The sequence below is a fragment of the Streptacidiphilus monticola genome (assembly GCF_042658505.1).
Lineage (GTDB): Bacteria > Actinomycetota > Actinomycetes > Streptomycetales > Streptomycetaceae > Streptacidiphilus > Streptacidiphilus monticola.
Genome location: NZ_JBHSQJ010000150.1, coordinates 1 through 45,798 on the forward strand (window position 1 = coordinate 1; position 45,798 = coordinate 45,798).

Below are 45,798 nucleotides of genomic sequence, written 5' to 3' on the forward strand. Positions count from 1 at the left end.
GGTGTCGGTGTCCGCCGCGCTGCCGGGGATGGCGGTCTTGTCCAGGTAGGACAGCAGCGCGCCGTTGTACTCCGGCATCAGCGTCACGGCGCCGCTCTTGAGCAGGCCGTAGGAGACCTCGCGGGAGCCGATGTTGAGCTTGTAGCTGACCTTGACGCCCTTGGCCTTGAGGGCCTCGCCGTAGATGTCGGCGAGCAGCGTGCTCTCGCTGAAGTTGTTGCCGCCGATGGTGACGGAGTCCGAGCCGCCGCCCGCCGCCGCGGAGGGGGCCAGCGGGTTGCTGCTCGCGGTCGACTTCGACGACGCGCACGCGGCGAGCGAGACGGCGGCGGCAGAGGCGACCAGCGCCGCGGCGATACGAGTTCCGTTACTGGTTGTCACAGTTCCACCCGGTGAAGGAGACGTGTGTGTCTGGTGGTGCGGGCGTTTCTCACACACGATCAAATCCGTTATCCGACTGGGGAGTCAACGCCGCAGCGATCACAATCAGCCCTTGTAGCGCACCGTTCACATTCGCCCCTGCCAAATCCGGTCGAATCCCGGTAGTCTCCCGTGCGGTCATGGGTTCGAGGGGGCGGGCTCAACGCACCGGATGCACCACCTGGAACCACCGCGTCGTTGCCGTCCCGACTGGGCCTGGGGGCTCTGTTGTCCACCTCGGACTCGTTCGTGCGCCGTATGAAGCGCAGCCTGGACCGGATGCCGTTCCGGCGCAAGCTCAACATCCTGGTCGTCGTGCCGCTGCTGCTCATCGGCGCGCTGATCTCGGTGAACGTGGAGTCCCAGGTGTCCTCCGCCCAGGACGCCGCCCGGCAGGCCGACCTGGTGCGGGCCTCGCAGCAGGTCGCCGAGCTCGTGGACCTGGTGCAGACCGAGCAGCAGCAGGCGCTGCTGCTGTCCGAGCGCTGGTGCTTCCAGACCTGCCTCAACGGGCCGTCGATGTACGACATGACCAATGTCGACCCGTCCGGCTACGTCCAGGCGGGTGATCTGACGGACAAGCAGGTCCAGATCATCCGGCAGGACTACGGCACCATCCTGCCCGCCACCGAGGCCGCCCCGCTCGCGGCGATCGACGCGCTGTCGACGCTGCGCAAGACGATCACCGAGGGCTACCTTCCCGCGGACAACATCGACTCCGCGTACGGCTCCATCACCGGCGACCTGATCGACAGCCTCCACCTCACCGGCGCGGGCGTCGTCGGCACCGACGACCTGGCCGACCAGCTGGACGCGCTGCTGCGCGCCGACGCCGCCCACGCCCGCTGGGAGACTGCGGTCATCTCCGCCCACACCGGTGACGACAACGCCCAGCTGGAGTTCATCGAGGCGGTCGGCGCCCGCAGCGAGTACGACGTCCAGACCGCGCGCTTCGCCGCGCTGGCCAAGCCGGGACAGGCGGAGACCTTCACCGCGATCGTCGACCACAACCCCAGCCAGGCAACGCTGGAAGCCGGTTACGCGGACCTGCAGGTCAACAGCGGTTCGCTGATCCTCGCCCACGACGCCTCGGCGGCGAAGCGCAAGGTGTACCAGTCGAACGCGCAGGCGCTGCAGAAGCCGGTCGCCGACGAGGCCGGGGTCCGGCTGGCCGAAGTGCACCGGCTGATCGGGCAGATCGCGGCCTCGGCGCAGGCCGAGTCGCGGGCGGGCTGGGTCCGCGCCTTCGGCTGGATCGGCGGCGCGGTGGTCGTCTTCGTGCTGTGGGCGCTGCTGCTGACCGCGATCCGCCGCGCCCTGGTGCGCTCGCTGCTGCGGCTGACCGGGGCCGCCCGGCGCGTCGCCGACGTCGCCTCGCGCGAGCTGGCCCGGGTGGCCGACGACGACGCCGAGGACAACGCCCCGGTGCGACTGGAGGCCGTGGCCGTCGACACCGACGACGAGATCGGCGCCCTGGCGGCCGAGTTCAACCGGGTCCAGGAGACCGCCGGCGCGCTGCTGGAGCGGCAGGTGCTCAGCCGCCGGAACATCGCCGAGATGTTCGGCAACGTGGGCCGCCGCGTCTCCAACCTGACGACCCGCCAGCTCGGCCTGATCGACGCGGTCGAGCGCAGCGAGACCGACCCGGAGCTGCTGGAGCAGCTGTACCGGATCGACCACATCGCGGTGCGCCTGCAGCGCAACGCCGACTCGCTGATGCTGCTGGCCGGCATCCAGGAAACCGAACTCGACGGCCGCACCGCCCCGTTGACCCACGTGGTGCGCGCCGCGCTGGGCCAGATCGAGGGCTTCCAGCGGGTCCGGCTGGCCGCCGACACCGACGCCGAGGTGGCCCCCGACCTGGTGGGCGACCTGGTGCTGATGCTGGCCGAGCTGCTGGAGAACGCGGTCGCCTTCTCGCCCGCACACACCGAGGTCGAGGTGTCCGTCCGGGAGCAGGGCGGCCAGGCGGTGCTGGAGGTCATCGACCACGGCCTGGGCATGACCTCGGAGCGGCTGGCCGAGGAGAACGCGCGCCTGGTGCGGCGCGAGCGGCTCGACCTGGTGCCGACGAAGGTGCTCGGCCTGTTCGTGGTGGGCACCCTGGCCCGGCGCTGGGGCGTCACCGTCTCGCTGTCGCGGACCCCGGGCGGCGGCGTCACGGCCCGGATCACCGCCCCGCCCGCGCTGCTCACCCCGATGGCCGGATCGTCCCCGACGCACGAGCGGTACGCGCCGCCGCGCGAGGAGCAGCGTCCGCCCCTGTCCTACCCCGATCCTGACGCGCCGTCGGGCGGCTGGAGCGGAGCCGCCGCGGGACCGTCCGGCTCCGACGGCGCCGCGCCCTGGCGCACCGCGCCGACGGACCGGCCCGCCCTGGACGCCCCGTGGACCCCGGCCCCGGCGGCGGAGCGGCCCTGGGTGACCGCCTCGGGCCCGGCGGCGCCCTACTCCGGCACGGGCGGAGCTGCCGCCGCCTGGGCCGCGGCGGACACCCGCCCCGGGGCAGGGCAGACGGGCGGACGACACGACTGGCGCGACGAGCACGTGGCCCCGGCCCCCGGCGACCCGCGCCGCCCTGAGGAGAACCGCCCCGCTCCGGTTCCTGCCGCCGGCGCGTCCGTGGGCGGGCACCCCGGCGCGGGTGCGGGAGCGGTGCGGGACGACGCACAACGGCCCTGGTACGACGATCAGTTGGACGTCCGCCGTCCGGAGGGCGGCACGGGGTACAGCCGCCCCCCGGAGTCCGCTCCCGGGGCGGGACGCCCGGGCCCGGGCGCCACGGCCGGGGCCGCTGTGGACGTCCGTCCCGGGGCCGCCGCCACGGCCGGGGACGCGCTGCCGCGGCGGACGCCGGGCGAGAGCGGGTTCCCCGGAGTGGCGCCGCGAGCCACCGCCGATTCCGCGAGCCCGTCGGGCCTCCGCCGGCGGGTGCGCGGAGCGACCCTCCGCGGCGGGGCCGCGGGTTCGGCCAACGGCGCCGGCTACACCCCGCGCAACGACGCCGACGCGGTCCGCGAGGAACTCGAGGCCTTCGAGGCGGCCGTCGCCCAGGCGCACCAGGACACCCAGCACAACCTGCGCCTCCCGCAGGACCCGCACCAGGCACAACTCGAAACACCTGATCACGGAAGGAGTGGGTCGTGACCGAGCCCACCGATCTGCAGTCCGCCGCGGCCGACTTCACCTGGCTGCTGAACCGCTTCGCCACCGAGACAGCCGGGGTCGTCGACGCGATCGCCGTGTCCTCCGACGGCCTGCTCATCGCCGTCTCCGGCCGCCGCGACCAGTCCGACTCCGAGCGGCTGGCCGCGATCGTCTCCGGCATCACCTCCCTGGCCGCGGGCGCTTCCGGCAACTACGGCCTGGGCGGCCTCAACAAGGTCATCATCGACCTCGAGGGCGGCCACCTCCTCGTCTCCGCGATCGGCAACGGCTGCGTGCTCGGCGTGGTCGCTTCGAACGAGGCCAAGCTGGGCAACATCGCCTACGAAATGACCCTGTTCGCGAACCGCGCCGGGGCCGCGCTGAGCCCGCAGCTGATCATCGAGCTGAAGAACGGCGTCGGCCAGCCAGTCGGCAGGTGAGCCCGGATGAGGAAGCCAGAGGCATGTCCAAGGGGATGAACGTGCGCCCGCTGCGCCCGTACGTCATGGGGGACGACGAGGACGACGACACCGTGGGCGCGCCGCCCGCGCCGGAGGCGCCAAGACGCAGCCTCAGCGTGCGGCCGTTCCTGGTGACCGCGGGCCGGGTGGCAGCGGACACCGACGCGGCGTCACTGCCCCTGGAAACCCAGGTGGTCGCGACGGCGGCGGGCCTCGCCGCACTCGACACGCTGAGTTTCGAGCACCACGACATCGTCGCCGCCTGCCGCCGTCCGCAGTCGCTCGCGGAGCTGGCGGCCATGCTCCATCTGCACCTCAACGTGGTGCGGGTGCTCTCCGCGGACCTGCGCTCCGCGGCGCACCTCACCGTCTACGCGCCGCAGGCCGGCGCCCACCAAGACGTCTCCGTTCTGCGAAGGGTTATCGATGGTCTTCGCGCCGTCCCCGACTCCCGAGGTCTCCCGCGTGACAGCGACCGACCAGCCTGAGCGCCCGCCGACCCCGGTCAAGATGGTGATCGCGGGCGGCTTCGGCGTGGGCAAGACGACGACCGTCCGGTCGATCTCCGAGATCGAGCCCCTGACGACGGAGGCGTCGATCACCGAAGTCGCCGCGGGCGTCGACGATCTGACGCACACTCCGCACAAGACGACCACGACGGTCGCCATGGACTTCGGCTGCATCACGCTCGACCCGAGCCTGAAGCTGTACCTGTTCGGCACGCCCGGTCAGGACCGCTTCGGGTTCATGTGGGACGACCTGGTGCAGGGTGCGCTCGGCGGGCTGGTCATCGTGGACACCCGGCGGCTGGACGACTGCTTCGCGGCGGTGGACTACTTCGAGAACAAGGGCCTGCCGTTCGCGGTGGGGATCAACGTCTTCGACGGGAACCTCGACCACGACCTCGACGAGGTCCGCTGGGCCCTGGACATCCCGGACAGCGTCCCCCTCGTCCTCTTCGACGCGCGGGAACGCGGCAGCGTCCGAGACGCGCTGCTCGTCGTTCTCGAGCTGGCCCTGGCTCGCGCAGAGAGCTGAGCCAGGCGCCTGCCCGGGGGCAGCAGGCCCTCAGGGGCGCAGCCCTCAGGGGCGCGGGGAACCGCGCGAGCAGCCACCACCCGCGGAGGTCCGGCCCGTTGATCGGGGACGGACCTCCCTCGGGGGTGGGCCGGTCGCGCGGTTCCCCGCGCCCCTGGAGCTGCCACTACCGGCCGCGACGAACACCCGGCGACACGATCCACTTCTGCAGGAGCCAGAAGAATCCCAGAGTCGCCAGGGCCAGCGCAGCGACGAGCGACGCACCGCCGACGACCTTCGCGTAGTTCAACTGGGCCAGGCCGTCCACGATGTAGCGGCCCAGCCCTCCGAACGCCACATAGGCCGCGATGGTCGCCGTCGAGACGATCTGGATGGCCGCGGAGCGGACCCCGCTGAGGATCAGGGGCAGCGCCACCGGCAGCTCCACCTGGAACAGCACCCGCCACCCCCCGAAGCCCATCCCCCGCGCCGCGTCCGTGAGATTGGGGTCCACCGTCCGGATCGCCTCGTAGGAGGTGACCAGGATCGGGGGCACCGCCAGCGCCACCAGCGGGACCATCACCGGGGTCAGCCCCAGGCCCATCAGCAGCGTCAGCAGCACCAGCAGGCCGAAGCTGGGCAGCGCCCGCGCCGCCGTGGCCAGTGCGGCCAGCACGTTGCCGAAGCGGCGCGTGTGCCCCGTCCACAGCCCCACCGGGAGGGCCAGCGCCAGCGCGATGGCCAGTGCCAGCAGCGAGTAGAGGACGTGCTCCCAGAGCCGGTGCGGGATGCCGTCCGCCCCGCTCCAGCGGGAGCCGTCGCTGTAGAAGGACTGCAGGTACTGGAAGATGCTCAACGCCCGCTCCTCCTCCCGCCGCGCGCCGCCCAGGGCGTCAGCACCCGACGCAGCAGGACCAGGGCGAGGTCGGCCAGGATGCCCAGGACCGCGATGGTCAGCACCGCGTCCCAGGCGTAGACGATCCGGTGGTAGTTGTTGGCGTCCTGGAGCAGGTTGCCCAACGCGCCCTGGTTGCCGATCAGCATGCCGACGGAGACCAGCGAGATGCTGGAGACCGTGGCCACCCGCAAGCCGGCGATGATGGCCGGGACGGCGATGGGGAGTTCGACCTCCAGGTAGCGGCGCAGCGGGCCGAAGCCCATCGCGGTGGCCGCCGCACGGGTGTCCTCCGGCACCGAGCGCACGCCGTCCACGACGGCCGGGATCAGCACCACCAGCGAGTAGACGGTGAGCGGGATCAGCACGGTGGTGTCGCTGAGGCCGGTCCAGTTGATCAGGACGACGAAGAAGGCCAGCGAGGGAATCGCGTACAGCACCGTGGCCGCGCCGAGCACCGGCGGGTAGAGCCACCGCAGCCGGACGCAGACCTGGGCCAGCGGCAGCGCGATCAGGAAGCCGAACAGGACGGGCAGCAGCGCGAGTTCGAGGTGCCAGCCGACCAGGCCCCACCACGTGTTCTGCAGGTCGCTGGGGACGTGGAAGAAGCTCACCCGCGCGCGCCCTCTCCGGAGGAGCCGGCGGCGACGCGGGTGGCGGCCGTCCCCTGCTCCGCGTGGGCGGCCCGGATCGCGGCGGCGATGGTCTCCTGCGCGGCGACGCCGACGGCACGGCCTTCGGAGTCGACGGCGACCGCCCAGCCGGTGGGCGAGAGCACCGCGCTGTCCAGGGCCGAGCGCAGCGAGTCCCGGCCGAGCACGAACGCGTGGCCGTGGGGCACGAGTTCGTCCCCGCCCTCGGCCCGGGAGGCCGCGTGGGCCCAGCCGAGCGGACGGCCGTCGGTGTCGGTGACCAGGACGTAGGCGCTCTGCGGGATGGTCCGGGCGCGGATCTGCTCGGCGGTGCTGTCCAGGGCCACGATCGGACGGGCCGTCAGCTCCAGTCCGGCGGAGGTGAAGAAGGAGAGGTGCCGGATGCCGCGGTCCACTCCGAGGAAGTCCTCGACGAACTCGTCCGCAGGGGCGGACAGCAGGGTGCTGGGCGGGGCGTACTGGGCCAGCTTTCCGCCCTCGCGCAGCACCGCGACCATGTCGCCGAGCTTGATGGCCTCGTCGATGTCGTGGGTGACGAAGACGATGGTCTTGCCCAGGTCGGCCTGGATGCGCAGGAGTTCGTCCTGCAGGCCCTTACGGACCACCGGGTCCACGGCGGAGAAGGGCTCGTCCATCAGCAGCACCGGCGGGTCCGCGGCGAGCGCGCGGGCGACGCCGACGCGTTGCTGCTGGCCGCCGGAGAGCTGGTAGGGGTAGCGCTTGGCCAGCGCGGGGTCGAGGCCGACCCGCTCCATCAGCTCCAGCGCGCGGGTGCGCGCCTGGCGGCGCTCCCAGCCCAGCAGCCGGGGGACGGTGGCGATGTTGTCGGCGATGGTCCGGTGCGGGAACAGGCCGGCGTGCTGGATCACGTAACCCATGGACCGGCGCAGCGAGTTGACGGGCCGGTCGCGGATGTCCCGGCCGTCCAGCAGGATCCGGCCGTCGGTGGGCTCGATCATCCGGTTGACCATGCGCAGGGTGGTGGTCTTGCCGCAGCCGGACGGGCCCACCAGCACGGTGATCGAGCGGTCGGGGACTTCGAGTGTCAGCCGGTCGACGGCGGTGGTCCCGTCCGGGTACCGCTTGGAGACTGCGTCGATCAGTATCACGGGGGCACTGCGCCCTTCGGGGCCGGTGGTGCTGGATGAGCGGACTGGGTCGATCGTCGGCTCATTTTCTGTTGCCCTGCTCACAGGAGTCAACGTGCGCAGGAGGCAGGACCCTTGCCTGGCTCCTGTCCGGATGTGGCAGAGTCGATCCTTCAAGCTTCCGGGGTGGACCCCGGGTTGGACGAATGGGACAGCAAGGGAGGAACTCGGCGACAGGGTGCGCGCACGCGGCACACGGGTGCTTCACGGAACGCGCACGAGTGGAACCGCCGAGCGGGGCAGGGGAGTCTCTGTCCCTCGGAGCACCAGACCGTCGACCCCGACCAGCAGCCGAGGATGTGACCATGACCGACCTTTCCACGCCGCCCCAGGGGGGCCGCTCCGCGGCTCGCCGTGGCGCCAACGGCTCGACTGCCGAGGGCGGGGCCAGAGTTCCCGCACAGGGCGGCCGGGCGGCGGCGCGCAAGGCGGCGAAGAAGGGCAGGAAGAAGGCGCTGCGGATCATCGCCTGGACGACCGCCGGGGTCGTCGGCGTGGTCGCCGCCTTCGCGGGTTACGAGTACTGGAAGCTCAACGGCAACATCTCCTCCGGCGACCTGCACGCGGCCGGCGCGCTGGGCCTGAAGGAGAAGGTCGACCCCTTCGGGCGCTCCCCCATCAACATCCTCGTGATGGGCACCGACTCCCGCGCCGGGGCCAACTGCAAGCTCGGCGGCGACTGCTCCGACAAGGGCCAGCGCGCGGACGTCGAGATGGTCGTCCACATATCGGCGGACCGGTCCAACGCGACGGTCATGTCCATCCCCCGCGACCTGGTCACCGAACTGCCCTCCTGCGCCGGCGGCGGCAGCGGGATGATCAACTCCGCCCTGGACAAGGGCGACGGCTGCCAGGTCAACGCCGTCGAGAAGCTGACGAACATCCCGATCGACCACTACGTCAAGGTCAGCTTCGAGGGCGTGGTCTCCATGTCCAACGCCATCGGCGGGGTGCCGGTGTGCGTGGACGCGAACGTCTACGACCCGATGTCCCACCTGAAGCTGAAGCAGGGGCACCACGTGCTCAAGGGCGTGGCGGCGCTCGAGTTCGTACGCACCCGGCACGGCTTCAGCGACGGCGGCGACGTGGGCCGCACCAGCACCCAGCACATGTTCCTGGCGTCGATGCTGGACCAGATGAAGAGCTCCGGGACGCTGACCAACCCGGCCAAGGTGCTCGACCTGGCCGACGCGGCCACCAAGGCGCTCACCGTCGACAAGGGGCTGGACAGCATCACCAAGCTGATCAGCCTGGCGGGCAACATCGACAAGGTGCCCAGCAGCCGGATCACCTTCGCCACCATGCAGACCGGGCAGGACCCGACCGACAGCAACCGCCTGGTGATCGGGCCCGGCGCGACGGAGCTGTTCCAGTCCATCGCCAACGACGCCCCGCTCACCAAGGGCAAGCCGGCCGCCGCGACGGGCGCCAAGCCGTCGGCGACCGCGACGACCGCCGCGGTGAGCCCGGCCTCGGTCGCGGTGGAGGTCGAGAACGGCACCTCCCCCGCCGTGGACCACCGGGCCGGGGCGATCAAGGACGCCCTGGTCGCCAAGGGCTTCACCCAGGCCACCTCCGCGAGCGGAAGCACCGCGGACAGGACCTCGCTCACCTATCCGGCGGGCAAGGCCGACCAGGCCGCGCTGGTCGCCAAGGCGCTCGGGGTGCCTTCGTCGGCGGTGCGGCAGGGCAGCGGCTCCAAGCTGGTGCTGCTGGTCGGCAACGACTGGCGGTCCGGGGTGGTCTTCCCGGGCAGCGGCGTCGCCCCCGGCGCCACGGCCAACACCAAGGCGGCGCTGGCCAACACCGGCTCGCAGACCGCGGCGGACACCAAGGGCTGTGCCCATGTCAGCACATTCAGGACAATTCCCACGGGTCCGCGCACCGGGATCACGCCGACCCAGGCGTACGCCCGTCACCCGGAGGTGCCCAACTCTGCACCCTGAGTGAGGAACTGACAGGGCCTCAGGCGGATTCGCGGGAAAGTGCCAGCCGGGGCTTACGTTCGCCCTACGAACACTTGCTACATTGCGCTGCGGTGGATCCGACTGCGGGGGACGGCAGTCAGCCCCGACCGACAGGGAAGCCGACCGGCTCGCCGCCCCAAGGATGTGACCCCATGACCGACCTCTCGACGCCGCCCTCCGGGGGCCGCGCCGCGGCCCGCCGCGGCAGCCCGACGAAGGACGGCGGCGGCGGAGCGGGCGGGCGCATCCCGGCGCAGGGCGGCCGGGCGGCGGCGCGCAAGGCGGCGAAGAAGGGCCGGAAGAAGGGCCTGAGGATCCTCGCCTGGACCACCGCCGGCGTCGTCGGCGTCGCCGGTTCGCTGGGGGCCTACGTCTACTTCAAGCTGAACGGCAACATCTCCTCCTCCGCCCTGCACGCCAGTGGCGCGCCCGCGCTCAAGGAGAAGGTCGACGCCTTCGGCCGCTCCCCCATCAACATCCTGGTGATGGGCTCCGACTCGCGCAGCGGCGCCAACTGCAAGCTGGGCGGCGCCTGCGGCACGGCCGAGGGCGAGCGCGCGGACGTCGAGATGGTGGTCCACATAGCCGCGGACCGGTCCAACGCCACCGTCATGTCGATCCCCCGCGACCTGGTCACCGAGCTGCCGTCGTGCGCGGGCGGCGGCACCGGGATGATCAACTCGGCGCTGACCCACAGCGAGGGCTGCCAGGTCGACGCGGTCGAGAAGCTGACGAGCATTCCGATCGACCACTTCGTCAAGATCACCTTCACCGGTGTGGTCTCCATGTCCGACGCGGTCGGCGGTGTGAACGTCTGCGTCACCGACAACGTCTACGACCCCGACTCGCACCTCAAGCTGAAGAAGGGCACGCACACCCTGAAGGGCCAGGCGGCCCTCGAGTTCGTGCGGACCCGGCACGGCTTCGGCGACGGCTCGGACATCGGCCGCACGGTCGCCCAGCACATCTACCTGAGCGCCGCCATCAAGGCCATGAAGAGCGCCGGCACGCTGACCAACCCGGCGAAGGTCTACGACCTGGCGAACGCCGCGACGAAGGCGCTGAAGGTGGACGACGGCCTCGGCAGCATCCCCAAGCTGATCGGCCTGGCCGACGACCTGAACAAGGTGCCGACCAGCCGGATCACCTTCACCACCATGCAGTACGTCTACGGCACCGGCGCCCTCAAGGGCCGGGTGCTGATCGGCCCGAACGCGACCAAGCTGTTCCAGTCGATCGCCAACGACACCCCGCTCACCAAGGGGAAGGCCGGCGCCTCGGCGGGCGCCTCCGCCTCGGCGAGCTCCGGAGCCGCCCCGGTGGCCGCCACCAGCCAGGCGAGCGTCTCCACCGCGTCCATCGCGGTCCGCGTGGAGAACGGCACCGGCGTGACCGGCCGGGCCGGCGCGATCGTCGAGCAGCTGGTGGCCAAGGGCTTCAGCAAGGACAGCAGCGCCCTGACCGGCAGCACCGCGGACACCACCACGCTGACCTACCCGGCCGGGAAGACCGCCCAGGCGCATGCGATCGCCACCGCGCTGGGCCTGCCCTCGTCCGCCCTCAAGGCGAGCGCCGCGGCCACCCACTACACCCTGCTCATCGGCGCGGACTGGAAGGCCGGCGCGGTCTTCCCCAGCAGTTCGGCCAGCGCGGCGGCGGTCAGCACCAAGGAGGCGCTGGCCGACTCCAACGCGCAGACGAGCGACAAGAGCGTCTGCGCCCCGGTCGGCCACCAGCTGACCGTGGTGGTCAACCACCGGGCGATGACCCCGGTCGAGGCCTACTCGGCGAGCACCGGCATTCCCGACTCCGCGCCCTGACACGCTCCCTGACGCGGCGTCAGGACGACCCGCCGCGGTTCCGGGCCGACTCCTGTGCCGCGCGCTCCAGTTCGGCCAGGTCGAAGCCGTGGTCGAGCAGCACCCGGCGGGCCAGGCCTCCGGGTTCGCGGAGCAGGCCGAGCAGCAGGTGGCCGTCGTCGATGCCGCGGGAGCGGTCCTCGCGGGCCGCGCGGACGGCCAGCGCCAGCACCTGACGGGCCCGGCCGGTGAACCGGGGGCGGCTCACGACGGCGGTGCCGCTGGCCGCCCGCTCCAGGGCGCCCGGCCCGAACTCCGCCTCCACCTGGGCGGTGACGGCCTGCAGGTCGATGCCGATGCCGGCCAGCGCCTCGGCGTCCAGGCCCGGTTCCGCGAGCAGGGTGCGCACGGCCGTGCGCGCCGTCTCCAGGTCCAGGCCGTGGGCGCGGAGCAGGTCGCCCGCGGGCAGATCAGGCCGGGCCAGCAGGCTCAGCAGCAGGTGCTCGGTGCCGACGAACTCGTGGCCCAGTCGCACCGCCTCCAGGAAGGCGGTCTCCACGGTGCGCCGGGCCGGCTGCGTGAAGCGTTCCAGCATCGGGTCAACTCTCCTTCTTGGCATGCTTCTTGTGCACGGCCTGGCGGCTGACGCCGAGGGCGGCGGCGATCTCCTGCCAGGTCCAGCCCTGCTCCCGGGCGGATCGCACCTGGAGGTACTCCAGCCGTTCGGCGAGCTCCCGCAGCGCCCGCACGGCCCGCAGGCCGATGCGCGGGTCGCGGCTGCCCGCGGCCTCGGCGAGCTGTCTCGTATCGCTCATGCTGTCAATGTAGGTTGACAGCATGAGGCTGTCAACCACCGTTGACAGCCTCATGGGAAGGTCCGGCTCAGGCGCTCGGACGCCGGGCGGGCGGACGCTGCCGACGGCGCGCCTGCACGGCCGCGGGGAGCACCGAGACCACGACGACCAGCGCCACCAGCGGCAGCAGGTAGCGGTCGATGCCCGGCACCGCCGCGCCGAGCCAGAAGCCCGCCAGCACCAGCGACTGGGACCACAGCAGCCCCGCGATCACCTGCCACAGGGTGAAGGTCCGGGCCGGCACGTCGAGGATGCCCGCGGCCGGGCCGAGCACGGTCCGCACCAGCGGGACGAAGCGGCCCAGCAGGATCGCCTTGCGGTGGCCGTAGCGGGCGAGCAGCTCCTCACCGCGCGCCACCACCGACTTGACCCGGGTCGAGCGCGAACGCGCGAGCGCCGCCCGGCCGCCGCGCCGCCCGAGCCAGTAGCCGAACTGGGTGCCCGCGATCGAGCCGACCGCCGCGCAGAGCAGCACCTGCCACAGCGTCAGCTGCGGCCCGGTGCGGTGGGCGGCGCAGAACACGCCGGCCGGGAAGAGCAGGGTGTCTCCCGGCAGGAAGAAGCCGACCAGCGGCACGCCGCCCTCCAGGAAGACGACCACCAGCACCGCCAGCGCCCCGAAGGCGGAGAGCAGCGAAGCGCCGCTGGTCGGGTTCAGCGCGGCGAGCAGGGAGGTCGTCACTCCTCGACGCTATCCCGCGGCCCAGGGCCGGGCATCCGCCGCAGGTGCCGGGAACCCCCGGGGGGCTCCGCCGTCGGGCCTACACCCCATGGAGGAGGCGACACGGCGTCAGACCCCGGCCGCTGCGGCGGCCTGACGCCGTCTCAGGTCCGCCCGGCCGGGCGCTCGGCCCGCGGCCGTTCCCCCGGCCGCCTGCCCGGCACGACAGGCGGGCGGCCGGTACGTACGCTCGCCGCAGGCCCTGTTCCGTGTGCCCAGCAGCAGGAGGTACCAGCCTTGGCCGCCGACGCCGACATCCCGCGCGGGGGCGCGCCCGCGCGGAGCGAGCGGCTGCGCGCGTGGCTGCTGGAGGGCTTGTCGGACATGGCCAAGCACCAGCAGGGACCGCATGCCGCGCCCCAGTCGGCGCACGCGGGCGCGAAGTGGTGGCGCGTCATGTGCCTGACCGGTGTGGACTACTTCTCCACGCTCGGTTACCAGCCGGGCATCGCCGCACTCGCCGCCGGACTGCTGTCACCGGTGGCGACCGTCGTGCTGGTGATCGTGACCCTGGCGGGCGCACTGCCGGTGTACCGGCGGGTGGCGGTGGAGAGCCCGCACGGCGAGGGCTCGATCGCGATGCTGGAGCGCCTGCTCTCGTTCTGGCAGGGCAAGCTCTTCGTGCTGGTGCTGCTGGGCTTCGCCGCCACGGACTTCCTGATCACGATCACCCTGTCCGCGGCCGACGGCGCGGCGCACCTGGTGGAGAACCCGCACCTGACCGGCGCCCTGCACGGACGCCAGGTGCTGATCACGCTGGTCCTGGTGGCCCTGCTCGGCGCGGTGTTCCTCAAGGGCTTCACCGAGGCGATCGGCGCGGCCGTGGTCCTGGTCGGGGTGTACCTGGCGCTCAACGTCGTCGTGGTGATCACCGGCCTGGTGAAGGTGTTCCAGGCCCCGCACGTGGTGACCGACTGGTCGCACGCGCTGACGCTCCAGCACGGCAACGCGGCGGCGATGATCGGGTTCTCGCTGGTGGTCTTCCCCAAGCTCGCGCTGGGCCTGTCCGGCTTCGAGACGGGCGTCGCCGTGATGCCGCACGTCGAGGGGGACGCCGGGGACACCGAGGAGAAGCCGGTCGGCCGGATCCGCGGCACCAGGAAGCTGCTGACCACGGCAGCGGTGATCATGAGCGTCTTCCTGATCACGACCAGCTTCATCACCACGCTGCTGATCCCGCAGAAGGCCTTCGAGGCGGGCGGTCCGGCCAACGGCCGGGCACTGGCCTACCTGGCGCACCAGTACCTGGGCTCGGCCTTCGGCACGGTCTACGACTTCTCCACCATCTTCATCCTGTGGTTCGCCGGGGCCTCGGCGATGGCGGGACTGCTCAACCTGATGCCGCGTTACCTCCCGCGCTACGGCATGGCCCCGCACTGGGCCCGCGCGGTGCGCCCGATGGTGCTGGTCTTCATCCTGATCGCCTTCCTGGTCACCTGGCTGTTCGACGCCAACGTGGACAAGCAGGGCGGCGCCTACGCCACCGGCGTGCTGGTGCTGATCACCTCTGCGGCGGTCGCCGTGACCATCGCCGCGCGCAAGGCCCGGCAGCGCAACTGGACCATCGGCTTCGCCGTCATCGCGGCGGTCTTCCTCTACACCACCGTCGTCAACGTGATCGAGCGTCCGGACGGCGTGAAGATCGGCGCCTGCTTCATCGCGGGCATCATCCTGATCTCCGCCCTGTCCCGGATCAGCCGGGCCTTCGAACTGCGGGTCACCGAGGTCCGGCTGGACCCGCTGGCGGAGCGGTTCCTGCTCGACATGGCCCACCGGACCATCCGGCTCATCGCCCACGAGCCGGCCCGGCGGGACCTGGAGGAGTATCAGCAGAAGCTGCGCCAGGCCCGCTACGACAACAACATCCCCGAGGATGACGACGTGGTCTTCGTCGAGGTGACGGTGCTGGACCCGTCCGACTTCGAGAGCGCGGTCGACGTCCGCGGGGAGGTGATGTGCGGGCGCTACCGGGTGCTGTCGCTGGAGAGCTCGTCGATCCCCAACTCCCTTGCGGCGCTGCTGCTCCACATCCGCGACGCGACCGGCAAGAAGCCGCACATCTACTTCGGCTGGACCGAGGGCAACCCGGTCAGCCAGTTCCTCAAGTTCTTCCTCTTCGGCCAGGGCGAGGTCGCCCCGGTCACCAGGGAGGTGCTGCGCGAGGCCGAGCCCGACCGGGCCCGGCGCCCGCGCGTGCACGTCGGCTGAGCGGAAGGCGGGGTCAGTACCCGCTGCCGTAGCCGCCGGAGCCGCTGCTCGAACCGGTGGACGGGCTGGTCGCCCCGCCGCCGGACTGCGGGGTGGTGATCGCGGAGCCGTCGCTGCCCAGCACGTACCACTCGGCGCCGAACGCGTTGACGTTCTGGCCGTGGGTGTCCCCGGCCTTGGTGTCCTCCGCGAAGTAGTAGAGCGGGTGGCCGTGGTAGGTCACCTGGGTCTTCCCGTCGGAGCGGTGGGTGGTGGCCAGCTGGGCACCGTCGACGCCGCTGCCGCTCTTGGGCGTGCCGTTGGTGAGCAGCGGCGGCCAGGCGATCGCGCAGGAGCCGTTGCAGGTGGACTGCATGCCGGTGTCCGCCTTGAACAGGTACAGCGTGCGACCCGAGCTGTCGGTGAGGATCGTGCCCAGGCTCGACTTCTGCGTCTGCACGGTCGCGGCGCCGGAGGCGGTCGAACTGCTACCGCCCTGCGGCCCGCTGACGCTGTTGGTGGAGCTGCTGGAGCAGCCGGCGGCGAGCAGCCCGGCGGCCGCGGCGCCCGCGGCGGCGAGGGCGAAGGCGCTCTTCTTCATGGTGTTACCCCTTCCTGCGGTGCTGTGAGGAGGTACGCCACCGGCCTGCGCCGGGTTCAGCGGCTTTCACCCGGATCAGCATGTTGGGTGCCGGTTCGTCCTGGGCAGACGCTGCAACAGCACCGGTCCGGTCTCCCCAGGAGGTGGCCATGTACAGCAGGGCTCAGATCGCCGGACACCCCATCCACCCCATGCTCATCGCGTACCCGGTGGCCGGTTACACCGGGACGCTCGTCGGCCTCGCGGTCTACGCCGCGAACGGACAGCAGTTCTGGCTCAACTTCGCGATCGCCATGAACATCGCGGGCGTCGGCGGCGCGCTGCTCGCCGCACTGCCCGGCGCGGCGGACCTGGCGCTCGGCGTGCCCCGCGGATCCGGGGCGCGGCAGACCGGCCTGATGCACGCGGGCGTGAACGTGCTGGCGCTGGCGCTGTTCGCGATCAGTCTCGGCCTCTACGCCGGGCACTGGAACGGTCCCGCCCGCTCTGCCACGCCGGGGCTCGCGCTGGCCTCGGCCGGCCTGCTCTGCACGATCGCCGCGGGCGCGCTCGGCTGGATGCTGGTGCAGGACTTCCACGTGGGCGTGCAGTTGACGCCCGAGCAGCAGCGTGACGAGATGGCCGTGCAGAGCGTCCGGCCGCTCCCGATGCGGGGCCAGCACCGGCGGGCGGCGTAGGGCCCGCCCCGGCAGCACCGGGCCCCGGCACCGCCGGGGCCCGGTGCGGGTGGTTCAGCGGGACGGGACCACCAGCAGCAGGGCGAAGCGGCCGGGCCCGTCGGTCCACCACTCGCGCACGGTGAAGCCCGCCCGTCCCAGCTCCTCCTCGAGCGACTCCCGGCGGAACTTGCACGAGATCTCCGTGCGCACCGACTCGCCCGCCGCGAAGTCCAGCCGGAGGTCCAGGGCCGGGATCTTGACGTTCTGCTCCGCCTCCGCCACCAGGTGCATCTCGATCCGCTCGTGCTGGGCGTCCCACACCGCCCGGTGGGCGAAGGCGTCCGGGTCGAAGTCCGCGCCCAGCTCCCGGTTCAGCACCGCGAGCACGTTGCGGTTGAACGCCGCGGTCACACCCCGGCTGTCGTCGTACGCGCGGACCAGCACCTGAGGGTCCTTCACCAGGTCTGCTCCCAGCAGGAGTTGGTCGTCCCCGCTCATCCGGCGGCGCAGCCGGGCGTAGAATCCGGCGCGCTCGTCGCGGTCCAGGTTGCCGATGGTGCTGCCGAGGAAGGCCAGCAGCCGCGGTCCCGGCGTGTCCGGGAGCACGATCTCCTGCTCGAAGTCCGCCACCGTCGCCCGGACATGCAGGGACGGGTAGTCGAGGCAGAGCGCCTCGCCCGCCTCCCGCAGCGCGGACGGGCTGACGTCCTGGGGCGCGTAGGTGAGCAGCGTGCCGCGTTCGGTCAGCGCGTCGAGGAGCAGCCGGGTCTTGCGGGACGAGCCGGAGCCGAGTTCGGCGAGCGAGGCGGCCCGGCTCAGATCGGCGATCTCCGGGGCGCGGCGGACCAGGATCTCCTGCTCGGCCCGGGTCGGGTAGTACTCGGGCAGCCGGGTGATCTCCTCGAACAGCTCGCTGCCGCGCGCGTCGTAGAACCACTTGGGCGGCAGCCACCGCGGCCGCTCGGCGAGGCCGCGCTGCACGTCCTCGCGCAGCGCGCGTTCGAGGTGGTCGACGGGGAGCCGGTCGTCCAGGGTGAACCGCTCGGAGCTGTCGTAGCTGTCGGGGGTCATGCCGGTGCCCTTCGTGCGGCGCCGCGGCGCCGGTGGCCGCAGCGGGGTGGTGCGGACGCCCCCCGGCCCGGCCAGCAGCAGGCTCCGCTCCGGAAGCTCCTGCCAGTCGGATGCGTCGTCGTCGGGTTCGGAGGCGACCAGCACCTGGCCCGGCCGGGCCCGGTACCAGAGGCTGTCGCCGTGGCGGGTGGCCGCGATCGAACGGCCGTCGGTGAGCAGCAGGTTGAGCCGCGCACCGGGACGCCGGGCCGCGACCTCCCGGACCAGGTCCGCCAGCGCCGCGCCCATCGGCTCGCCGCGCCGCAGCCGCTGCCGCAGCAGCTCCCACAGCAGCGCGGAGTCGCAGTACGCCTCCAGCGGACGTGTCGTGACGGGCAGCCGGGTCCAGTCCGGGACCGAGCCGTTGTGGCTGAACAGCCAGGGCCCCTCCCGGTAGGGGGCGACGGCGGACTCGTCGGCCGTGCTGCCCACGGTGATGTCCCGGACCGCCGCCAGCACCGCCCCGCTGCGGGCGGTGCGCAGCAGGTCGGGCAGGTTGGCGTCGTCCCAGATGGGCACCGCCCGGCGGTACCGGGCGGCCGGCTCGCCGCCGCCGTCCGGGTACCAGCCGACGCCGAAGCCGTCGCCGTTGACCACGCCGTGGCGCTGCCGCCGCGGCTCCCAGGCCTGCCGGAACAGGCTGTGCTCGGTGTCGGTGACCAGCGTGTCCAGCGCCACCACCGGGCCGAGGTAGGCGAGATGACGGCACATCAGGCGGCTCCGCGGCGGCTCGGCTCCGCGTCGCGGGCGGTGCGGAAGCCGCAGAAGATCTGCCGCCGGACCGGGTAGTCCCAGTTGCGGAAGGTGCCCCGGCAGGCGACCGGGTCCACGCCGAAGGCGCCGCCGCGCAGCACCTTGTACTCGGGGCCGAAGAAGACCTCCGAGTACTCCTTGTACGGGAAGGCCTGGAAGCCGGGGTAGGGCAGGAAGTCGCTGCTCGTCCACTCCCATACGTCGCCGATCAACTGCCGGGCGCCGGTGGGCGACTGGCCCTTCGGGTAGCTGCCCACGGGGGCCGGGCGCAGATGGCGCTGGCCCAGGTTGGCGTGGTCCGGGGCGGGGTCCGCGTCGCCCCAGGGGTAGCGCTGGGACGCCCCGGTGGCCGGGTCGAAGCGGGCCGCCTTCTCCCACTCCGCCTCGGTGGGCAGCCGCCGTCCGGCCCAGCGGGCGTACGCGTCCGCCTCGTACCAGCAGACGTGCAGCACCGGTTCGTCGGGCGGCACCTCCTCGACGGCCCCGAAGCGGCGGCGCAGCCAGCGCGAACCGTCGCGCCGCCAGAAGAGGGGGGCCTCGAGCCCCGCCTGCTCCCGGTGCGCCCAGCCGTCCGGGCTCCACCAGCGGGGGTCGGCGTAGCCTCCGTCCGCGATGAACTCCTGGTAGCGGGCGTTGGAGACGGGCACGGTGTCCAGGTGGAAGGCAGGGAGGTCCACCTGGTGCGCGGGACGCTCGTTGTCGAGCGCCCAGGGCTCGGAGCTGGTGCCCATCACGAACGGCCCGGCGGGGACGAGGACCTCGGCGGGCAGCGCCGCCGCGTCGGCCGGCGCGGGCGGGGGCACGGGCGCGTCCAGCACCGCTGCGCCGGTGCGCAGTTGATGGGTGGCCAGCATGGTCTCGTCGTGCTGCTGCTCGTGCTGGGCGATCATTCCGAAGACGAAGGCGTCGGCGAGCAGCGGGTCGTCGGTCTCGTCGGTGTCCACCTCGTCAAGGAGGGCCAGCGCGGCCTCGCGCACGGCGGCGTCGTAGGCCCGGGCCTCGGCCGGGGACAGCAGCGGCAGCGCCGGGCGGTCGGCCCGGGAGTGCCGGAAGGCGTCGTAGAGGTGGTCGATGTCGGGCCGGATCCCGGGACCGCGGCCGGCGTTGCGCAGCAGCCAGAGGTCCTCCTGGTTGCCGACGTGGGCCAGGTCCCAGACCAGCGGGGACATCAAGGGGGAGTGCTGGGCGGTGAGTTCGGCGTCGTCCAGGCAGTCGGTGAGGGCGAGGGTGCGGCGCCGGGCGCGTTCCAGCGCGGCGCGCGCCTCGTCGGCGAGGCTCATGCGACACCTTCCAGTGCGGCGAGTTGGTCATCGGCGGGACATCGGCCCCGGCTCAGGTAGGTCTCCGCGAAGCCGGCCACGAGTCGCCCGAAGTCCTGCCCGGGGTCCTCGGCCGGGGCGTCGGCTGCGACTCCGGCGACGGCGGTTTCGACGGCGGTTTCGACGGCGGTTTCGACGGCGGCGAAGCAGGCCAGGGCTGCCTCGCGGAGGATCGGGTCCTCGGGGCCGAGGTGGGCGGCGCGCTCCCAGGTGCCGGCGTCGGGCAGGAGCGACCCGGGGGCGCACAGGGGCTCGGTGGCGGCCCAGGCCGCGGCCGCAGCACGCGGGTCGTCCAGCAGCGTCGCGGCGACCAGCGTCGGCACGATCCAGCCGTCGGGGCCGGGCTGGGCGTCGATCATGCGCAGTTCCAGGAAGCCGCGCGGCCGGACGGGTGGGAAGAGGGTGGTCAGGTGGTAGTCCAGGTCCGCCGTACCCGGCGCGGGCAGTCCGTCGCAACCAGCCAGCCAGGAGCGGAAGGTGAGCCCGGCGGGCACTCCCCAGTCGTCGTCCCCGTCCCCGTCGCCGCACGGCCGGCACATCACGCCCGCGTCCAGCGCGTAGCGGGCCCAGTCCGCCGGGGCGGGGCCGTCGGTCGCGACGGGCCGGGTCCGGCCCGGGTCGAGGCGGGTCCACACCAGCTGCCGGGTGGACTTCCAGCCGCTCGGACTGCCTTGCCACAGAGGCGAGTTGGCGAAGGCGGCGACCAGCACCGGGCCGATCCGGTGCGTCAGCAGCCACCGCTCACGCTGCTGTGCGGGCCCGACGCCCGCCTCCAGGTTGACCTGCACCCCGGCGGTCGCCCGCATCATCATCCGGCCCCAGCCGCCGGCCCCGTCCAGCCGGTCGAAGTACCGCTCCATCGCCCGGTACCGGGGGTACTCCAGCAGCCGCGGCGGATCCCGGAACGGCTCCAGTCCGTTGCCCTCGACCACCAGGCCGCGGGCCCGCAGGGCCGCCCGCAGCTGTTCCAGTTCGGCGGCCGTCCGCCGGATGCAGGCTGCGGGACCGTCCGCCGGGGAGGAGCTCAGCTCCAGCTGCCCGCCGGGTTCGTGGCTCAGCCGCCCGCCGTGCGCCAGCCGGTCTCCCGCCACCAGCCCGGCCGTACGCCGCAGCGGCGGACAGCTGCCCGGGCGGGCCGGGTCGCGCACCAGCCACTCCAGCTCGACACCGACCCGTCCGGGCGGGCCGGTCTTGAAGCAGACGCCGTGTATGTGCGCCTCCGCCTCGTCCTCCGTCATCCGCTGTCCCATGGGCTCCTCCGTCGGTAGTCCCTTCCCCTCATCATCGACCGCATGCGCCCCGGCTACACCGCGAGATTTCGCCCGATCCGGCCCGATCCGGTCCGGGTCGCTTCCGCATGATGCTGTTCAGACGACGGGACCGACCGTCGTGGGGGGCTGCTGCGTACCGCAGTACTTGCACTTCGAGGCGGCCAGCGGGATGTCCTCGGAGAGACAGGCGGGACAGGTCTTCACCGGTGGCGCGTCCTCGAAGACGGCGATGCCGCGGCGCCGCTGCATGTGCTTGTAGGGCAGGACGACGGCGAAGTAGACGACGGCCATGAAGAGGATGAAGTAGATCAGCGCGGAGATGAAGGCGCCGATGTTGAGGTAGGTGGCGGAGTTCCCCTTGTGCCCGAGCTGCCAGCCGAGCCCGAAGGTGTTGCCGCCGCCCGCCCGCGCGATGATCGGCTCGACCACGTTGTCGGTGAACGCCTTGACCAGCGTGCTGAACGCCAGCGCCACGATCAGCCCGATGGCGGTGACGATGACATCGCCGCGCATCAGGAAGTTCTTGAAGCCCTTCAGCATCTCCGCTCCTGTCCCCGTGGGCACCCGGACACTGAGCACGACACCAGACCCCGGCCACCCCCGCCCGCCCCGCCGGTCCGATCGGATGACGCCCGTGCTCCGAACGTGGACCAGGCGCCAGCGGGAGCGACGGAGCTGCGCGGAGCGGAAAAGAGAGGAGCGCCCCTCCCCGCGGCTCGGCCGCAGGGTGGGGCGCTCTGTGCAGGTGGGGCGCGTGGGGGTCGAACCCACAACCTACGGATTAAAAGTCCGCTGCTCTGCCATTGAGCTAGCACCCCGGCGGCCCGTACCCGCGGTGGGGTCGGCGGGCCAGACCGTAGCCTACCTGGTGGGCCGGGCGGTCGGTGCGATCATTCAGGCCCGGCTTCCCGGGCCCCGCCCGGCTCAGTCCAGGTCGCGGCGGCCGAGGTTGCCGAAGGGGCGGAACCATTCCTCCGGGCGGTAGCCGGGCGGCGGGGACGCGGGGTCGGCGTCGTAGAGGCGCAGGAAGCCCTCGTCCTGGAAGAAGCCGCGGCGGCACCCGTTCCAGTCGTAGTCGTAGGGGTGCACCGGCAGGCCCGCGACCTGGTGCTCGATCAGTCCGGGCTCCGCCGAGAGCGAGTCGTCCGCCTGCAGGAGCGCGATGTGCAGGGCGAACTCCTCGGCGGGGCAGCGCGGCCGGGGCCAGTCGCCCTCGGCGAGGTCGCCGGCCAGGGCGTCGAGCGCGCCGATGAACCGGTCGCGCCAGATCGCGTCCTGACGCCAGGTCAGTTCCGGGAGGGCCCCGAACACCGAGGAGTCGGACTCCGCCTCGACCGGGTCGTCGCCCAGCTCCTCGAGCTCCTCACGGGCGTCGGATCCGAGCAGGACCAGCTGCGTGTGGAGCACGGCGGCCGTGCGCGGGGTGAGCAGCCAGCCGCCGGGTCCGTCGTCCAGGACCTCGTCCAGCGGGAAGAGTTCGGAGAAGTCGGGCTCGTCGCCGTCCCCCGGCAGACCGACGGCGACGATGGCGCCGAGCGCCTCGACGCCGTCGATGCCGACCACCAGGACGTCCGGGTCCAGCAGTTCGGCCAGCGCGCCGAAGGGGCCGGCGTCGACCTCCTCCAGCCGGTCGGCCTGTTCCTGCAGGTCCACCGGCTCCGCCTCGGCGACCGCCTGGCGCGCCTGGGCACGCAGGGCCTCCCAGTCGGAGAGCCGGAGCCGCAGGGTCACCCGGACTTCGATCTCCTCGATCTCCTCGGGGAGTGCGGACAGTTCCGGGAACTCGTCACCAGCGGGCATGTCACCAGCGTAGGCCCCGCTCAGGCCGGACGGAGGACGAGCGCCGACTCTCCTCCCGCGACGACCGGGGACAGCCACAGCTCACCGTGCCGCCCGCCCGTCGGCGGGAGCAGGCGCAGCACCCGGGCGCCGGAGACCGAGACCCGGACGCCGGAGCCGTAGACCGAGGGCGGCAGGACCACCCGGGTGGGAGCGGCCACGCCCGTGCCGACCCCCAGGAGCAGGGTGTAGCGGCGCGTCGCCGGGTCGTACCGCTCGGAGCGCACGGTCCCGGACACGGCCGCGGCGTAGGGGGCGAAGACCGGGGCGTCGCCCGGATGCGGGGTCCCGGACGGGTCGAGCGGGGTGTACCCGCCGGTGCCGCGGCCCCAGTACCAGAGGGTCCAGCCCGCCGCGAAGCCCTGCATGGCGGCGACCTGACGGGAGATCAGCTCCGCGTTGCCCGGCCGGTCCGCGTTCGGCGGTCCCCACTCGCCGACCAGCACCGGCATCCCGTGCTGCCGCGGGTACGCGGTGATCGCCGCCGTGTAGTTCTCCACGAAGCGGTCCGCCGGGTCCCAGTCCTGGCCCGCCTCCACCGCCGTGTCGTAGAAGTGGGGGGCGTAGCCGATCCGGGGCTCGCCGGGGCGCGGGTCGGTGAAGCCCGGCAACCGGGTGGGGACGCCCTCGCCGACGAGGACCGTGGGCTCGACGAAGAGCCAGGCGTCCCGGTCCTGCGAGCGGACGGCCGCGATCAGCCGCCGGTACATGCCGGCCAGTCGCCCCTCCTCCAGCGCCGCCGAGGCGGCGGCCTGGGCGGCAGGGTCGGTCGGGTCACCGTCGATGGGACCGCTCGGCTCGTTGAACAGGTCGTAGCCCAGCAGCGAGCGGTGGCCGCGCAACTCCCGTGCCACGTGCGCGTAGAAGGCGGCCTGGGCGGCACGCAGGTCGGGGTCGTCGTAGAGGTGCTGGAACGCACGCTGGACGGCGGGCTGGAAGTAGCCGGCGAACCAGTCGGAGGGGTCGGGCGTGAACGGCAGCCCGTCGTCGCGGGTGGCCCAGGCGGGGGCGCCGTCGTCGCCCGAGCCGCGCGGAGTGCTGAACTGCGGCCCGTAGACGTCCTGGTGGAAATCGACGACGACGCGCAGGCCGTACCGGTCGGCCCAGCCCAGGACGCGCTCCAACCGCGCCTCGGCGGCGGCGTCGTAGCGTCCCGGCCGGGGCTCGAGACGGGCCCAGGTGGTGGCCACGCGCAGCAGGGTGAAGCCGTGGGCGGCGATGTCGCGGACGTCGGCCTCGGTGGTCTCGCGTACTTGTCCAGGTTGAAGCCGCGCAGTTGCAGCGTCCTGCCACGGGCGTCCGCGAACACGGTCCGTCCGTCGGCCAGGGTGACGGTGTGCAGGCCGTGGCCGGACCGGGCCGGGGAAGCGGCCGAGGCCGCCGGGGCCGCGACGCCGCAGGAGAGTGCGGCGGCGAGGGCGAGGACGATCACGGCAGGGGCGGAGCGGCGTGCGCGCATGAGTCACCTCGTCGTCGAGGAGGACCGGTCGGGCGTCGATCCTGCCCGGCCGGACGTCGGCGCACAAGAGGAATGCGAGGACTACTCACTTTCCTCGGCGGCCGTCCAGTGGGCCCGCCGGACGCGCCGCAGCCAGGCCTCCGCCGGAGCCGGATCAGGTTCCTGCGGGAGCACCCCGGGCCGGGCGAACTGCTCCTCCGCCGCGGCCAGCAAGGACTCCGCACGGTCCGGCCGCTCGGCCAGGCGCTCCCCCAACTCCCTTACCCGGTCCGGGTCCTGGAGGCGGACGCGGAGCTCGCCGGTGCGGTGCAGGGTGACGCCCTGCTCCAACAGCCGCACCAGGTGCCGGGCGTGCTTCGCCAGCCGCGCGGACGGCGCCGTGCCGGCTTCGCGCTTGTGGCAGAGCTTGCGGAACTGCTGGGCGGCGTAGCCGAGGTACGCCCCGCGCACGGCCGCGGCGGACGCGAAGCAGCCCCGGATGCCGATGAGCTCCTCGCCGAGCGGGGTGCGCACCTCGTACAGCTCTCCGGGCAGCCAGACCAGCTCCGAGGCGGTCGGATTGCTCGTCAGCGCGAGCCGGCACCACTTGGCTGCCTCGTGCAGGGTGCGGTCCGGCGCCGTGGTCACGAGCGACTCGGGCGGGCGGCCGAGCCCGTGCAGCTGCTCCGTGCGCACGGCGAAGACCCCGAGCCGGTCCACATCCGACCCGGGGCCGGCCAAGCCGTAGGCGGTCGAGCCGACCACGCCGCTGAGCAGCACGTTCCGGGAGTCCATGGGCCGAGCCTGGCAGGCGAGGCCGGTCGATCGCGAGGGATTTCCGTCCCGGACCGCGCGGTCCGGGACGCCCCGCGATAAATCGCTTGTCGGCGACCCCGGAGCTGCTTACTGTGGCGGCAGAGGGAAAGGAGGTGATCCTGAATTGAGCAACCATGCAACTGCGCACGTAGGTGCGATGCTGTCTGACTCGTTCGGGAGCGCCGCCGGTCCGGTCGGATTCTCCGCCTGACTGTGCGAGCACCTACGGCGTAGCACGCAACGAGCCCCCGGAGCACCTCAGAGCGAGGCCCGGGGGCTCGTCCCTTTCCCGGGTACGGGCTCCCGCCTGCCTGGGCACCCTCCTTGGCGCTGCCTCCTCGGCGGAACCGCATGTTCCGAAAGAGGTACCGGCGGCTCGCCCTTCGGGTCATGTGCCCTGGCCGAGGTCCTCGTTAGCGTCGCAGCACGGAGCGCTGCGTCCGCAGCTGCGACGCCGAGGAAGGAAAGTCATGCGCGCCATCATCCAGCACCGCTTCGGAGGACCTGAGGTCCTGGAGGTCGCGGAGGTGCCGCCTCCCGTCCCACTGCCCACCGAGATCGTGGTCGAGGTCAAGGCGGTCGGGGTGAACCCGGTCGAGACCATCATCCGCTCCGGCGCCTTCCCGATGATCGGGCAGCCGCCGTTCATCCTGGGCTGGGACGTGTCCGGGGTGGTCACCGAGGTGGTGCCCGGCGTGAACCGCTTCCGGCCGGGTGACGAGGTCTTCGGCATGCCGATGTTCCCGCGGGCGGCGAACGCGTACGCCGAGTATGTCGCCGCTCCCGCCCGGCACTTCGCGCTCAAGCCGGCCAATATCGACCACGCGGAGGCCGCGGCGTTGCCGCTGGCCGGGCTGACCGCCTGGCAGGGGCTGGTCGACGTGGCCCGGATCGGCCCGGGCCAGCGGCTGCTGATCCACGGCATCGCCGGCGGCGTGGGCCTGATCGCCCTGCAGATCGCGAAGGAGCGCGGCGCCCATGTCGTCGGCACCGCGAGCGCGCCGAAGCACGAACTCCTGTACCGGCTGGGGGCGGACGAGCTGATCGACTACCGGACCACGGACTTCGCCGAGCAGGTGCGGGACATGGACGTGGTGCTGGAGACCATCGGGGGCGACTACGGGGAGCGCTCGCTTCGGACGCTGCGGCCCGGCGGGCTGCTGTTCACGGCGGTCGGCCGGAACGACCGGGCGCTCGCCGCCAAGGCCGAGGCGGCGGGGATGCGCTTCGCCGGGATCTCGGTGGAGCCGGACTGCCAGGGCCTGGAGGCCCTGGCAGCGCTCGTCGAGAAGGGCGCGCTGCATCCCCACGTCGAGCGCCGGCTGCCCTTCGAACAGGCCTCTCTGGCCCATGAGTTGGTGGCGAGCGGCCACACCACCGGCAAGATCGTGCTGATCCCCTGAAGGGAAACGGCAGCGGCGCGGAGCGCCCCGGGGATCCAGGCGACCCCGGGGCGCTCCGCCGTTTCCGGGACCCCGCCCGTGCCGCGTTCTCCGATGGGGGTATCCGCAGAATTCCTTGGGAGTAGTCGGGCGGCCCATCAGGGTATTGGCCGGCGGAAGACCCGACGGGACCATGGAAACACCCCCACAGAACCGCATGCAAAAGCCCCACCGCACAAACCTCACGACAGGTGCGGCACTCGGCAGGAAAGGGAGTTCCATGGCAATTCCGACGCTCTCCGGAAAGCGGATCGTCGTCATCGGAGGAAGTTCCGGGATCGGCTTCTCGGTGGCCGCCCACGCGGCGGAGGAGGGCGCGGAGGTGATCATCGCCTCCAGCACCCAGGAGAAGCTCGACCGCGCCCTGGGACGCCTCCCCGAGCAGGTCCGCGGCCGTCGGCTGGACGTCACGGACCCGGCCGGCGTCCAGGCGTTCTTCGACGAGATCGGCGATTACGACCACCTCGCCTACACCGCGGGCGATCCGCTGCAGATCAAGGCCTTCGGCGACACCGACATCGACCAGGCCAAGGCGTTCTTCACGGTCCGCTACTGGGGCGCCTTCACCGCGGCGCGCTTCGGGGCGGCCGGCATCCGCCCGGGCGGCTCCATCGTGCTCAGCTCCGGCAGTGCCGGCGCCCGGCCCGGAAAGGGCTGGGCGGTGGCCGCCAGCATCACGGCCGCCTCCGAGGCGCTCGCCCGCGCCCTGGCGGTGGACCTGGCGCCGGTCCGCGTCAACGTCGTCCGCCCCGGCCCGACCCGCTCGGAACTGTGGGAGGGCTCGATTCCCGAGCCGGAGGAGCTGTACCGCACGTTCGGGGAGAAGCTCCTGGTCGGCCGGGTCGGCGAGGTGTCCGAGGTGGCGCAGACCTACCTCTACCTGATGCGCAACGGCTTCAGCACCGGGTCCACGGTGACGGTGGACGGCGGGCACTTCCTCAGCTAGCGCGGCCCACGCGACCGCGACACCTGAGCCCCGGCCGGGGGCGGACCGCAGAGGCCCGCCCCCGGCCGGTCGGCGTCGACCGAGGGAAGCGAAATCCGGAAGGGATGCAGGGACATGGGGATCGATATGACGGAGCGAGCACACAGCGCGGCCCTGAGGAAATCAATCGACGACATTCTGGGAGCCTGCCGGCTGATGTCCGTGGGCACCGTCGGAACGGACGGCGGACCGTGGCTGCACAATGCCTACTTCTGCCACGACCCGGAATTCCGCCTCTACTTCCTCAGCAGTCCGGAGGCACAGCACTCGCGCAACCTCGCGGCGGGCGACGGCAGGGTGGCCGTCACCGTGGCCGAGACCGCCCAGCCGGGGACGCCGGGTACGCGGCGGGGCGTCCAGCTGCAGGGACACTGCGCCCCCGCCGCCGGGGACGAACTACCGCGCGGCGCTGGGCTGTTCGCCGCCGCGTTCCCCGCGTTCGCCGGAGCCGCGGCGGCTGCGGCTGCCGCCCAGGCGGACGGACGGATGCCCGCCCGCGCACTCTACGTGGTGAAGCCCGGACGCTTCCGCCTCTTCGACGAGTTGACCTTCGGTCAGGAGACCTGGCTGGACGGGGGCTTCCCGCTGGTCGCCGCGTCATCAAACGTGGTGTGACAACGGCGGCGGATCACCGCCGAGGATGCGACGGCAGGGGCACCGGGGGTCTTCACCCGGTGCCCCTGCCGTCCGTCGCGTACGGCCGCGGCGTGCCCTCCTCGGGGGACCCTCGTCGGCGGACCGGGTGCCGCGCCCCCGCCGGCCTTGCGCGCCTGCACCGCGACAACCTCGGCGGGGACGGGCCTGCCGCCAGCGGTGGAGTGCCTGCCTGTTCCCTGCCGTCCCCGGGCGGGGGGGCCGTCGTGGCAACTGCGCGCGCCGCGGCGGCAGGTCCTGCGCCGGGGTGGGTCCGCAGCGGTCCGGCGCATGCGCTCCGCCGTGCCGTCAGTCGCTGCCGATGCGCCGACGGGGCGTAGCCCGCCCGGGGGCAGGACCCCCCAGTGCTGCACACGTGCCGACGTTGCTGCGGGCGGCAGGCTGCTGCCGCCCGGCCGGTCCCTGACGCAGCGCAGGGCGCCCGTGGGCCTACCGCTCCGTCGGCCGGGCCAGGAGTGCGACCAGCAAGGCGGTCGCTGCGAGTGACGCGCCCAGGACGCACAGGCCGGGCCATCCCCAGGCCGCGTAACAGAGCCCGGACGAGGCGGAGCCGGCCGCACCGCCGAGGAAGTAGACGGTCATGTACGCCGTGGTGAGCCTGCTGCGCGCATCCGGGCGGAGCCGGTAGATCGCGCTCAGGTTGAGCACCTGCATCCCCTGGACGCCGAAGTCCAGCAGCACCACGCCGGCCAGCAGGGCCCAGAGCAGACCCCCGCCGTCCAGCGCCAGCAGCCCCCAGCTGAGCAGCACCGCGCCCAGCAGCGCGGCCGTGGCCACGCGGTCCAGCTGCCGGTCGGCGAGGCGGCCGGTCACCCGAGCCGCGACGGCACCCACCGCGCCGGCGATCCCGAACAGGCCGATGACCGTGGCGTCGTAGCGGTAGGGCGGCCCGGCGAGCAGGAAGGCGATGCAGGTCCACAGCGCGTTGAAGCCGGCGAGGGTGAGGAAGCCGTAGCAACTGCGCAACCGCAGCACCGGCTCGTCCCGGAACAGGACCAGCACCGAGCCCAACAGGCTCCGGTAGGAACGGAGTTCCGTCGTGGGGAGGGTGGGCAGCACCCGGCTCAGCACCACGGCGAGGCCGGCGACCAGCAGCGCGGAGACCAGGAAGACCGAGCGCCAGCCGGCGAGGTCCGCCAGGGTGCCGCCGACGGTGCGGGCGAGCAGGACGCCGAGCAGGACGCCGCTCATCACCTTGCCGGTCACCCGCCCCCGCTCCTCGGGAGCGGCCAGGCTCGCCGCGAACGCCACCATCATCGGCGACACCACGGACGCCGTGGCGACGACCAGGCTCGTCAGTACGAGCACCGGCAACGACGGGGCCGCGAAGGACGCGAGCTGGAAGCAGCTGACGACCGTGAGCAGCCGGACCACCAGCCGCCTCCGGTCGAGGACGTCGCCGAGCGGCACCAGGGTGATCATGCCCAGGGTGTAGCCGACCGTGCCCGCGGTCACCACCAGCGCTGCTGAGCCGGCGCCGACGTGGAAGGCCCGCTCGATCATGGCCAGCAGCGGTTGGGCGTAGTAGATGTTGGCGGCCGAGAATCCGGCCGTGACGGCGCACAGCGTGGTGAGCCACGACGGGGACACCGGCTCCAGGGTGCGCGCGGGGGCGGTGCGGGTGGGGTCGGGATGCAAGCTCATCGGTTCGTCCTCGGTCGGGCCGGGCGGCTGGTCGTCTGGGGACTGTCAGTTGGCGGCCAGCCAGAGCAGGGCCAGGGCGTGTGCCAGGTACTGGGTCACCATGAAGGCGCGGTACGGGCGGCGCCGCTCGCCTCGGTCGATGCTGTGCCGGGTGAGTGCCGTCAGCACCGCCAGCACCGCGGCACCGCCGAGCACGACACCGGCGGAAGGGGCCAGCGCGGGCGCCCAGCACAGGGCAGCGGCGAGGTAACCGCCGCCCACCAGCAGGGCGTTGGCGGAGGCGACGATCCGGGTGGGGGTCTGGCCCCACACGATCACCGGCGTCCGGCGCCCGGCCACCCGGTCCCCCTCGACGTCGGACAGGTCCTTGACGACGGCACCGACCAGGGCCATCCACAGGGACATCGCGGCGCCGAGGACGAGCACCGGGGACGTGTCGCCCCGACCGCCGACGCACCAACCGCCGGCGTAGGTGGCCGCGCCCAGCACCAGGACGAGCGCCGACGCGCTGGCGCCGTGGCGCTTGCCGCGGAACGGCGCGCCGGAGTAGGCGTACCCGGCCGCCAGGAAGGCCAGCAGCGGCACGAGTTCGGCCGGCCCGCCGGCGAACAGGCCGAGCGGCAGGCCGAGCAGCCCCGCGGCCAGTGCGCCGCCGACGGCGTGGGGCACGGCCAGACGACCGCTGCTGATCGGGCGGGTGGAGCCGTTGGCCCGGTCCTCGACGCGGTCGGCGATGCCGTTGAACACGTAGATCGCCATCGTCGCCAGCGTCCACGCCAAGGCCCCGGCGACCAGCCGGATTCCCGGCCGGAAATCGGGGGAGGACAGCAGCGCCGCAACGACGAAACGCGCCAGAAACATGAACAGGACTGGAATCCTCGACTCCGCTGCCAGCAATCCAAGAATCTGCAGGGGCTGAAAGCGGGTCCGCTGTAGCGGGTTACTGAGCGGTACTTCCGTGACCAGCGTAGGCATGCCGCTACGCTAAGCCGGAATCCCGGCCTCCAGAATAGCCCTCCGGAGGACCGCAGGGTGACCTTCCAGAGCATTCCCGCTATTTCGAAAGACACATCGGCACGCCACTTCGGTGGGTCATCGAGTATTCCGGAGCAATTTCGCGCCTAGCGTGGGCCGGGCACCTGCCGCACCGTCGGCCCGGTGCCGTCCCGGCGCGCCGGCTCCGGGACGCCGACCCGTCACGAAGGACCGCCATGAGCAGCAGTGATTCCGCACGCGACGAGCTGGCCGCGGACGTCTTCCGCAGGCTCTCCGGCCCGGGCGAGGCGCCGCCCTGGGCTCCGCTGGAGGAGGACGCCCCCGGTCTCGGCGCGCTGATCCGGGAGGGCCTGGGCGGCATCCTCGCCGGTCCTCGACTCGACTTGCGTACGCGGGAGTTGGCGACGGTGTGCATGCTCGCCGCGCTCGGCGGCTGCGAGCCCCAGCTCGCCTTCCACGCCCGCGGCGCGCTCCGCGCCGGGGCGACACCGGAGGAAGTCGTCGAGGCCGTGGCCCAAGTCGCCGTCTATGCGGGCGTCCCCCGCACCCTCAACGCCCTCGCGGTGGTCCGTCCAGCGCTGAGCCTCTCGGCAGCCTCACCTGCCCCTGCCACCCGCTGAGTGGGCACCGACCGAGGGGCGAAGGGGCGCGGCCCCGGAGCGACGCCGCCCCGCCGACCGGCTCCTGCCCTCGCGCCGTACCAGGGTCGCAGCCCTGGTTCGGTCGGCACGGGCCGAGGCCACAGGTCCTGACGACGTGGCATCCCGCCCAGGGAGCCCCCGGCGGTCCAGGGGCGGCCCTGCCCGGCCCAGCGGCCCGGACTGGAGGACCAGCCCGCGCGCAGCGCCGGACCGCAGCCCGACCGTCGGGCGTGGGCCCGGCCCCGCTCGGGCCGGAATCCGCCCGGCGGTGTCCCTGCCCGCGGTATCCCGGCCGGGCTCGGAGGGTGAACCCGGCCTCGGCGCGCGCCACCGCCCCGAGGCGGGCCCCGGGCACCTGGCAGGGGCCGCCGGCTCCTCGGCGCGGCCGCGCCGGGTCTGGCACCCGCGCCTACCTGGCGTGACGGGTACCGCGGCGCTGGGGACTACCACCTTTGGTCCACCCGCGTAGCACCCAAAGGGAAATGGTGGTCCGGAATTGCCCGGGGCTAGCGTCGAAAGCGTTCCGCCGGGAATCCGGGGACGGAATTCCTGGAGACACCGCCCGCGCCCCGCTCACCGCATCGCGGAAGCGGGCCGGCACCGAACCGACACCACAGGAAGGAGCGCGGAGAAATGGTGCAGACACCCGTGTCAGCCCACCTCAGCGCCACGATCGACGATCTGCTGGGGCCCGCGTCCGGACGCTTCTTCGGGAGCGGATACCGGCGCATCGGACAGCAGGTCGGGGAATTCTCCTGGGATTCCGCGGCCGGTTCCCTGCAGGCCACGGCCGGGGTTCGCTATCCGGTGGACTGGTCCGTGAAGCGGACGGATCGGACCCTGGCCCCGCATCTCAGCACCATCGACGCGCTGGTCTTCGCCGCCCAGCTCAGCGACGCCGCCCTGACGCTCCGTCACGGCCTCGACGCCGCACAGCGGCGCAGCCAGTGGCTGCGCCGGGTCGAGATCCGGGCCGGCAGCCGGCCGGACGAGGAGGGCTTGGACGCGCTCCCGGCCAAGGCCCAACTCCGACCCGCCGCAGGCGAACCGCTGCTCCCCGGGCACGCCCTCACCCTGGTCGACTGCCGGATCGGCCGGATGGGCGTGCGCTGCACCGTGGAGCACCCGGCCGTCCCCGTGGCGGACCACGCGGCCGACACCAGCGGCCCGGACCCGCTGGGCCCGGCCGAGGAGCGGGTCTGGGGCCTCGGCTACCAGCGCCACCGCCAGCACCTCACCGAGGTCGGCACCGACCTCCGTGGGCCGGAGCCCACCGCCACGGCCCGGATGGAGCTTTCCGTCGCCCCCGGCGGCCCGATGGACCAGGGCCTGGAGGGCGGCTACCGCCCCGGCTGGTCGCTGGTCGACTCCTTCGTGGCCGCGCTCCAGCTGGGTCAGGTCCTCCTCTACGAGTTGGACGCCGTCAGCCGGGCCGAGTCGAGCACGCTGTGGATGCGCAGGACCGTGCTGACCGCCGACGTCCCCCCGGCGGGGCTGACCGGGCCGGTCCCGGTCGGCGTGGTCCTCGCCGACCCGCAGCTGCTGGACTCCCGCAGCGCCCGCTGGCGCAGCGCGGACATCCGATTCCGGGGCGCCGGGACGGAGGTGCTCTGCTCGGTCACCCACCGGCTCCCGGAACCGTCCGTGCCGGCCGCCGCGCGATGACCGCCGAAGTGTCCACGGAGTTCCCCGCGAGGTTCCACTCGGCGTTCCCCTCCGACCTGCCCGCGGAGTTCCCCACCGACCTCCCCGACGACCTCCCCGACGAACTCCTCGGCCGGGCGACCGCTCTGGACCTGCTCGGCCTGATCGTCAGCCGTACCCGCACCACTCCTCATCGGAGCCCAACCGCCCCACGACGACCGGGGCCCCAACGGAAGGCAGCAGATGAAACTCGGGATCTCCGGGACCTACTCGTCCGGCAAGACACTGACCTCGATCGCGCTCTCCCACTACACCGGCATACCGCGGACCCTGGCCCGCACCATGCGGGAGATCCTGCCCGAAGCCGCTCCCGGCAAGGCGCTTGAGGAGTGCACCGCGGCCGAGCTGATCCAGATGATCGTCGTGCGGCACACGGAACGCGTGGCGCACGAACGGGAGTTGGCCGGCCGAGGGTTCATCTCCGACGGCTCCTCGCTGCAGGAGTGGATCTACGGCTCGATCCGGGTCCGTGTCGGCATCAACCCCAACGCCTCCGTCCACCTCGGTGACGCCGATGTGGACCGCACCCCGGAACTGGAGTTCTTCGAGTCCGTGATGGAGCGGCTCGGCGTCTCCTTCAAGCTGCACGTACAGCGCTCCTTCGACGCCTTCGTCCACCTGCGCAACGAGCTGCCGCTCGCCGCGGACGGCCACCGGCCGGTCAACGAGCGCTTCCGCACCCTGGCCGACGAGACGCTGCTGCGGGTCCTCGACGAACTCGGCATCCCGGTGCACGTGATCGGGGGGCCGCTGGCCCACCGGCTGGAGCGGATCGCCGAACAGCTGGGCTTGGAGCCGGTGATGACGACACGTCAGGCCATCGCCCGTGCCTCCGCGGAGTACCGCTCCCTCGACACCCGCGACGAGCGGGAGCGCATCGCCGCCGCCGCATGACCATGCGGCTCCGCACCCATCGCACCGCCGTGACCAGCACAGATGCGCGTGACTCCGACAACAGCCCGACAGCAGAAGCCAGAAGAAGCCGAATGAAGGAAGAGCGGTCCGACACCTGACCGGTGTCCACAGTTGGCGCCGTGAACCGGAAAGGCCGTCGAACCGCTCGTGCAGACCAGCGAAGGGCCCACAGCATGTCTTCTACCACACCGGGGACAACCCCCACCAACGCCTCCTGCGGACAGGGGGGTTCACGATGAGCCGCGCCGCGGTCCTCACCGGGATCGGGGCCATGGTCCCGCCGCGCGAGGTCGGCAACGACGCCTTCGCGGAGCGGCTCGCCACCAGCGACGAATGGATCAGGACGCGGACCGGCATCCGGAAGCGCCACATGGTCGATCCGGGGACGTCCACCAGCGACCTCGCGGTGGAGGCCGGCCAGCGGGCGCTCAAGTCCGCGGGCCGGGACCAGGTGGACCTCGTGGTGCTCGCCACCGCGACGCCCGACTACCCGCTGCCGGGCACCGCGCCGGACGTGGCCTCCCGGCTGGGTCTCGACCACGTGCCGGCCTTCGACGTCGCAGCCGTGTGCGCGGGCTTCGTCTACGCCCTGGCCACCGCTGCGGGCACCATCGGGGCCGGCCTGACCGACCGGGTGCTGGTGATCGGAGCGGAGGCGTTCAGCACCATCCTCGACCCCACCGACCGGGGCACCGCGATCCTCTTCGGCGACGGGGCCGGAGCCGTGGTGCTGGAGCGCGGACCGGCCGACGCTCCGGGCGCGCTGCTCGGGTTCGACCTGGGCAGCGACGGGAGCATGGCCGACCTGATCATGATCCCGGGCGGCGGCTCCCGCCAGCGCTCCGGCGGCGCTCCGCCGGACGCCGACCGTGCCTGGTTCACCATGCAGGGCCGGGAGGTCTTCGGTCAGGCCGCGACCCGGATGGCCGAGTCCACCCGGACGCTGCTGAAGACCATCGACTGGCCGGTCGAGAGTGTCGACCGCTTCGTCGGCCACCAGGCCAACGTCCGCATCCTGCACGCCGTTTCGGACCTGATCGGGCTGCCCCGGGAGCGCGCCGTGGTCCATCTGGACCAGGTCGGCAACACCTCGGCCGCCTCCATCCCGCTGGCCCTGGCGCACGCCGCCGCGACCGGGCAGCTGCTGCCCGGCCACCGGGTCGCCATGAGCGCCTTCGGCGGCGGACTCGCGTGGGGCTCCGCGGCCCTGGTCTGGCCCGACGTCGTGCCCGGCTGAACCGGCCCCGATCGGGCGACCGACTCCGCCTTCGCGCAGCGCAAGCACCACCGGCCTCAGAGAGATCCAGACCCAGACAGAGAAGGAGCACAGCCATGCCCACCCAGACCGTCGACCACATCCTCGACGTCCTCCGCACCAAGTACGGCTACACCCCCGACGAGCTCGACGCCGACACCGACTTCGAGGAGGCCGGCTTCGACTCCCTGGTCTTCGTCGAGCTGGCCGTCGCCCTGGAGAACAGCTACGGCGTCCCGCTCACGGAGGCCGAGGTCGCCGGGACCCGGTCCGCCACGGAGCTGGCCGCCCTGCTGGACGCCAGGATCGCCGCGCCCCGCGCGGCCTGACGGGACCGACGATGCCCCGGAACCGCGGCGCGGCCTTCTTCGACGTGGACGGCACCCTGACCACGCGCACCACGCTGTTCCGCTTCCTCCGGCACGACCTGGCCGCCCGCGGTTTCCCGGCCCGGACCTTCGAGGAGCACCGGGCCCAGTTCCGCGAGCTCACCTCGGTCGGCGTCCCGCGGACGGTGACCAGCCGCCGATACTTCCGGCTGTTCGCCGGCCGCGGCGCCGCGGAGCTGTACCGCAGCGGACGGCAGTGGTTCCGCGCCGAGTGGGCCGACGGCGGCCTGTTCCGGCCCGAGGCGGTGGCGGCGCTCCGCCGCCACGCCCGGGCCGGGGACCGCGTGGTGCTGGTCTCCGGATCGTTCGCGGTCTGCCTGGACCCCCTGGCCGAACTGCTCGGCGCGGACACGGTGCTGTGCACCGGGCTGGAGATCCGCGGCGGCCGCTTCACCGGCGAGGTGGCCCGGCCGATGCTCGACCGCCACAAGGCCCGCGCCGTCCGGGAGTTCGCGCGCGACCACCGGATCGACCTCGCCGCCAGCCACGCCTACGGCGACCACTCCTCCGACCTGCCGCTGCTGCGGCAGGTCGGGCACCCGGTGGCCGTCGGCACGGACCCCGCCCTCGCGGCCGCCGCCACCGCCGGGTGCTGGGCCCGGCTGGCACCGACCGCACCGCCTGAACCAGACCTACGCAGAAGTGGAGAAGAACGGTGAGCCAGACCGCACCGGACCCGGCCGCACCGGACGTGCTGATCGTCGGGGCCGGACCCGTGGGCATGGTGCTCGGCTGCGAGCTGCTGCAGCAGGGCGTCCGCATCCGCCTGATCGACCGTCAACCCACCGTCGACGAGAGCGATCCGCACTCCAAGGGCATCCTCGTCTGGCCGCGCAGCCTGGAGCTGCTCCGCCGGATCGGCGTCAGCGAGCAACTGCTCGCCCGCGGCCACCGCAGCGGCAAGGTCGGGTACTACTCCGACGGCCGACTGCTCGGCAGCGCCCGCCTGGACCGCCACCCGGACTCGCCCTACCCCTTCGTGCTCACGCTGCCGCAGCGGGAGACCGAGCAGGTACTGCGCGCCCGGCTGGCCGAGCTGGGCGGCGTGGTCGAACGCGGAGTCAGCCTGGACCACCTGGACCCGGACGGGGACAGGCCCACCGCGCTGCTGCGCCACCCGGACGGCCGGACCGAGACCGTCCGCCCGTCCTGGCTGGTCGGCGCCGACGGCCCCGGCAGCACCGTGCGCGGGCTGCTCGGCATCAGCTTCGACGGCGAGCCGATCGACGTGAGCTACGCCATCGGCGACGCCGTGCTGACCGGCGACGCGCCCGCCGACACCGCCTACTACTACGCGCCCGACGGCGTGGTGGCCCTGGTCCCGCTGCGGGACGGCGCCTACCGCATCGCCGCCAACATCCCGCACCGCGGCGAGGACGAGGGCGACCCGCCGCGCGAGCTGCTGGAGGAGATCATCCGGCGCCGGGCCAGGATCGACGTCACCGTCCAGGAACCGCTGTGGACCCGGTCGTTCCGGCCCCGGTTGGGCCTCGCGGGCTCGTTGCGGCGAGGCCGCTGCTTCCTTGCCGGGGACTCCGGGCACGCCATCAGTCCGGCCGGCGGGCAGGGCATGAATGTCGGCTTCCAGGACGCCGCCAACCTGGCCTGGAAGCTGGCCGGAGTGGTCCGCGGGCGCCTGGACGAGCGGGTGCTCGACAGCTACGGCCCGGAGCGCCTGGCCGGCGCGCAGCGCATGTCCGCCACCTCGGCCGCGCAGGCCCGCTTCGCGATGCAGCGCAGCCCGCTGCGGCGGCTGCGGCGGGACGCCGTCTTCGTGGCGGGCCGGCTGCTGGGCGTGCTGCAGCGGGTGCTGGTGCCGCTGCTCAGCCAGACCGACACCAACTACGGCCAGCTGGACACCCGTCCGCTGGTGCTGCGGCGGCAGGGCCTGGCCACGCCGGGCGCGCGGCTGCCGCTCTTCGCCGGCCCGGCCCTGCCCGACGGCACTCCGGCCCTCGACCCCTACCGGCACAGCGTGCTGCTGTGGCCGGGCCGCAGGACCGGCCACAGCTGGACCGCCACCGCCGCCCGGCTCCGGGAGCGGTTCGCAGACAGCGCCGAGGTGCTCGACCTGGGCGGCCTGCCCCGCGAGGCCGCCGCCAAGCTGCGCCGGCACCTCGGGCCGACGCCATCCCTGGCGCTGGTCCGTCCGGACGGCCACCTGGCCGCCCGTGCCCCGCTGGACCGCCCCGAGCTGTTGCAGCGGGAGCTGCAGGCGCTGGCCCCGAGCCGGTCCCCCCGCGCCGGACGCGGCGTCCCCACCGCTGCGGCGGCCCTGGGCTGACCCCAGGCCGCACGTGTTCGACCTGACCTCCCCTCCGACCACCCGTCAGCAACCCCGAGGAGACACCGACATGACCACCGCTCAGACCACCACCGCGCGCGACGCCGCCGAGGCACTGCAGGAGTTCTTCACCCGCTTCGGCAGCGGCGACCGCTCCGGCGCGCTGGAACTGTTCGGCGAGGAGACCGACTTCGAGGTCCCCGGCGCCGCAGCCGTCCCCTGGACCGGCCGGCGCCGCACCCGCGAGGAGATCGGCGCCTTCCTGGACGCCTGCTGGACCCTCGTGGACACCGAGGCCTTCGCCGTGGACCGGATCCTGGCCGACGGCGGGCACGCCGTCGCCCTGGGCAGCTTCACCCACCGGGTCAAGAGCACCGGCAAGCCCTTCACGTCCTCCTTCGCCCTGCACATCGAGGTCCGCGACGGCCTGATCCGCGGCTACCGGATGCACGAGGACAGCCACGCCGCCCTCGAGGCCTTCACCGCCTGACCCTCCGTCACCGTCCGCCGCCGGTGCGGTGCGGCCCCGGCCGCACCGCACCGCTCCACCCTCCTCCTACTCGGAAAGGCATCCTCATGGCCGAGCTGCACAGCGGCTCCAGACCGGGCCGTCTGCCCTCGCTCACCGGACTGCGCACCGCCGCCGCGCTGATGGTGTTCGGCTTCCACATCTACGCGGTGGCGCTGTTCGCCTCCCCCGGGGTGAACCGGTGGATGGCGCACTCGCTGAGCCAAGGTGGTGTCGGCGTCACCTTCTTCTTCCTGCTCAGCGGCTTCCTGCTGACCTGGACCGCCCGCCGGGACGACACCGCCCGGGCGTTCTGGCGCCGCCGGGCCGCGAAGATCCTGCCCAACCACGTGGTGACCTGGGTGGCCGCACTGGCCTTCCTCGGCTGGACCGGGCTCAGCCTCACCGGTTCGTTCACCCCGATCGGACTGGACTCGCTGCCCAACCTGTTCCTGATCCAGGACTGGTTCCCGCGCGCCGGGGTCTTCTTCAGCATGAACATCCCGAGCTGGTCCCTGGGCTGCGAGGCGGTCTTCTACCTCTGCTTCCCGCTGCTGCTGCGGGCGCTGCGCCGGGTGCCGGCGCGGGGGCTGTGGCCGCTGGCGGCGGCGCTGGTGGCGGCCGTCTGGCTGATGCCGCTGCTCGCCGACACCCTGTTCCACGGCGGCCCGGCCGTCCCCGGCCTGCCGGTCAGCGAGGACCGGATGTGGTTCGTCTACACGCTGCCGCCGGTGCGGATGCTGGAGTTCGCGCTCGGCATCGTGCTCGCCCTGGTGGTGGCCGCCGGGCGGTGGCCGCGAATCCCGCTGGGCCTGGCCACGGTGCTGTCCCTGGCGGGGTATGTCGCCTCGTCCTACCTGCCGTACCTGTGGGGCCTGAACGCGGGTGCCCTGGTCCCGCTCGCGCTGCTGATCCCGGCCGCCGCGACCGCGGACCTGGACGGACGCCGCTCGTTCTGGCGCAGCCGGACCATGTGCTGGCTGGGCAACGTGTCCTTCGCCTTCTACCTGGTGCACCAACTGGTCATCCGCTACGTGCACTTCCTCTTCGGGGCGACCCGGTCCTTCGGCACCGCCGAGGCGCTCGGGCTCACCCTGCTCTGCCTGTCGGTCTCGCTGCTGCTGGCGACCGGCCTCTACTACGGCGTCGAACTGCCGCTGATGCGGCTGCTCGGCCCCACGCGCAGGACGCCCGCCGCCCCGGCGCGTCCGGAAATCTCCGTGCCCGTCCCGACCCGCGCACCCGCGCAGGAGGTCTCGCATGTCCACCACTACTGATCCGGCCCTGGGGACCGCCGCGGCCGACACCGCCCCGGCGGTCATGACGCGGCGTCACCGTCTGATCCTGACGCTGCTGCTGGGCGCCCAGTTCATGCTGGCCGCCGACTTCTCCATCCTCAACGTGGCCCTGCCCGACCTGGGTCGCAGCCTCGGCTTCGCCCTGTCGGACCTGCAGTGGGTGACCACCGCCTTCTCGCTGGCCGCCGCGGGCTTCACACTGCTCTTCGGCCGGGTGGCCGACCTGTTCGGACGCCGTCGGCTGTTCCTGATCGGCATGGCACTGCTGACCGCGGCCTCGCTGGTCGGCGGACTCGCCGACGCTCCCGGCGTCCTGCTCGCCGGCCGGGTGGCCCAGGGCTTCGCCACCGCCATCGTGACTCCGGCGGCGCTGTCGCTGCTGACCACCTCGTTCCCCGAAGGGCCGCTCCGCGCCCGGGCGTTGGGCCTGAACGGGGCGATGCTCTCGGCCGGGTTCATCACCGGCGCGGTGCTGGGCGGCGTTCTCACCGACTTCCTCAGCTGGCGCTGGGCGTTCTTCATCAACGTCCCCGTCGGCGTGCTGGTGCTGGTGCTGGCCCTGTCCGTGCTGAAGGAGAGCCGCGCCGAGCGGGCCGGGAAGCTGGACGTACCCGGTGCGGTGACGGTCAGCGGCGGTCTGCTGGCGCTGGTCTACGGCATCACCGCGGCCCAGTCCCACGGGTGGACCTCGGCCGGCACGCTGGTGCCGCTGGCGATCGGCGTGGCGCTGCTGGTGCTGTTCTGGTTCATCGAGCTGCACACCGCCGAACCGCTGGCCTCACTGCGTGTGCTGACCCGCCGTTCGGTCCGCTGGGGCAACCTGGGCGGCCTGGTCACCTTCACCATGGGCAGCGGCGTCACCTTCCTGATGACGCTCTACCTGCAGCAGGTGCTCGGCTACTCCCCGCTCGTCACCGGCCTCTCCTTCGGCCTGCTGGGCGCCGCCGCGTTCGTCGGCGGCACGGTGGCCCCCAAGGTCATCGGGCGGCTCGGCGGCCCGCAGGCCCTGGTCGTCGGCCTGCTGGTGCAGGCGTCGGCGAGCTTCATGCTGGCGGCTCTCGGCGGCCACAGTAAGAGCTGGATCGTGCTGGTGCTGGCCGGAACCGCGGTCGCCGGCTTCGGCCACATCAGCGCCGTGGTCGCCTACATGGTGACGGCCACCTCCGGACTGCCGGACAGCGAGCAGGGACTGGCCACCGGCCTGACCACGCTGACCCAGCTGGTGGGCCTGACCCTGGGCATCCCGGTGCTCAGCTCCGTCGCCACCGCCCGGGTGCACGCACTCCAGGCCACCCACAGCGCCGCCGACGCGGTGCTCGGCGGCGTCCGGCTGGCCCTCCTGGTGAACGGCGGAGTGCTGGTCGCCGGCGCGCTGGCGATCGGCCTGTTCTTCGCCCTGCCCGGGCGGCGGACCGCCGCGGTCGCCGCCTGAGCCGTCCCCCCATCGGTCCGCCGCCTACCACTTTGGGGACAGCGGCGGGCCACCTAGGAAGCAAACCCGGCTTCCGGCGGCCGTGGCTGATCTACGGTCAGATCACGGCCGTTCTCCCGTAGTTGATCCCGTGCACAACGGAAAGCCCCGAGAAAGGCGTCACTCCCATGCGAGCTGTCATTGTCGAGTCCTTCGGCGAGCCCGAGGCCGCGAAGGTCTCCGAGCTGCCCCTCCCCGAGCCGGGTGCCGGCGAGGTCCGGATCCGCGTCACGGGCGCCGCGGTGCACCCGGCCGACCTGCTCACCCGCTCCGGCGCCCTGGCGGGTGTGCTGCCGGAGCAGCCGCACTACCGTCTCGGCTGGGACCTGGCCGGCACGGTCGACGCCGTGGGCGAGGGTGTCACCTCGTTCCGGGCCGGGGACCGGGTCGTCGGCCTGTCGGACTGGTTCGCCGCACTGAACGGCACCCAGGCCGAGTACGTCGTGCTGCCGGCCGGATCCGTCGCCGCCGCGCCGTCCTCCGTTCCCGCCGAGACGGCGGCCACCCTCCCGCTCAACGGCCTCACCGCCCTGCAGGCCCTGGACCTGCTGGGACTCGACCGCGGCCAGACGCTGCTGGTGACCGGCGCGGCCGGCGGTGTCGGCGGCTTCGCCGTGCAGCTCGCCGTCGGGCGCGGACTGCGGGTCCTGGGCCTGGCCGGCAGCCAGGACAAGGAGTTCGTCACCGGCGCCGGCGCCGAGTGGATCGAGCGCGGGGACGACGCGGCCGACCACGTCCGGGCCGCGGTGCCCGGCGGCGTGGACGGCGTCTTCGACACCGCCCTGATCGGCGCGCCCGCGCTGGCCGCGTTCCGCGACGGCCTGGTCTTCGTCAACGTCTTCCCCCCGGCTGCGCCCGCCGCCGAGCGCGGGGTCCGGGTGGACAGCGTCGGCGTGCAGAGCAACGGTGCCCAACTCGCGGAGCTGGTCCGGCTGGTGGATGAGGGCGCGCTGACCCTGCGGCTGGCGGCGACCCTGCCGGCGGAGGAGGTCCCGGCCGCCCACACCCGGCTGGGCGCAGGCGGCAGCCGCGGCGGCATCGTCCTCACCTTCTGACCCTCACCGCGTCCGCGGAGCCGCCGAGCTTCACAGCGGGCCAGGCCCCCATTCCCCTGGTGCGGCCCGGCACTTGGTGGCTGAGCGGATCGGCCCGGCCGGCGGCGCTCCCCCTTCGCACGGCCGGGCCGCGACCGCCGCGGGGGGCGTCGCCCCGCAAGGGCGTCCGCCCCGCCACCGACCAGCGCCCGCCGCTCCGNACGGCCGGAGCGGCGGGCACGACCGAACCCCGGACCGCTCGGGCCCGGCGGAACCGTCCCGTCGCGCACGGACATTGCGGACACTTTCCCCAACTCCGGCCCTGCCCCCGCCCCTCGCCCGGTTGAATGCTGTCCGCAACCGTCCCTACCGCCCGCGCCTGCCCCTCCCGCCACCCCAGGAGCCAAGATGACCGCCCACCCGAGCCGCACCGTCGTGGTCGCCGGCGCCGGAAGCGACATCGGCGCCGCCGTCGCCGGCCGACTCGCCCGCACCGGATGCCGTATCGCCCTGGTCGACCGCCGGGAGAACCACTGCTACCGCGCCCTGGAGCGGGTCACCGCCGCGGACGGCCAGGCCCAGATCTTCACGGCCGACGTCAGCCTGATCCACGAGGCCGAGGCGGCTGTCGCCCGCATCGTCGACGCCTGGGGGCCGCCCGACGTCCTGGTGCACGACCTGCTGCCGCAGCGGCGTCCGCTGGACGCCCCGGCCACCGCCCGCGAGGACGACTGGGACGGTGTCGTGCGCAGCCGCCTGCGCGCGCCCTACGTGCTCACCGCCGCCGTGCAGCGGCACATGGTCCGCCGGCGCTGGGGCCGCATCGTGCTCGTGTCCGCGCCGCGGCCGCCCGCGGCGGAGGAGGACCCGGCCGCGGCCGCCGCCCTGGCCGGCCTGTTCGGCCTGACCCGCTCCCTGGCCACCCGGCTCGGACCGCACGGTGTGACCGCCAACACGGTGGTGCCCGGTCTGATCGCGACGGAGTCGGCCGAACTCGCCGCCGCCTGCGCGGGCAGCGACCTGAACCAGCTGCGCAAGCGGGCGCTGGAGCGGGTGGCCGTCGGCCGGCCCGGCACGGCGGACGAGGTCGCCGAGGCGGTGGCCTTCTTCGCGTCCGAGCAGGCGGGCTTCGTCAGCGGCCAGGTGCTGCACGTCACCGGCGGTCCGACGGACTGACGTCCGTCCGCTCGACCGGTCCGGGGGCAACTGTCCGTTGCCGCCGGACCGGCGGGCGTTCAGGCGCGGTCGCCGCCCAGGCTCCGCGCGGAGGCCAGCGGGGACGGGATCACCGCCCGCTCCACCGCCTTGTTCACGGCGTCGATGCGGGAGACGGCGTCCAGCTTCTCGAAGATGTTCCGCAGGTGGCGCTTGACGGTCCCCTCGGTGATGCCCAGCCTGCTGGCGATCTGACGGTTGCTCAGCGCCTGCCCCGCCAGCGTCAGCACCTCCACCTCCCGCTGCGACAGGCCGCCCTGGTCGCCCGCTCCGGCGGGCGCGGCGGCCTGCCGCAGGCTCTCCGGGGAGACCGACACCGTCACCGTCCGACGGCCTCCGCCCTCGCGCTGCCGGATCGCCGAGACCAGGGTCTCCCGGCTCACGCTCTTGTGCAGGAAGCCGTGCACCCCGAGCGAGAGCAGCCCCTGCACCAGGAATTGGCTGTCATCCATGCTCAGCACGATGATCCGCACGTCCGGCAGCTGGTCCAGCAGCCGGCGGACGGTGGTCGGCGGGTCGTTCTCCGGCATCTCGATGTCCAGCACCACCACGTCCGGGCGGTAGGCGGCGGCCAGCCGGACCGTCTCGGTCCCGGTCGCCGCCTGGGCCACGACCTCGAACCCGGGTTCGGCGGCGAGCAGGTCGCACAGCGCCTCGCGGAGCAGGGTGTGGTCGTCCGCAACCAGAATGCGGACCGGCTGCTCAGCCGCGGAGTCGGTCATCCTCGTGCTCCTCCTCGATCGGGAACCAGATCATCACGCGGGTGCCGTGCCCCGGAGTGCTGCCGATGTTGAGCGTGCCGCGCAGCAGTTGGACCCGCTCCGCCATGCCGTCCAACCCGTTGCTGCCCAGCGTCCGCACCCGGTCCAGGTCGAAGCCCTGGCCGTCGTCGATCACTTCGGTCTGCACCTGGTGCGGCGCGATGTCGATGCTGACCACGACGTTGTCGGCGCGGGAGTGCCGCAGCGCGTTCCGCAGGCACTCGCGGACCAGCACGAACAGCTCCTCCGCGAGTCGGCCCGGGAGCCACTCGTCGGAGCCCTGTACCCAGATCTGGACCGAGCTGCCGGTGTCGCCCATCGAGGACACGAAGCCGCGCAACGCGGTCTCCAGGGTCCCCGAGACGTTGCTGCGGCGCAGCTCCGTCACCAACTGGCGGCTGGTGTCCAGGGCTTCGAGCACCGCCGCCTTCACCGCCCGCACCTGCGGGCCGGCCTCGGTGCCGGCGCGCTGATGGACCAGTTCGTACATCTCGAGCTGACGCATCGCCAGACTGAGCGAGTTGCCCAGCTGGTCGTGGATCTCACGGGCCAGCTTGCGCCGGCCCTCCTCGTGCAGCGCCCGCACCCGGGTGAGCAGCAGGGTGTCGTAGCCGACCGACCCGATCTCCAGCCGGCGGCTGACGCCCTGCTGCAGGGACCGCACCGCCGCGCTGTGGCCGTCCCCGTCCTCGGACAGGCCGACGGCCTCGGAGATGGCGTCCATCACCAGGTCCAGCAGGATCATGCCGGCCCGGATCGAATGAGTGAGGTGGAGGCCCTGCCGAACCCTTTCGTCGCCGAGCTTGGCGACCTCGGCGATCTGCGGACCGGAGACCACCGGCTTCCCCGCGTTCAGGCTGGCCGCGCAGTCGGCCAGAATGCGCCGGGCCTGCGCCGCGCACTGCGGCCATGCGTCCGGGTCGCTCGCCAGCGGGCTCTGGATGGCCCGCAGCCGTTCCAGGTACCGATCCAGCAGCCGGCCCTCCTGGTCGAGGAGCCGCTTCGCCGCCTCCGCCCTTCCGCCCTCCGGATCCCTGCTTCCCCCGGGATCTCTGCTCCCGCCTGGACCGTCGCTGCCAGGCGGTCCCTCTGCGGTCGGCTCGCGGCCGCCCGTCGGTGCGTCGTGGTTCACCCTGACTCCCTTCCCCCAAGGACCCAGCAGGTGCCCAAGCCGTGGTTTGTCGGGCCACTACCAACCGCCGATGATATACAGCGGTCGGCTCAACTCCAGTGCCGCAAAGGCGAAGGCGCCGAGCGCTCGCGCAGGGAGCGTCGGCGCCTTGGTGGCGATCAGCCCAGCTCGTTGGGCACGGAGGTGTTGTCGACGACGATGTGCGGGCCGCTGATGCCGTCCCGTGCGACCAGCTTCAGGAAGTCCTGCGCCGGGTAGTGCCCCCGGTGGTACGCATAGGCCGCCGCATTCCGGAACGTCGCCTCGAAGATGAACCGCGACGGGTCCGCCGGGTCCGGCACGATGTGGTAGCCCAGCGTCCCGGGCTCCGTCCGCAGCGCCAGGTACGCCTCCTT

The 45,798-nt window shown here is 73.0% G+C and carries 43 protein-coding genes, 1 tRNA gene and 1 pseudogene; 23 read left to right on the forward strand and 22 right to left on the reverse strand.

All coding sequences use genetic code 11. The annotated features are described in order from the left end of the window. Positions 1 to 381: glycine betaine ABC transporter substrate-binding protein (locus ACFP3V_RS28845; RefSeq protein WP_380589742.1), on the reverse strand; the 381-nt coding region annotated here is incomplete at its 3' end. 267 nt (positions 382 to 648) lie between these two features. Here ACFP3V_RS28845 and ACFP3V_RS28850 point away from each other — a divergent pair. The 4 genes from ACFP3V_RS28850 (at position 649) to ACFP3V_RS28865 (ending at position 5,066) form a co-directional block, all read left to right on the forward strand. Continuing rightward, positions 649 to 3,567 carry an ATP-binding protein gene (locus ACFP3V_RS28850; protein ID WP_380589745.1) on the forward strand — a complete coding sequence of 973 codons (2,919 nt, stop codon included), beginning with the start codon at positions 649 to 651 and terminating at the stop codon, positions 3,565 to 3,567. Further along, positions 3,564 to 4,007: a roadblock/LC7 domain-containing protein gene (locus ACFP3V_RS28855; protein ID WP_380589747.1), complete on the forward strand. Its 444-nt coding sequence runs from the start codon at positions 3,564 to 3,566 to the stop codon at positions 4,005 to 4,007. The genes ACFP3V_RS28850 and ACFP3V_RS28855 overlap by 4 nt, the downstream gene beginning before the upstream one ends. Positions 4,008 to 4,072: 65 nt before the next feature. Next, the gene (locus tag ACFP3V_RS28860; protein ID WP_380589851.1) at positions 4,073 to 4,516 is read left to right on the forward strand and encodes a DUF742 domain-containing protein; all 444 of its coding nucleotides are present in this window, start codon (positions 4,073 to 4,075) and stop codon (positions 4,514 to 4,516) included. Continuing rightward, positions 4,455 to 5,066: a GTP-binding protein gene (locus ACFP3V_RS28865; protein WP_380589749.1), complete on the forward strand. Its 612-nt coding sequence runs from the start codon at positions 4,455 to 4,457 to the stop codon at positions 5,064 to 5,066. Before ACFP3V_RS28860 ends, ACFP3V_RS28865 begins: the two co-directional genes overlap by 62 nt. Positions 5,067 to 5,232: 166 nt before the next feature. Here the strand turns inward: ACFP3V_RS28865 and ACFP3V_RS28870 are convergent, their stop codons facing one another. Genes ACFP3V_RS28870 through ACFP3V_RS28880 form a run of 3 tightly spaced genes read right to left on the reverse strand, consistent with a single transcriptional unit; the run spans position 5,233 to position 7,702 of the window. Beyond that, entirely contained in the window at positions 5,233 to 5,901 is a 669-nt protein-coding gene (locus tag ACFP3V_RS28870; protein WP_380589752.1) for an ABC transporter permease, read from the reverse strand. Beyond that, positions 5,898 to 6,554 (reverse strand): ABC transporter permease, encoded by a 657-nt coding sequence (locus tag ACFP3V_RS28875; RefSeq protein ID WP_380589755.1) that lies wholly within the window; start codon positions 6,552 to 6,554, stop codon positions 5,898 to 5,900. The genes ACFP3V_RS28870 and ACFP3V_RS28875 overlap by 4 nt, the downstream gene beginning before the upstream one ends. Beyond that, the gene (locus tag ACFP3V_RS28880; RefSeq protein WP_380589758.1) at positions 6,551 to 7,702 is read right to left on the reverse strand and encodes an ABC transporter ATP-binding protein; all 1,152 of its coding nucleotides are present in this window, start codon (positions 7,700 to 7,702) and stop codon (positions 6,551 to 6,553) included. Before ACFP3V_RS28880 ends, ACFP3V_RS28875 begins: the two co-directional genes overlap by 4 nt. A 344-nt stretch (positions 7,703 to 8,046) precedes the next feature. Here ACFP3V_RS28880 and ACFP3V_RS28885 point away from each other — a divergent pair, with 344 nt between their 5' ends. Beyond that, positions 8,047 to 9,687: an LCP family protein gene (locus ACFP3V_RS28885; RefSeq protein ID WP_380589761.1), complete on the forward strand. Its 1,641-nt coding sequence runs from the start codon at positions 8,047 to 8,049 to the stop codon at positions 9,685 to 9,687. A gap of 173 nt (positions 9,688 to 9,860) precedes the next feature. Then, positions 9,861 to 11,528, forward strand: coding sequence for an LCP family protein (locus ACFP3V_RS28890; RefSeq protein ID WP_380589764.1), 1,668 nt, complete (start codon positions 9,861 to 9,863; stop codon positions 11,526 to 11,528). A gap of 19 nt (positions 11,529 to 11,547) precedes the next feature. On the opposite strand, the gene ACFP3V_RS28895 is transcribed toward ACFP3V_RS28890, so the two are convergent. The 3 genes from ACFP3V_RS28895 to ACFP3V_RS28905 form a co-directional block, all read right to left on the reverse strand. Further along, complete coding sequence (locus tag ACFP3V_RS28895; protein WP_380589767.1) at positions 11,548 to 12,102, reverse strand: Clp protease N-terminal domain-containing protein; 555 nt, start codon at positions 12,100 to 12,102, stop codon at positions 11,548 to 11,550. A 4-nt stretch (positions 12,103 to 12,106) separates the two neighbouring features. Beyond that, positions 12,107 to 12,322: a helix-turn-helix domain-containing protein gene (locus ACFP3V_RS28900; protein WP_380589770.1), complete on the reverse strand. Its 216-nt coding sequence runs from the start codon at positions 12,320 to 12,322 to the stop codon at positions 12,107 to 12,109. 67 nt (positions 12,323 to 12,389) lie between these two features. Continuing rightward, complete coding sequence (locus ACFP3V_RS28905; protein ID WP_380589773.1) at positions 12,390 to 13,043, reverse strand: DedA family protein; 654 nt, start codon at positions 13,041 to 13,043, stop codon at positions 12,390 to 12,392. 363 nt (positions 13,044 to 13,406) lie between these two features. On the opposite strand from ACFP3V_RS28905, the gene ACFP3V_RS28910 reads away from it, so the two are divergent. After that, positions 13,407 to 15,290 (forward strand): APC family permease, encoded by a 1,884-nt coding sequence (locus ACFP3V_RS28910; protein WP_380589853.1) that lies wholly within the window; start codon positions 13,407 to 13,409, stop codon positions 15,288 to 15,290. Positions 15,291 to 15,303: 13 nt separating this feature from the next. Here the strand turns inward: ACFP3V_RS28910 and ACFP3V_RS28915 are convergent, their stop codons facing one another. Beyond that, on the reverse strand, positions 15,304 to 15,870 hold the full coding sequence (locus tag ACFP3V_RS28915) for a COG4315 family predicted lipoprotein (RefSeq protein ID WP_380589776.1): 567 nt from the start codon (positions 15,868 to 15,870) through the stop codon (positions 15,304 to 15,306). 149 nt (positions 15,871 to 16,019) lie between these two features. On the opposite strand from ACFP3V_RS28915, the gene ACFP3V_RS28920 reads away from it, so the two are divergent. Continuing rightward, positions 16,020 to 16,547, forward strand: coding sequence for a DUF2231 domain-containing protein (locus tag ACFP3V_RS28920; protein WP_380589779.1), 528 nt, complete (start codon positions 16,020 to 16,022; stop codon positions 16,545 to 16,547). Positions 16,548 to 16,601: 54 nt separating this feature from the next. Here ACFP3V_RS28920 and egtD read toward each other — a convergent pair whose 3' ends face one another. The 9 genes and pseudogenes from egtD to ACFP3V_RS28965 form a co-directional block, all read right to left on the reverse strand. Beyond that, the gene (egtD, locus tag ACFP3V_RS28925; RefSeq protein ID WP_380589856.1) at positions 16,602 to 17,600 is read right to left on the reverse strand and encodes an L-histidine N(alpha)-methyltransferase; all 999 of its coding nucleotides are present in this window, start codon (positions 17,598 to 17,600) and stop codon (positions 16,602 to 16,604) included. A 102-nt stretch (positions 17,601 to 17,702) separates the two neighbouring features. Beyond that, a pseudogene (gene egtC / locus ACFP3V_RS28930) lies at positions 17,703 to 18,350 on the reverse strand (ergothioneine biosynthesis protein EgtC); the annotation flags it as partial. Beyond that, positions 18,350 to 19,672, reverse strand: a complete 1,323-nt coding sequence (egtB, locus tag ACFP3V_RS28935; RefSeq protein ID WP_380589782.1) for an ergothioneine biosynthesis protein EgtB — start codon at positions 19,670 to 19,672, stop codon at positions 18,350 to 18,352. The gene egtB and the pseudogene egtC, both read right to left, overlap by 1 nt. Then, positions 19,669 to 20,961 (reverse strand): ergothioneine biosynthesis glutamate--cysteine ligase EgtA, encoded by a 1,293-nt coding sequence (egtA, locus tag ACFP3V_RS28940; RefSeq protein ID WP_380589784.1) that lies wholly within the window; start codon positions 20,959 to 20,961, stop codon positions 19,669 to 19,671. The genes egtB and egtA overlap by 4 nt, the downstream gene beginning before the upstream one ends. A gap of 117 nt (positions 20,962 to 21,078) precedes the next feature. Continuing rightward, entirely contained in the window at positions 21,079 to 21,522 is a 444-nt protein-coding gene (locus tag ACFP3V_RS28945) for a large conductance mechanosensitive channel protein MscL (RefSeq protein WP_380589787.1), read from the reverse strand. Between the two features lie 206 nt (positions 21,523 to 21,728). Beyond that, positions 21,729 to 21,800 (reverse strand) — tRNA-Lys (locus ACFP3V_RS28950). Between the two features lie 106 nt (positions 21,801 to 21,906). After that, the gene (locus ACFP3V_RS28955) at positions 21,907 to 22,782 is read right to left on the reverse strand and encodes a hypothetical protein (protein WP_380589790.1); all 876 of its coding nucleotides are present in this window, start codon (positions 22,780 to 22,782) and stop codon (positions 21,907 to 21,909) included. A gap of 20 nt (positions 22,783 to 22,802) precedes the next feature. Continuing rightward, positions 22,803 to 24,011 carry a cellulase family glycosylhydrolase gene (locus ACFP3V_RS28960; RefSeq protein ID WP_380589793.1) on the reverse strand — a complete coding sequence of 403 codons (1,209 nt, stop codon included), beginning with the start codon at positions 24,009 to 24,011 and terminating at the stop codon, positions 22,803 to 22,805. A gap of 350 nt (positions 24,012 to 24,361) precedes the next feature. Then, a complete protein-coding gene (locus tag ACFP3V_RS28965; RefSeq protein ID WP_380589796.1) occupies positions 24,362 to 25,054 on the reverse strand; it encodes a nucleotidyltransferase domain-containing protein in 693 nt (230 codons plus the stop codon). Positions 25,055 to 25,545: 491 nt separating this feature from the next. Between ACFP3V_RS28965 and ACFP3V_RS28970 the strand changes: the two genes are divergently transcribed. The 3 genes from ACFP3V_RS28970 (at position 25,546) to ACFP3V_RS28980 (ending at position 28,117) form a co-directional block, all read left to right on the forward strand. After that, the gene (locus ACFP3V_RS28970; protein ID WP_380589799.1) at positions 25,546 to 26,478 is read left to right on the forward strand and encodes an NADP-dependent oxidoreductase; all 933 of its coding nucleotides are present in this window, start codon (positions 25,546 to 25,548) and stop codon (positions 26,476 to 26,478) included. A 259-nt stretch (positions 26,479 to 26,737) separates the two neighbouring features. Further along, positions 26,738 to 27,463 carry an SDR family oxidoreductase gene (locus ACFP3V_RS28975; RefSeq protein WP_380589802.1) on the forward strand — a complete coding sequence of 242 codons (726 nt, stop codon included), beginning with the start codon at positions 26,738 to 26,740 and terminating at the stop codon, positions 27,461 to 27,463. A gap of 126 nt (positions 27,464 to 27,589) precedes the next feature. Then, a complete protein-coding gene (locus tag ACFP3V_RS28980) occupies positions 27,590 to 28,117 on the forward strand; it encodes a pyridoxamine 5'-phosphate oxidase family protein (RefSeq protein ID WP_380589805.1) in 528 nt (175 codons plus the stop codon). Positions 28,118 to 28,585: 468 nt separating this feature from the next. Here ACFP3V_RS28980 and ACFP3V_RS28985 read toward each other — a convergent pair whose 3' ends face one another. Both ACFP3V_RS28985 and ACFP3V_RS28990 read right to left on the reverse strand, forming a co-directional pair. Then, complete coding sequence (locus ACFP3V_RS28985; RefSeq protein ID WP_380589808.1) at positions 28,586 to 29,800, reverse strand: MFS transporter; 1,215 nt, start codon at positions 29,798 to 29,800, stop codon at positions 28,586 to 28,588. 45 nt (positions 29,801 to 29,845) lie between these two features. Further along, a complete protein-coding gene (locus ACFP3V_RS28990) occupies positions 29,846 to 30,661 on the reverse strand; it encodes a UbiA family prenyltransferase (RefSeq protein WP_380589811.1) in 816 nt (271 codons plus the stop codon). Between the two features lie 350 nt (positions 30,662 to 31,011). Between ACFP3V_RS28990 and ACFP3V_RS28995 the strand changes: the two genes are divergently transcribed. The 12 genes from ACFP3V_RS28995 (at position 31,012) to ACFP3V_RS29050 (ending at position 43,471) form a co-directional block, all read left to right on the forward strand. Next, positions 31,012 to 31,416: a carboxymuconolactone decarboxylase family protein gene (locus ACFP3V_RS28995; RefSeq protein WP_380589814.1), complete on the forward strand. Its 405-nt coding sequence runs from the start codon at positions 31,012 to 31,014 to the stop codon at positions 31,414 to 31,416. A gap of 654 nt (positions 31,417 to 32,070) precedes the next feature. Continuing rightward, a complete protein-coding gene (locus ACFP3V_RS29000; protein ID WP_380589817.1) occupies positions 32,071 to 33,102 on the forward strand; it encodes an AvrD family protein in 1,032 nt (343 codons plus the stop codon). Positions 33,103 to 33,324: 222 nt separating this feature from the next. After that, positions 33,325 to 34,035 (forward strand): AAA family ATPase, encoded by a 711-nt coding sequence (locus tag ACFP3V_RS29005; protein ID WP_380589820.1) that lies wholly within the window; start codon positions 33,325 to 33,327, stop codon positions 34,033 to 34,035. 256 nt (positions 34,036 to 34,291) lie between these two features. Next, the gene (locus tag ACFP3V_RS29010) at positions 34,292 to 35,293 is read left to right on the forward strand and encodes a beta-ketoacyl-ACP synthase III (protein ID WP_380589823.1); all 1,002 of its coding nucleotides are present in this window, start codon (positions 34,292 to 34,294) and stop codon (positions 35,291 to 35,293) included. Positions 35,294 to 35,388: 95 nt separating this feature from the next. Then, positions 35,389 to 35,640: an acyl carrier protein gene (locus ACFP3V_RS29015; protein ID WP_380589826.1), complete on the forward strand. Its 252-nt coding sequence runs from the start codon at positions 35,389 to 35,391 to the stop codon at positions 35,638 to 35,640. Between the two features lie 11 nt (positions 35,641 to 35,651). Continuing rightward, positions 35,652 to 36,359, forward strand: coding sequence for an HAD family hydrolase (locus ACFP3V_RS29020; RefSeq protein ID WP_380589828.1), 708 nt, complete (start codon positions 35,652 to 35,654; stop codon positions 36,357 to 36,359). After that, positions 36,356 to 37,984, forward strand: a complete 1,629-nt coding sequence (locus tag ACFP3V_RS29025; protein ID WP_380589830.1) for an FAD-dependent monooxygenase — start codon at positions 36,356 to 36,358, stop codon at positions 37,982 to 37,984. Before ACFP3V_RS29020 ends, ACFP3V_RS29025 begins: the two co-directional genes overlap by 4 nt. Positions 37,985 to 38,054: 70 nt before the next feature. Then, entirely contained in the window at positions 38,055 to 38,474 is a 420-nt protein-coding gene (locus ACFP3V_RS29030; RefSeq protein ID WP_380589832.1) for a nuclear transport factor 2 family protein, read from the forward strand. Between the two features lie 86 nt (positions 38,475 to 38,560). Beyond that, entirely contained in the window at positions 38,561 to 39,769 is a 1,209-nt protein-coding gene (locus ACFP3V_RS29035) for an acyltransferase family protein (RefSeq protein WP_380589835.1), read from the forward strand. Beyond that, positions 39,753 to 41,222 (forward strand): MFS transporter, encoded by a 1,470-nt coding sequence (locus tag ACFP3V_RS29040; protein WP_380589837.1) that lies wholly within the window; start codon positions 39,753 to 39,755, stop codon positions 41,220 to 41,222. The genes ACFP3V_RS29035 and ACFP3V_RS29040 overlap by 17 nt, the downstream gene beginning before the upstream one ends. 167 nt (positions 41,223 to 41,389) lie before the next feature. Continuing rightward, on the forward strand, positions 41,390 to 42,316 hold the full coding sequence (locus ACFP3V_RS29045) for an NADP-dependent oxidoreductase (RefSeq protein WP_380589840.1): 927 nt from the start codon (positions 41,390 to 41,392) through the stop codon (positions 42,314 to 42,316). Positions 42,317 to 42,703: 387 nt separating this feature from the next. Further along, entirely contained in the window at positions 42,704 to 43,471 is a 768-nt protein-coding gene (locus ACFP3V_RS29050) for an SDR family NAD(P)-dependent oxidoreductase (protein ID WP_380589842.1), read from the forward strand. A gap of 59 nt (positions 43,472 to 43,530) precedes the next feature. Here ACFP3V_RS29050 and ACFP3V_RS29055 read toward each other — a convergent pair whose 3' ends face one another. From ACFP3V_RS29055 to ACFP3V_RS29065, 3 genes are all read right to left on the reverse strand, one after another. Continuing rightward, positions 43,531 to 44,232: a response regulator gene (locus ACFP3V_RS29055; protein WP_380589844.1), complete on the reverse strand. Its 702-nt coding sequence runs from the start codon at positions 44,230 to 44,232 to the stop codon at positions 43,531 to 43,533. After that, on the reverse strand, positions 44,213 to 45,403 hold the full coding sequence (locus ACFP3V_RS29060; RefSeq protein ID WP_380589847.1) for a sensor histidine kinase: 1,191 nt from the start codon (positions 45,401 to 45,403) through the stop codon (positions 44,213 to 44,215). Before ACFP3V_RS29060 ends, ACFP3V_RS29055 begins: the two co-directional genes overlap by 20 nt. Positions 45,404 to 45,561: 158 nt before the next feature. Continuing rightward, positions 45,562 to 45,798: putative quinol monooxygenase (locus ACFP3V_RS29065; protein WP_380589849.1), on the reverse strand; the 237-nt coding region annotated here is incomplete at its 5' end.

Excerpts from the sequence above, each read along its gene's own strand:
- ACFP3V_RS28860 (WP_380589851.1), top strand. The coding sequence starts at position 4,073 with ATGGGGGACGACGAGGACGACGACACCGTGGGCGCGCCGCCCGCGCCG.
- ACFP3V_RS28865 (WP_380589749.1), top strand. The coding sequence starts at position 4,455 with ATGGTCTTCGCGCCGTCCCCGACTCCCGAGGTCTCCCGCGTGACAGCG.
- ACFP3V_RS28885 (WP_380589761.1), top strand. The coding sequence starts at position 8,047 with ATGACCGACCTTTCCACGCCGCCCCAGGGGGGCCGCTCCGCGGCTCGC.
- ACFP3V_RS28890 (WP_380589764.1), top strand. The coding sequence starts at position 9,861 with ATGACCGACCTCTCGACGCCGCCCTCCGGGGGCCGCGCCGCGGCCCGC.
- ACFP3V_RS28895 (WP_380589767.1), bottom strand. The coding sequence starts at position 12,102 with ATGCTGGAACGCTTCACGCAGCCGGCCCGGCGCACCGTGGAGACCGCC.
- ACFP3V_RS28900 (WP_380589770.1), bottom strand. The coding sequence starts at position 12,322 with ATGAGCGATACGAGACAGCTCGCCGAGGCCGCGGGCAGCCGCGACCCG.
- ACFP3V_RS28910 (WP_380589853.1), top strand. The coding sequence starts at position 13,407 with ATGGCCAAGCACCAGCAGGGACCGCATGCCGCGCCCCAGTCGGCGCAC.
- ACFP3V_RS28915 (WP_380589776.1), bottom strand. The coding sequence starts at position 15,870 with ATGAAGAAGAGCGCCTTCGCCCTCGCCGCCGCGGGCGCCGCGGCCGCC.
- ACFP3V_RS28920 (WP_380589779.1), top strand. The coding sequence starts at position 16,020 with ATGTACAGCAGGGCTCAGATCGCCGGACACCCCATCCACCCCATGCTC.
- egtD (WP_380589856.1), bottom strand. The coding sequence starts at position 17,600 with ATGACCCCCGACAGCTACGACAGCTCCGAGCGGTTCACCCTGGACGAC.
- egtB (WP_380589782.1), bottom strand. The coding sequence starts at position 19,672 with ATGAGCCTCGCCGACGAGGCGCGCGCCGCGCTGGAACGCGCCCGGCGC.
- egtA (WP_380589784.1), bottom strand. The coding sequence starts at position 20,961 with ATGGGACAGCGGATGACGGAGGACGAGGCGGAGGCGCACATACACGGC.
- ACFP3V_RS28945 (WP_380589787.1), bottom strand. The coding sequence starts at position 21,522 with ATGCTGAAGGGCTTCAAGAACTTCCTGATGCGCGGCGATGTCATCGTC.
- ACFP3V_RS28955 (WP_380589790.1), bottom strand. The coding sequence starts at position 22,782 with ATGCCCGCTGGTGACGAGTTCCCGGAACTGTCCGCACTCCCCGAGGAG.
- ACFP3V_RS28965 (WP_380589796.1), bottom strand. The coding sequence starts at position 25,054 with ATGGACTCCCGGAACGTGCTGCTCAGCGGCGTGGTCGGCTCGACCGCC.
- ACFP3V_RS28970 (WP_380589799.1), top strand. The coding sequence starts at position 25,546 with ATGCGCGCCATCATCCAGCACCGCTTCGGAGGACCTGAGGTCCTGGAG.
- ACFP3V_RS28975 (WP_380589802.1), top strand. The coding sequence starts at position 26,738 with ATGGCAATTCCGACGCTCTCCGGAAAGCGGATCGTCGTCATCGGAGGA.
- ACFP3V_RS28980 (WP_380589805.1), top strand. The coding sequence starts at position 27,590 with ATGACGGAGCGAGCACACAGCGCGGCCCTGAGGAAATCAATCGACGAC.
- ACFP3V_RS28985 (WP_380589808.1), bottom strand. The coding sequence starts at position 29,800 with ATGAGCTTGCATCCCGACCCCACCCGCACCGCCCCCGCGCGCACCCTG.
- ACFP3V_RS28990 (WP_380589811.1), bottom strand. The coding sequence starts at position 30,661 with ATGTTTCTGGCGCGTTTCGTCGTTGCGGCGCTGCTGTCCTCCCCCGAT.
- ACFP3V_RS28995 (WP_380589814.1), top strand. The coding sequence starts at position 31,012 with ATGAGCAGCAGTGATTCCGCACGCGACGAGCTGGCCGCGGACGTCTTC.
- ACFP3V_RS29000 (WP_380589817.1), top strand. The coding sequence starts at position 32,071 with ATGGTGCAGACACCCGTGTCAGCCCACCTCAGCGCCACGATCGACGAT.
- ACFP3V_RS29005 (WP_380589820.1), top strand. The coding sequence starts at position 33,325 with ATGAAACTCGGGATCTCCGGGACCTACTCGTCCGGCAAGACACTGACC.
- ACFP3V_RS29010 (WP_380589823.1), top strand. The coding sequence starts at position 34,292 with ATGAGCCGCGCCGCGGTCCTCACCGGGATCGGGGCCATGGTCCCGCCG.
- ACFP3V_RS29015 (WP_380589826.1), top strand. The coding sequence starts at position 35,389 with ATGCCCACCCAGACCGTCGACCACATCCTCGACGTCCTCCGCACCAAG.
- ACFP3V_RS29020 (WP_380589828.1), top strand. The coding sequence starts at position 35,652 with ATGCCCCGGAACCGCGGCGCGGCCTTCTTCGACGTGGACGGCACCCTG.
- ACFP3V_RS29030 (WP_380589832.1), top strand. The coding sequence starts at position 38,055 with ATGACCACCGCTCAGACCACCACCGCGCGCGACGCCGCCGAGGCACTG.
- ACFP3V_RS29035 (WP_380589835.1), top strand. The coding sequence starts at position 38,561 with ATGGCCGAGCTGCACAGCGGCTCCAGACCGGGCCGTCTGCCCTCGCTC.
- ACFP3V_RS29040 (WP_380589837.1), top strand. The coding sequence starts at position 39,753 with ATGTCCACCACTACTGATCCGGCCCTGGGGACCGCCGCGGCCGACACC.
- ACFP3V_RS29045 (WP_380589840.1), top strand. The coding sequence starts at position 41,390 with ATGCGAGCTGTCATTGTCGAGTCCTTCGGCGAGCCCGAGGCCGCGAAG.
- ACFP3V_RS29050 (WP_380589842.1), top strand. The coding sequence starts at position 42,704 with ATGACCGCCCACCCGAGCCGCACCGTCGTGGTCGCCGGCGCCGGAAGC.
- ACFP3V_RS29055 (WP_380589844.1), bottom strand. The coding sequence starts at position 44,232 with ATGACCGACTCCGCGGCTGAGCAGCCGGTCCGCATTCTGGTTGCGGAC.